Origin of the sequence: Terriglobus sp. ADX1, assembly GCF_036877645.1 — a bacterium.
Classification (GTDB): domain Bacteria; phylum Acidobacteriota; class Terriglobia; order Terriglobales; family Acidobacteriaceae; genus Terriglobus.
In genome coordinates, this window is the sequence record NZ_JAEDXV010000007.1 from 57,672 (window position 1) to 114,537 (window position 56,866).

A 56,866-nucleotide genomic window follows, 5' to 3' on the forward strand; every position below is an offset into this window, starting at 1 on the left:
GTCCCTGCTCTCTGCAAGGATTAAGGCAGGACCAATGCCCTGCCTTTTTTCTATGTTGACGTAAGTTGGTACTACCCGCTTTTCTTGGTGAGGTTATGGAGAGTTGCAAGGAGACAGGTCCTTCGACTTCACTCCGTTTCGCGCAGGATGACGCACTATGTGCGTTTGAGCTTCGCTGGTCGCGCTTTGCGCGAATGGAGCGGCTTTCGCCGCTCTGCCCAGGTTAGCTTCGCGAACCTGGGGCACCCGGCTTTGTGGCTGAAAACTTTGGTCATTCGTGGTGCATGGGAATGCGTAGGGATTCTTCGCTTCGCTCAGAATGACGGTCGTAGCGTAGAAGTGCGTTCGTGAAGCTAATCGGAATAAGCGGTCGTAATGGCTAATCGGAATCGAAATAACAAAGCCCGCTTGTCTTGTTCACAAGCGGAGCTTTGTTATGCCATCTTTGGTGTTGCGTTATGCACTACGGCTTTGCTGTATTGTTGCTGCGGTTGCTGTCCGGGATACGCTGATCCGGGTCGATGGTTACGCTGGCGATCTTCTTGTTGGTGGGAAGGGCCAGATCGTATTTCGCTTTTTGCATCCAGGTTTCTGCTGGAAGTTTGATCTTCAGGTCTGTGCCGTCTTCGTACTTCACGACAACCCATGCGGGCAGGACGAGTTGGCCGTTCTGTTCGATGGTGACCTTTGCGCCCTTCGACGGATCGGCTGCATCAACGTACTTCACATCCTTTGCAGCGAGGTCGAGCGACCAGTTGTTTTCATACCAGCCGTGCCAGAAGTAGCTGAGGTCTTCCCCGCCCTCTGACTCCATCTCGCGGAAGAAGTCGGATGGTGTGGGGTGTTTGAAGGCCCAGTCGCTGACGTACTTGCGGAAGGCGCGATCGAAGACGTTGTGTCCCAGGATGTCTTCACGCAGCAGCCACAGGCCTTCTGCCGACTTGAAGTAGGTGACGGGGTGACGATACTTCTCGCGGATGGCGTCTGCACGAGAGAGGATGGTGGGCGCCTGCGGGTCTGCGATGACCTTGGCGATCTGGTCTGCGGGCGAGTCAGGACCAGGAGCGTATTCTCCGTCGCGTTTGGGCGCGTACTTGCCGTTCTTGTAGTAGTCGGACTCGTAGATGTCGATGAAGGTGTTGAAGCCTTCGTCCATCCATGCGTCGCGGCGTTCGTTGGACTGCACAATCATGGGGAACCATGTGTGGCCCACTTCATGCGCGGTGACGACGAAGCTGCCCTTGCCCTTGTCCCGGATGCCGTCGAAAACCATCGACGGATATTCCATGCCGGAGGAGAAGCCAGCCACGTTGGTCATGACAGGCCAGGGGTAGGGATACCAGTCGCGCGAGAAGTTTTCGACCGTGTCCTTGGTATATTCCGTGACCATGGGCCATGCGTCGGGGTCGGCGGATTCCGCAGGATAGAAGCTCTGTGAGAGCGCTGTCTTGCCTGCAGGCAGGTTGATCTTTGCGGCGTCCCACGCGAAACCTGCGGAGGCCGAGAAGACGGCGTCGCGGGTGCGATCCATATGGTAATGCCATGTGAGCGTGCCGTCTTTCTTCGGACGGCTGTTGGGGTCCTTGATCTCGTCGACGGAGCGGATGACGACGGTTGCGTCGGACGTGCGCGCCTTGGCGAGGCGATCGATCTCCGTCTTGGTCAGCACATCCTTCTCGTTGACGAGGAGGCCGCTGCCTGCGACGAGCATGTTCGAGGGTACGGTGACGTAGTAGTCGTAATTGCCGAATTCGGTGTAGAACTCGTTGCCGAGGTAGGGCTGCGTGTCCCATCCGCGGACGTCGTCATACACACACATGCGCGGATACCACTGCGCGATGTCGTAGATTTCGTAACCGTCGCGCGACTTGTCTACCGACGTGCGACCGCCCCAGCGTCCCGGTACCTTGTAGTGATACTTGATGTGGATTTTGATCTGGCCATTATGCGCGAGTGGTGTGGGCAGGTCGATGCGTGCGCGGGTGTCGCTGACGATGTACGTTGCCTTCTCAGGCTTTGCACCCTTGGCATTTGCGATGAGGTCCACTGACTCGAAGACAGTGCCTTCCGTGAACTGATCCGCGGGGGCGCGGCGGCTGCCACCGGCGAAGTTGCGAGCGCGTGCGTCAAGGCGATAGGTGTTCTGCTCCACCTGCAGCCACAGGCTGTTCAGCGTGTCCGGCGAGTTGTTGGTATAAGTGATGGTCTCGTCGTTGCTGAGCGTCTGCGTGGCCGTGTCGATGCTGGCGTGCATCTCGTAGTCGGCCTGGTTCTGCCAGTAGTTAGGACCAGGTGCGCCGTTGCCACTGCGATAGATGTTGGCCGTCTGCGGCATCTGGAAGGGCGCGAAGGTCTTTAGAGGATCGTATGTGGCAGAAGGGCCGCCAGTGTCAGGCATTTGCGGGCGGCGCTGCTGGCCTTCGGGCGGTTGTGCCAAGGCAAGTGTGGCAGTAAAGGCTACGGCGACAGCAATGATGCTGCGACGCATGGCACGGGTGTGCTGCATGGCGGACTGCTCCTGAACGGGTGTGGCTCTATCAGAACAGCTTGCAGCCTGTGCGGCAAGACGGATGTTGGGATTTTCGTTGCGGTGTCGTGGGATTACGTCGCGTTGCCAGGGAAGATAGGTTTGCTAACTATGCCTGCCTACAGGCAAGAGGCATTATGCGGCTACTGTCGCTTCGATAAGTTCGGGGGCGGCTTCGCGCGGCTTCTGTTCGTCGTAGGCGACGAGCGGCAGGTCGGCGTCGCGCCAGCCTTCGAAACCGCCGCGCAGTGGACGCACGCGGTGAACGCCAAGACGCTGAAGGCGTTTCGCGAGTGTGGCGGATGTTTCGTCGTTGGGGCAGGTGCAGTACAGCACCACGTCCGTATCGCGTGGCAGCAGGTGGCAGTGCTTCTCCAACTCTGTGGGGCTGATGCGGAGAGCGCCGGGCAGCACACGCGGGTCCGGCAGGTAATCCAGCGGATGGCGCAGATCCACGATGAACGGATGCTTCGCGTCGCCCGATTCAGCCATGTTCATGAGGTTCTTCAGCTCGGTCGCGGTGATGGCGGAGTTTTGCAGATCGCGCAGGAACTGACGCTGCGACCAGATGCGGCGAGCCACAAGGCCCAGAACCACCAGCACAAACAGCAGCACACCGAAACGCGTGAGCAGATGAATGAGCATGGCGTGCTTTTCTGCGAAGTCGCCGATGAAGCGTCCGCCAAAGACGAAGGCCGAAGCCCAGATCGCTGATCCTACGAGATCGTAAGCGGCAAACCGAGCGAAGGGCATGCCTGTTTGCCCCGCGATGGGAGGCGCTACCGTGGAAAGTCCGGGAATGAACTTGGCGAAGAGAAGTGTGGTGGCGCCGTGACGGCTGAAAGAACTCTCCGTCTTTTTAACGCAAGTGGATGCCTCCAGCGACATGCGGCACACGAGTTTGACCACGCGACTGCCGTAGCGAACACCGAGGTAATACCAGAGCGAATCCGCGATCAGACAGGCGAAGAGAATCGAAGCCATGACTGGCAGTGCATGGATGCGATGCGTTGCGGTAAGCGTTCCAGCCGCCACGAGCAGCGGTATTGATGGCACTGGAATGCCAAGCTGCTCCACCAGCACCCAGAGAAAGAGGATGCTGTAGGCATAGTGTTCGAAAAATGCAACCGCGATCGGCATAACCAGGGGGACCTATCTTTGTAGATGATGCAGGATCGCCTTTGGTTTCGCACAGCCCCGGACAATAAAAAAACGGCTGACGCTTTGAAAGCGTCAGCCGTTACGTAAAAGACCTACTTGTTATGGGTGGCTACGAAGTACTTTGCCACGGTGCCAACGAACGGGCGGGCATCGGGCGGGGTAGGGATATTGCCATTGAGAATCGTCTTGAACGGCGTCGCGGTACCGTAATACTCGCGCGTGTCATCCACGTTCTGCGAGAGCACGGTTCCATCCAGATTGATACCGGCGAAAAGGCCCTTGGAACGCGAGTAGGTGAGGAACTCGGCGTTGAGCTTCCAGTCGGTACCGGCCTGCGCGTTGCGGCCCACCGGACCGGCAGAGGCAGCGGCGTCTGCGCCAATCTTGAACTTGTTCTGCAGCATGTGCTGCAGGCCATTCTGGTTCATGGCAACGAGCACCAAGTCAGTGGACTGACCGCCGATCTGGAAGCCGACGCTACCGCCCGTCAGCTGCACGAAGACCGGAGCGCTCCATCCGTGGCCGGTGCGGCAGGTAGCCACGCCCTGGCCGTACTGTGCGCCGACAATAAACGCGCCCTTTTTGTAAGCCGGGATCACCACAACGCAGCTTGCGCCGCCCAGAATGGAACCCGGAATGGACTTGTCCGGAGTCGCCATAATCTCGTTGAGGATGTTTTGGGAGTCGGTCAGACGCTCATTCAGCTTTGCTTTGTCGGCAGCCATGGCCGGAATGGTTACGGCAACCACCATTGCCGAGCACATTACAGCTTTCCATCGATTGATCACAGTGTTCACCCTATCCGTAGCCGCCTTTAACCTCAGCGCTACTGTCAATTCAGGTAGTGGGATGAATTGAAGGCAAGGAACGTTGTACTCAAATAGTTGGAGGGTGAGTTGTGGGGGAGGGTTAGTGCCTTGGAGAGTTCAAAAAATGGGGGCTGTCGATCAGGTTCTCACCCGCGCCGCCAGCCCCTCTTCTCCCAGGTCTGTGTTACGTAAAGCTAGGATGAAGTGCGCAAGAGTATTGTTCAAGTTACGGAGGACTTACGACCCCATAAATCAAAACAAATCCCCGTAAAAGCTCTGAAAATCAGGGGAGATGTGTGGGGCAATTTAGAAATTTAGAGCTCTTTGCCGATCTGCATTTCCAGGGCGCGCACTGTTAGCGCGACGCGGTTGGGCACACCAAATTTCTGCAGCAGTCGACCAACGTGGCTTTTGACCGTTTTAGTTTCTACGCCAAGTGTGGCGGCAATCTCGCGATTGGCACGGCCTGCGATGAGCAGTTCAATGACTTCCTGTTCGCGAGGTGTGAGGCGGACCTCGGGTGCTCTGCCCTCAGTCGGAGCAATGGTGTCAATCAGGCTGGCGAGTACCTTGCGTGGCGCCCAGATGGAACCATCCGCCACGACCTCAACAGCCATGGTGATCTCTCTGTGGTTTGCAGTATGAAGGAGATATCCCTTGGCACCGCTGGCGACGACTTTCTGAATGAATCCTGGATCACTGCGCACGCCGAGGACGAGGAGGCGCAGACCGGGGCGCGCACGGCGCAGAGTTGCCATGAGTGCGGGCAGGTCATCTTCCGGGATATCGATCAGGACCATGGCGAGGTCGCTGTCGCGGAGCGTCTCCGGCGCCGTCATGGGAACGATGTCGCACGTCTCTTCCAGGATGGCGCGGAGACCCTCAATACGCAGGGCATCACTACTGACTACACCAATCCGCAGTCGCCCACCCGCCGATTGGTCAGAAGTACTCACAACTTTGGCAGCACAATTCCCTGCTGCCTTTGGTACTTTCCGGAGCGGTCCGCGTAGCTGGTCTCACACACCTCGTCCGACTGGAAGAAGAGGATCTGGCAGAGGCCCTCGTTCGCATAGACCTTTGCCGGGAGAGGCGTGGTGTTGGAGATTTCGAGGGTAACAAAGCCCTCCCATTCCGGCTCAAACGGCGTGACGTTCACGATGATGCCGCAACGCGCGTATGTGGATTTGCCGACGCAGATCGTGAGGACATCGCGCGGGATGCGGAAGTATTCGATCGAGCGGGCAAGTGCAAACGAATTTGGGGGAACAATGACACTATCTGCCTCCACCGTGACGAAAGAGCGTTCATCAAAAGCTTTCGGGTCAATGATGGCGCTGTTTACGTTGGTGAAGATTTTGAATTCGTTGGAGACGCGCAGATCGTAGCCGTAGGACGAGAGCCCATAGGAGATGCAGCCCTTGCTCATCTGCTTCTCGCTGAACGGCTCGATCATGCCATGCTTCATTGCCTGCTCACGGATCCACTTATCGCTCTTGATCGACATTGCACTCCTGCTGCGAGGGTACGCTGGGCGTAACTCTGCTATTTGTGTCATCTTACGACAATCGGACGCTTTGATCTTTTTTGTGGACACAGGATTCAAGAGAATGTTGACACGTGTCAATGGTGTTCCTAACATCTGGGTAATGCGCCCGTTGCAGCATGGCCGCTACGACACTGGAAGGAAAAGTAAATCCGTGATCAAGCAGGACCTGATTCAGCGAGTCGTGGACCGTACCGGTCTACCAAGAACACGTGCCGAGCAGGCCGTGGAAGACATTTTGAAGGGCGTAAAAAAAGCGCTTACCGCTGGTGACCGCATCGAATTACGCGGCTTCGGCGTCTTCACGGTGAAGCCACGGAAGACCGGCATTGGTCGCAATCCACGCACCGGAACCGAAGTGGATATTGAGCCCGGACGCGCCGTGCGCTTCAAGCCTGGCAAAGATCTCCAAGAATTGGATAAGCCACTGGCAAGCAAAGCCGAGTAGCCCACTTTACATCAAGCTAATCGCATCGACATCCACAATGATGGCGTTGCGCGGGATGCCCTTGTGTTCCGCGTGACGCAGCATGTTACGCAGCCCCGCCTGCAGGTCGCTGCGTTTCTGAGCCTTCAGCAGCAGGTGATAGCGGTAAATGCGCTTAAGGCGTGAAACGGGCGCCGCCGCAGGGCCGAGCATGCGTACTCCGGGCACGGATGCGGTATTGAACCAGCGACCCAGTTCCCCGCTCCACCGCATGGCTTCACCCATATCCTGTGACTGGATGAGCACGTTGGTCAGCACGCCGAATGGCGGGTAAAAGAACGGCCGGCGGAATTGCATTTCGCGACGTACAAAGCCTTCGTAGTCATGCGCTGCGGCGCAGCGGACGGCGTAATGGTCCACATGATAGCTCTGCACCAGGACTCGGCCAGGCTTTTCGCCACGACCGGCGCGTCCGCTGACCTGCGTGAGCAGCTGGAAGACGCGTTCTGCGGCACGGAAGTCCGGCATGCCGAGTGCGTGATCGCAACCGACGACGCCCACAGTGGTTACACCGTGAATGTCATGCCCCTTGGCGATCATCTGGGTGCCCACCAGAAGGTTGATTTCACCGGAGTGGAGACGCTGAAGCAGACGCTCCATGTCGCCGCGTCCGCGGACGGTGTCGCGGTCCATGCGGCCGATGCGGGCGGATGGGAAGATCTCCTGCAGGCGTTCTTCGCCCTGCTGTGAGCCTGCGCCCATGTAATAGAGGTGCTCGCTGGAGCATTTGGGGCAGGTCTTGGGTACGTTGCGACGGAAGCCGCAGTAGTGGCATTCGAGGCGCTCGCCCGGTTCGGCGTGGAGATCTGTGCCGTGAACGTGCTTGTGAAACGTCATGGCGATGGCACAGTTTTCGCACTCGATTTTTTCGCCGCAGGAACGACACAAGACAACGTAGCTGTAGCCACGGCGATTGAGCAGGATGATGGCCTGTTCGCCACGGTCGAGTGTGGCCTGCGTCTCTTCAATGAGGCGGCGGCTGAAGAGATGCTCCGCGCCAGTTTGCTGAAACTCAGCGCGCATGTCGACGAGTTCGACTTCCGGCAATGGGCGGTTCGCCACGCGCTGTTCCATCTTCAGCAACGTGTAGCGGCCGGTTTGCGCGTTGTTCCAGCTTTCGAGCGAGGGAGTTGCAGAGCCGAGGATCACGGGAATGTCGAGCAGTTTGGCGCGCATGACGGCAACGTCGCGACCGTGGTAACGCGGCGTTTCTTCCTGCTTGTAGCTGGAGTCGTGTTCTTCATCGACGATGATGAGGCCCAGCGACGGCACGGGTGCAAAAACTGCCGAGCGAGTGCCGACGACGACACGAGCCTGTCCCCGACGGATGCGGTGCCACTGTTCAGCACGCTCATCTGGCGAGAGTTGCGAATGCAGCAACGCGACGTCATCGCCGAAGGCTGCGTACATCTGCCCGGCCATGGCGGGGGTGAGGCCGATTTCAGGGACCAGCAATAATGCGGCTTTGCCGGCTGCGAGAACTCGCTGCATGGCGGCAAAGTACACCGCAGTTTTGCCGCTGCCGGTGACGCCATAGAGCAGATGTGGTTTGAAGCTGGCTTCCGCAAGCGATGCCGCGATAGAAGCTAATGCCTCCATCTGTGTTTCATTCAACGCGTGTTCGTGCGCGTGCTTTTTGCCTTCGGCGTGCACGCCGCCGAGATGGAAGGCGAGTGGCGCGTCTTCCAGGACAACGAGGCCGCGGCGTACGAGCGTGGTCAGCGTGGAATCCGGCACAGGAAGGTCGCGCAGATGGCGCACTGGCATGCGACCGCCGACCGCAGTGAGTTCCGCGAGAATGCGCATCTGGTTGTCGTTCAATTTGGGAAGGCGTGCGTCTTCGACCAATACTGCGACACGCTCGGTGCGACGTGCGTCACGTTCATCCGCCTCCACTTCGCGTATGAGCCAGCGCTTACGCACCATGCCTTCCAGCAGCGCCTTCCCTGCTCCGGTGGCGGAGCGGAGTTGTGCGAGTTTGAGTGCGTTTCCGCTTTCCAGTGCGTTGAGTACGGCGTATTCCCGGTTTTGTTCTTCCGGCGACAGCTTGGAGCGGCGCGACGAACCTTTTTCTGCGCCTTCATACAAAACCCGGCGGCCCTGTTCCGCAATCCGATACAGAAACACTCGACGGATTTCCGCGGTGAGGGGCAACATGCCGCGCAGAACCTCGCCCAGCGGAGCTACATAATACTGCGCGATCCATTCGGCGAGACGCAGGAGGTCGTCAGGCAGGAGCGATGCGTCGTCCAGCACCTGCTGTACCGGCTTGATCTCAAATTCGCCTTTCGGTTCCTGCGCATGCACGCGCAGGATTACGCCCATCAGCCGTTGTCCGCTGAAGGGTACGAGTACGCGCGCGCCGATGACAGGCGCCTCGCCGTCGACCCGATACGTAAAAGACCGGTCTAACGGAACAGGCAAGGCGACGTCTACAAAGAAAGACACATCTTCTAGTGTATGAGCCAACCGACGTTTCAGCCGTACCGCAAGGTACACGCCGCCAGTGGTGTTGTGGCGTACGCGTTTGACAATGACGCGATGCACATCCAGTTTCAGAACGGCGACGTGTACGTGTACACGCCCGCCGCAACCGGTCGCCTGCATTTAAAGGTGATGCGGCAGCTTGCGCGCGCTGGTGCGGGACTGAGCACGTACATCAGCCGCCAGATTCGGGATCGGTACTCGTTAAAGTACAAGCGAGAGATGCCCGATGAGACTGAAGTTGCAGCCTCATCGGCAGAGAAGCCAGCCACCGTTAAACGACGGAAGGTGGCGGCATCTCCATCTTCATGAAGACGTCGGCGCGATCGTACTTCATCTCCGGCAGTTCAGACGGAGGAACATGGTGGAAGCCCACGGCTTCATAGAGGTGCACCGCGTTCTGCAGCTTCTTGCTGCTGCCAAGAAACAGCGTGCGTGCGCCCAGAGAACGCGCCTGATCGATCATGTACAGCAACAGTTTTCTTCCGATGCCCTGCCCTCGGACCGTACTGTCCACCGCCATCTTTGAGAGCTCGTAGATGCCTTCGCCATAGCGAACCCACGCGGCGGCTCCTACGACACGTCCGTCGATTTCTGCGACGTACACCTGACCTCCTTTGGCAAGGATCGTGGTGTGAGGATCGTTCAATGTGGTGCGGTCCTTCTCTTCCAAACGAAACAGCTTTGTGATCCATGCTTCGTTCAAAGCACGAAATGCATCGGCGTCTGCCTGCGATTGCATGGGACGCATGGTTAGATTCGTCATCGCTTATTCTCCACGCCAGATCGAGCGCGCATCATGGTCGCCGTTGCTTCGGCAAAGACCGTTTCCCTGTCACCTGAAGTTACTTCCGCACTGGCGTACACCACGCGCCCCCGATCCTGCGTTACCCATGCACGCACGCACAACACAGAGTCTGTAGGCACAGGGCGCAGAAAACGCGTTTCGACCTTTGCGGTTACGGCCTGTATGCCTTCAAAGTGCAGGCACCATCCGAATGCTTCATCCATCAGCGTGAATGTGATGCCGCCGTGCAGAATGCCGTTCCAACCTTCATGTTCGCGGCGCGCAATGGTTCGCGCTTCTGCCGTGAACGGTGCTGTGTGGCCGAAATGAATGCCAAGACCTGCGGGATTTTTGGGCCCGCACACGTAGCATCCTGGGCTCTTCGTAAGGACGTTTTGTGCTGACGCTGCCAGTACTGCCATGACTCCAACCTAATCACGTCGATCAGGCATGTCCAATAGCATAATCAGCGTGATTGATAATCTGGATGCATGGATTCCGATCTGGAGTTGAAGCACTTCCGATCTTTCGTGGCGGTTGCGGAGGAGCTGCATTTTGGCCGTGCGGCCCGAAAGCTGTACCTGGCACAGCCCGCGCTTTCACAACAGATACGGCGCATGGAAGAGATTGTGGGATCGCCGCTGTTTAAGCGCACTTCACGCTCTGTAGCACTTACCTCTGCAGGCGAGGCTTTGCTGGAGCGCGCGCATCGCACGCTTCGCAATGTGCGGCTGGACCTGGAGGAGACGCGCAGCATTGCTCGTGGAGAAAGCGGACGCTTGAACGTTGGGTTCGTTGGTTCCAGCATGTTGGCGACGCTGCCTGCCGTGTTCCGGCAATATCGTTCTGCCTTTCCACGCGTGCAGATTCATCTGCATGAATCCTTCACATCGCGCGTTGCCAGCGGACTTCTGGATGGCACGCTGGATGCGGGTATTCTGCGCGACAGTGATCCGCAGCCAGACCTGGAAGTTGAGACTCTGTTCACGGAACGCTATCTTGCTGTGCTTCCCAGCAAGCATCCGCGTGCGAATCAGCGTACGATTCACGCGTCGGTACTGCGCGATGAACCTTTTGTGTTTTACTCGCGCGTTGCAGGAAGCGTTGCTTTTGATAAGCCGCTGTCACTTTGTGCCGGTGCAGGATTTCGACCGCGCGTGGTGCAGGAGGCATCTCACTGGCTCAGCATTGTGCGGTTGGTTGCGGCAGGCTTTGGTGTCTCCATTGCACCGGCCTGCGTGGCAACCATTGCAGAAAAAGGTGTGGTGTATGTTCCATTGCGAGGCGCTACGGAGGTCAGTCATGTAGAACTGGCGTTTCGTAAGGGTGAACAACGGCCTATTGTGCAAGGATTCGCCCGCATGGCACGCACCATTGGTAGAACGAAAGTCTAAAAGGAAAACTGGAGACTACCCTGCACGGTTCTTGGCGGGACAAAATGTGTGCCGCTGAAGGTGGAGAGGAAGTTGTACAAGGCGACCTTGTTCGCAACATTCAAGACAGTCACGCGTGTGCCTACTGTGACATGCTCAAAACGGAAGAGACGATCATCGCCTGCGGTGAGATCAAACAGTGTTCGTGGTGTGACGCGTACAGGATTTTTGTCGTCGTCCTCTGTACCAAAGGCCGGGATACGGATGCGCGTTGCGCCGAAGGTTGAGGCGCTGCAGTGTCGTATTGCCTGTGTGGGTGTGGCGTAGTTGTTGCCGCAGTGAAGCCCCATCTGCGATTGCTCGTCGGCGGTGAGATTCAGAGCGTCGAGATATGTTGGCACTGTGTCAGGAAGGGCGAGGCCGCTGTTGTAGCGCCAAATGCCCGAGATGTATGGCTTATGTGCTCCGATCATGCGGGCTGGAAATTCATAGCGAATGTCCGTTGTTTGCTCAAATTCCTCGCCGTGATCGATACGAAAAACAGGTGCTGACGGCACGCTGTTGAAGATGAGACCGCCTACCTGCGGTGTGAAGAAACGCGAGCGGACATGGCCCATGACGCTGAATATGGTTAGGCCGTGCCAATCGTGCAGATTGGCTGTGAGTGCGAGGCCGTCAATCTTTGACTTGCGCCACGCGACGCTGAATGTAATGGGCGTGTTGAAGAGCGTGTCGAAGTCGAAGTCATTGCGTGTGAACTTCCAGTAGTAGTCGGCGTTGACGCTGAGATGGTTGCCGAATGCCTGCTCGAATCCGGTGTTGAATTGGTTGCGTGTTGCCGGACGGACGGGTTCGGATCGATAGCTAGAGAACGGATTGATGCCGGTGCTGTTTGCGGAGCTTTCGTTGGCGAAGATGAGGTTCTCGTTGTACGGCGTTTCGTATAGACGCGCATATGAGCCGCGCAGCAGCGTGTGTGTCCATGGCGTTTTCCAGCCGAGGCCGAAGCGTGGTTGCACCTGGCGTCCGCGACTGAGGCCGTTGTAGATGTCATAGCGCAGGCCTGGGCTGAGTACCCAGTCGCCGAGTTTGATTTCGTCCTGCGCGTAGAACGCGGCTTGCACAACATCTGCGGATTGATTGAAGCGGAAGAGCGAACCGCCTCGCGTTAGGTCGTAGGGCAGGAGGTTGGGTAGAAAGTTGGGATTGATGCCGTATCCGGCGGTTGCGCATTCGTTGGTGGAGACAACACTGGATGCAGTTACAGGAGCGCCAGCGCTGTCGACACAGAGCGCGTTATAAAGCGGATCCGTAAGGGCGACGGCAAAGCGTTCATGCAGCAGCGTGTGCCAGTAAGTACCGCCGATCTTGGCAGTGTGATGACCGCGGATGTATTCGCCTTCGAGGCGCAAGCCAGTGTTCGTGAGCGTTCGATTCTGTGCGAGTGTTGCGGTGGCGTCAGACAACGGATTTGCGGATGGAAAATACTGCGCTTCGTCGTGACGGTAGAAGGGCGTGAAGTTGGTCAGGAATGACGGTGTGACGATGTGGGTCCAACCCAGGGCGATGTTGGCATTGCGGATCTGGCTGCGCTGATCCTGCCCTGCCGCAGCGGTGTCGTAGCTGTTGGGAGTTTGGAACCATGAGCGACCGGCGCCGAGGTTCAAGTGAAAAAGGTTCGCGGAGTTCGGTTGGAAATCGATTCGGTTGAATGCGCCCTGACCATTTCCGTTCGCGTGCAAAGGGAGGAATTCTGGGGTGTCGAGAAAACGTTCGGATCCATTTGCGCCGATGGCCAAGAACTCGCCCCAGCGTTTGCCGCCTGTGCCAAGAGCAAGATTCTGCGACCACGTACCGAAGCTGCCGTAGCTGCTGGAAAAGGTGCCGAATGGCTTGTGGGCCAGGCCTGACTTTGTTGTGACGCTTACGACGAGACTGGTCTTGTCGCCAAACTCTGCAGGCGGAGCGCCAGTTGTCGCAGTGAGGCTGCGAATGATGTTCGGGTCAATCTGGTTAGAGAAGACCTTCGCCATCTGGTCGGTGATGGGTTGGCCATCAAGGGAGATCGATGTGTCCGCGTGCTCCCCAAGAGGGTGCGCGAAGCCGTTCGCGTCCGCAGCTACGCCGGGCGTGGTGCGCGTGAGGATGTCAGTAAATCCCGTGGAAGCATTGAAGACGGGCACTGTCTCAAGCTGCTTCGAGGTCAGTGTGTGTTGCGCCGTGGGACTGTTGACGAGCGGCTGAGCCTCATCTGCGAAAACAGTCACCTCTTCCTGCGCATGTGGTTTCTGTGCAGCAGCAGTCAGAGAAAGAGCGAGAGGAAGAACGGCCAGTAAGTTTTGTGAACGCGACATATTTAGGCTTACCTAAAAAAGCTTTAGGTAAGCCTAAATTAAGAATGAGAACTGTGCCAAGCTTTCTTGCTTTCAAAGAAGCAAAAAGTTTTCAGCACAGAATATTTCCGGGAGTTATCCGCGGGTGGGCGGCTTCAAGCCGAGTTCCACCATGACCCGCTGAAGATCCTTCCAGGCCTCGCCCTTCTGGCGTGGGTCGCGCAGGAGGAATGCGGGATGGTAGGTGACGGCGCATTTGGCCCCGCGTACGTCATGCCAATGGCCGCGCAGGTTTGCCAGCGATTGCTTGACTCCGAGCAGGTACGTCGCGGCTGTAGCTCCGAGTGCAACGATCACCTTGGGCTGCACGATGTCCACCTGCTGCAGAAGGAACGGAGAGCAGGTGTTGGCTTCCTTAGGTTCTGGCGTGCGGTTTTGCGGCGGGCGGCACTTCACCACATTGGCAATGTAAACCTGCTCGCGCTTGAGACCCATTGCGTTGATCATGTTGTTCAGCAACTGCCCTGCTTTGCCAACGAAAGGGATACCGCTGGCATCCTCGTCTGCTCCAGGACCTTCGCCCACGAACATCAGTTCGGCGTTGGGGTCGCCGTCGGCAAAGACAATGTGGTGTCGTCCGGCGTAGGCCAGTGGGCAACGTGTGCAATCGCCGATAGTGTTACGAACACTTTGCAACGCGGCGGCCTTATCCGCAGGCGCGATGCGCTCCGTGGGCAGGGGTGCGAGATTGTTGAAGCTGACAAGAGGCATGGCGGGGGGAGCGAACTGTCCTGTGGGCGCGGGCGCCTGATCGAAATCGTATGCAAGAGGCGGTGGCGCCGCAGCTGTGGGTGGCGTGATGACAATGTCCGGCGCGCGATTGCCTGCTGGCAACGGGGGACGCTGTGGCGTGGGAGTTGGAGCGGGACGCTGCATGATTGGCGCGGCGGGTCGCTGTGGAACGGGCGCGCTGGATGCCGCGGGACGTTGAGCATTGGCGGGCGCAGAGGCCGCTATGGGCGAGGCAACTGACTTCCACCATGCGGCAAGCGCAGGATCGTCTGACGCATCGCTGGTGCGATACACGTCGTAAATTCCCAGGTCGCGAAGGTACTCCAGGTACCCGCGCAATGATTCCGCGCTTCCGTCCATGTGTCCATTCTAGAGCGCAGCAAGTTTATCGCCCTGTGGACGGCGGTGCAGCGGACCCTCCGCTACACAGGAACTTACAGTGCAGACGGCAGGATAGCCTTTGGAGAAGGCTTTACGAAATACCGCACGCTTCCGCTGCGGATTTCGTCCTGCGCCACGCGGCAGGCTTTCATGCTGTTGGTGTGGACAAGCGGAGCAGCGCCAGACTGAAGCTGACGCGCGCGGCGTGCAGCTCCTTTTACCAGGCTGTACTTATTGAGCAGAGCATCGTCGATACCGTTCAGGGCTTGCGAAGATTCGTTCATTCCCTTTGCCTCCGTACCGCATGAGGCAACTGTAACCCAGACTGGCAAGAAACGGCGCGAAGATTTTTATCAGAAGTAGACGAAACGGTTACTTCGCAGGTGGTAGAGGCGCGGCGGCGAACTGTTCCAGCACCTGACGCACGCCTTCCGGTGATATGGCAGTGCGGCAACCATTGGCTAAAGCAATGTCAGCCTGCGAAGCTACACCTCGTGCCTGCAACACGATAGCGCGGAGTTCCGCCGCTGCTGTGTCCAGCACATTGTTCACAATGGCAAAGCGATACTTCGACACATGCTCCAGTTCGCCGTGTGCCTGACGGAGACGGCGTTCGATCACGGCTTCGTCCGTCATTCGTTCCGCAGCGCTGCGATTGCGCAGACGCGTTTCCAGCACACCGGGACTGGGCGGCAGGATAAAGATGGAGACTGCTTCCGGCATGCGTTCCATCACCTGCAACGCGCCCTGCACGTCAATGTCGAGCAAAAGATCGTGGTTGTTATCTGCGGCGTGTACAAGCGCGGCGCGCGCGGTGCCGTAGTAGTTGCCGAAGACGTCTGCCCATTCCAGGAAGGCATCTTCCTGAATCATGCGTTCGAAGTTTTCGCGCGTGGTGAAGTGGTATTCGCGTCCATCTTCTTCACTGCCGCGTGGGGCGCGGGTGGTGTACGAGACGGAAAATTCCAGTCCTTCCACGTACTTTCGCACTTCAGTTACGAGTGTGCTCTTACCGGAGCCGCTGGGCGCAGAGATGATGAAGAGAATGCCTGCCATTGTCGTTCGTCCGTTTTGAAGTGAGTTTATATGCCCTGCGGTTGTAGCGGAGCGTCCGGTGCGGCATCGTCTCCTGCAAACTGCATCATGTAGAGCTTGTGATACGTACCGCCGTGCGCGAGCAATTCCGCATGCGTTCCGGTTTCCACGATCTGTCCGCGTTCCACCACCAGGATGCGATCCGCGCGGCGCACCGTCGACAGCCGATGCGCGATGACCAACACGGTGCGATGCACCATGAGGTTGGAAAGCGCCTCCTGCACCAGCGATTCGCTCTCCGCATCGAGTGCGGAGGTGGCTTCGTCAAGGATGAGGATCGGAGCGTCCTTCAGGATGGCGCGAGCAATGGCGAGACGTTGGCGTTCGCCGCCAGAGAGACGGAAACCCTTTTCGCCGATAACAGTGTTGTAACCGTCCGGCATGCGTTCGATGAAGCCGTGCGCCAGAGCCGCCGTCGCAGCGGCGATGACGCGTTCCATGGGGACGTCGGGCTGTCCGTAGGCGATGTTGTTGCGAACAGTGTCGTTGAACAACACCGTCTCCTGCGTGACGGTGCCGACGAGTTTGCGCAGGCTGCTGAGTTCCACGTCGCGCAGGTCGTTGCCGTCGAGCGTGATGCTGCCGTCTGTGGGGTCGAAGAAGCGTGGGATGAGATTGACCAGCGTGGATTTGCCGCCACCGCTAGGGCCAACGAGTGCAATCACTTCGCCGCGCTGTACGTACAGGTTGATGCCGCGAAGAACTTCGTGGAAGTTCTCTTCGTCTTCTTCGTCGCGATAGCCGAAGCGGACATCGTTGAAGCGGACGCCTTCATGGAAGCCGTCCAGACGAATCGCGTCGCGTTTTTCAGGAAGCTCGTCACGCTCGTCCAGGAACTGGAAGATCTTGTCGCTGGCTCCCAGTGCCTGCTGAAAGCTGTTGTAGTACACGGCGAATTTCCGGACGGGGTCGTACAGCGCGAAGACCGCAATGAGGAAGGTGATGAACGAACCAGCCGTCATCTGGTGATGCACGATGCGGTTACGACCGATCAGGAGCAACAGCGCAATGGCAATGGAGCCAAGGGCATCCATCAGAGGTGAAGAGATCGCGCTGAATCCGATGGCGCGCATGTTGGCACGGAGCAGCTTGCGTGCGGCACGACGGAAGCGGGCCATCTCCCACATCTCCATGCCGAAGGCCTTTACTATGCGGTTGCCGGTGAGCGTTTCATGCAGCAGGTTCTGGATGTCTGAGAGACGATCCTGCCCACCACGTGTCGTGCGGCGAACACCACGGCCAATCTTCTTCGCCGAATAGAAGATGACCACGACAAAGCAGAGCAGTATCCACGCGAGTTTTCCGCCTGCAATGATCACGACAAACGCGGTGAAGACCAGCGTGAAGAACTGCTGCAGGAAATCGCTAAGCACGGTAGACATGGCGATCTGTACACGCTCAATGTCGTTGATGAGCGTGGAGAGCAGAGCGCCGGTGGTGTACCGCTGGAAGAATGCGCTGGAACGCTTGAGTACTGCGCCGTAGAGGTCGTTGCGCAGGTCCGTGATCATGCCGTAGCCCGCGTAGTTGACCAGGTACGTTCCGGCGTAATCGCAGATGGACTTCAGCACCGCAGAGACGAACAACGCGTACGCCACCACCGTCCACGCGTTATGGAAGTGATGTGGCACGAAACGCTGGAAGTTAATCACCCAGTGCGTGTGCGGGACAGTGAAGACGAGAATGTTTGTGGGCTGCGACTCTGCGCTGAGCACGTTGTCAAGGATTGGCTTGACCAGCAGGATGCGTAGAGCGGCCATCGCACCGACAACGGCCATGAGCACCACGGACAGAAGGGCGAAGGGCAGATAAGGGCGCAGATACCACAGCAGGCGCAGGATGCGTTTCATTGCGTGGGCCGGGCCATCAAAAGTGTCTTGTACAGCACGGGTTTATCTTATCGCGCCGATGGTGGAGTGGTGCCGCAGACTATCGCGGCATGTCGCGGTGAGAGACCTTCACGTGGTAGCCTGCGTCGCTGAGGCGCTTCTTCATCTCTTCTGCAATGGCCACGGAACGATGCTGACCGCCCGTGCAGCCGAAGGCAATGGTCAGATAGCTCTTCCCTTCCGTGACGTAATACGGCAGAAGAAACAACAGCATGTCTACGGTGCGATCCAGAAACTCTGCTGTCTGCGGGAAGTCCATCACATACTTCGCCACGCGTTCGTCGCGACCGGTGAGCGGACGGAACTCCGGCACAAAGTGAGGATTGGGCAGGAAGCGCACATCAAAGACGAGGTCTGCTTCTGCAGGCACGCCATTCTTAAAGCCAAAGCTCATGGTGGAGACGAGGAGTCTCTGTTCGCCTTCGCGGCGGCTGAACTGCGTTGTGATGTGCGCGCGCAACTGGTGCACGTTGAAGTGCGTGGTGTCGAGCAGAACATCCGCTACGTTGCGGATTGGCTCCATACGCTTGCGCTCGGATGCGATGCTCTCTGAAACCAGCTCGTCCCGGCGCAGGGGGTGCGGGCGGCGCGTCTCGGAGTAGCGGCGCACCAGAACGTCGTCCGACGCCTCAAGATAGACAACTGTGGTGGGCAGCAGGCTACGCACGCTATGCAGGATGCCGGGAAAGTTCTCAATGGAGCCTTCGCGTACATCCACGCCCAGAACCGCACGGCTGAATTCATTTGAGCCGCGCAGAAGTTCGGCAAACTGCGGGATCAATTCCAGGGGCAGGTTATCCACGGCATAGTAGCCAAGGTCTTCAAATGCCTTTAAAGCGGAAAGCTTGCCTGCACCGGAAAGCCCCGTAAGCACTACCAGTTCGCGTTCGGAGGTGCGCGATGCTCCATCCTTGTTTTCAACTGCCGGAGTATCGCCTGACGGTGGTTCGATCATGCGCAAATGCTAGCATCGCGCGACAGTATCCGAATGGCCCAAAATGAAAAGAGGCATCCGCGATGGGATGCCTCTTTCTGCAACGATCGCAAACTCGTCAGGCGGCTTCGACTTCCTCCATCTCGACTTCGCCGTCTTCAATGGCCGCAATGGCCTTTCCTACGCCGGTTTTATTCTTCGCCGGGGATTTCTTCACGGAGGTAACTTCGCCCGCATCCGTGGTCTGGCGGCGAATGGTACCGGTGGCGTCATGGTCCGGATGATGGCGCGTTGTGACAACCTTCTTGCGCGCCTTCACGGCCTGCATCTCCACCTTGTCCAAAGCGTCTTTCAAGGCAACCTCAACATCTTTTGCCGAGGTATGTGAGGAGAAGGTACTGATGGTGTTGCGCACCGTAACTTCCGCCTCGCAGCGATTCTTTTCGCAGCTGAGCACCACCTTGGCCATACATTTCGGTCCAAGGATCTTTTCAATGCGCGCCAGGCCCTCTTCCGCCTGCGCACGCAACTTTGCAGTTACCTGTGTGCCTCTGCCGGTGATCTCAAGATCCATGCTGCTTACCTCCTTCACCTCTTGGGTAAGATGCCGGGTTGGTTAGGTCACGAAGCCTGTGAACGCCACGTGAATCCCGGCGCCTTGAAGTGTTTTTTTAGTCCCTTGGAGGCGGTACGTCAACTGGTATGTTGATGCACCCTGTGGATCGCAGCCGATTCGACTAGTCTCGCTTGCGGCGCTGATGTGTACTGGGGATATTCATATCCTCGCGATACTTCGCCACTGTGCGCCGTGTGACCTGAATTCCCTGCCTCTGCAGCTCACTGGCCAGCGCGTCGTCCGTCAAAGGTTTCTTCGGATCTTCTTCCTCAATCAGCTTGCGAACCTTTTTCTTCAACAGCATGAGCGGAAGATCGCCGCCTTCGGGGCCGTTGACCGCCTCGCTAAAGAAGAAGCGCAGCTCATACACGCCCTGGGGGGTGTGCACATATTTGTTCGCGACAGCTCGCGACACGGTGGAAGGATGTACGCCAATTTCTTCCGCTACCTCTTTGATCATCATGGGGCGGAGGGAGTCCACGCCGTGTTCCAGAAACTCCTGCTGACGGCGGACGATGGATTCGCAGGTGCGGACGATGGTGTTCTTGCGCTGCTCGATGTTGCGGAGAAGCTGGATGGCGGAGCGGTAGCGCTCCTTAACGTACTCCTTCACCTCGCGTTCGGTGTCCTTCTGGCGCAGCATCCTGCGATAACCGGCGTTCAGGCGCAGAGTGGGCAGGTCGTCTTCGTTCATGACGACACCCCATTCGTCGTTGCGTTTGACGAAGGCCACGTCCGGCTCAATCAGCCGCGTCTCCTGCTGGTTGTAACGCTGGCCCGGGCGCGGGTCGAGCGACCGGATGGCGTTGAGGGCCTCCTGCACCTGCTCTAGCGTGGCTCCGAGAAGGCGTGTGAGTTCGCGGAGATCGCGCTTTTGCAACAGGGGCAGGTGGTCTGTGACAATTTTGCAAGCGAGGGTAAGTTCACCCTGCCGAGCTGCGTATTCGTCCTCATCCAGAATGGCGTCATCCACATCGCGAAGGCCGGCGCGGATCTGCAACAAAAGGCATTCGCGCAGGTCTGACGCAGCAATGCCGATAGGATCAAGGGTCTGCACGATTGCCCTTGCCTCTGACATGAGGGCTGGCGTGGCCTGGCCGCTATAGTCCAGCGCAGCGAGTTCCGCGTCGTCTACGGGAAGATAGCCGTTGTCTTCCAGATTGCCGATGACAACTTCGCAAGCAGCGCGCAGTTCCGGACGCAACGTCATGGCGCCGAGCTGCCACAACAGGTGATCGGTCAGCGTGGAGGGCTTGGAGAGGAAGTTCTCAAACGAAGGCGAATCGAGCTCTTCAAACGATGGACCAGAGGCGCGGAAGCCCGGATCCAGATACTCCTGAAAGTATTCGCCCATGTCGATCTCATCGAATGGGTCTTTTTCTTCGCGCTCTGATTCTGTTTTCTGCTGTTCCGCGGAGAGTTCTCGGTCGCCTTCGCGTCCGGCAAGCTCTTCAAAACTGGCGGAGGAATCTTCGATCTCCTCCAGCACTGGATTCTCCACTACTTCAGCGTTGATCATCTCCTTCAGTTCCAGCTTGTTGAGCGCGAGCACACTCACCATCTGGACCAGGCCCGGTGTAAGCACCTGGCGCTGGGCAACTCGAAGGTTCAACTTAGGCTGAAGCAGCAAAGACAATTCTCCCGTGGCAAAAGAGGTCAGCGGCCCCGGCCGAAAAGAGGTTGGGGCTTCCTCTGCATTTCGAAGTCTACTCCGAAACGATGCGCCACGAACGGCCAAATGGCAAGCAACGTGCTTGCAAATTTATATTGAATTGTTCCAAACCGGCAAAGAAGAGGGTTAAATCCGGAGGACCAGTTTGCCGGGGATTTGCCAGAAACCACCCTGCTCAAGCCGAATCTGCTCTTCCTGCCTCTAGAAGGACTTTAACGCATACCCTTAAGCCATACCAATGAAATGCTTTACCGACCCAAGCGACGAACGCGCGCCGACTCGTTGGTCGGAACCGGACGCTGGACCGGCTGTGCAGATGCAGCGTATGGGTAAACTCCATCGCTTTCCTATCTGCTATGGTATCCCGTTCCTTGCATGCGAAATGAAATCTACAGGCGGAAGCTTTCACCCAGGTAAACGCGTTTGACTTCCGCGTCGCGGCCCAATTCGCCGGGTGTGCCGTGACGGAAGATGCGGCCCTCCGCGATGATATAGGCGCGGTCGGTGACGCTGAGCGTCTCGCGGACGTTGTGGTCCGTAATGAGTACACCAATGCCACTCTTCTTCAGATTGAAGATGATCTGCTGAAGGTCAAGTACAGCGATGGGGTCGATGCCGCTGAAAGGCTCGTCCAGCAGTATGAAGCTGGGGTCAATGCAGAGGCAGCGCGCAATCTCAACGCGGCGGCGTTCGCCACCGGAGAGCGCATAGCCCTGTGTGCGGCGCACGTGGCCCAGGTTGAGCTGCTCAATGAGTTGTGCGGTGCGGTTGCGGCGCTGTTCCCAACTGAGGCGCTGTGTCTCCAGGATGGCGAGGATGTTCTCTTCCACCGTGAGTTTGCGGAAGACGCTGGGTTCCTGCGGCAGATAGCTGATGCCGAAGTTCCGCGCGCGAAGATACATGGGCGTGCGGGTGATGTCTTCTCCCGCGACGGTGACACGGCCAGAATCCGGACGCACGAGGCCCACGATCATATAAAAGCTGGTGGTTTTGCCTGCGCCGTTCGGACCGAGGAGACCGACAACTTCGCCCTGCGTGATGCTGATGCTGACGCCACGAACAACTTCGCGACCGCCATAGCTCTTGGCAAGCCCGTCCGTGGAAAGCGTGTGTCGCGTCTGCGCCGCGCTGGATTCAAAAAGTTCCAAGCCAGATGACGAAGACTCGCCCCGCCCCTCCATCTCCAATGTACCTGTAGCCGATGTCATGCAATGTTTTAGACGAAACCTAAAAGACTGAGGATTCGTTATTTGGATGCCGACTATCGTTTCTGCGGATTGGCTTCGACTTCGGTGTGAACGCGGTGGGAGCCGGTGCCCTCTACCTCAACGTTGCTGTCCGCGCCGTGCAATATCAGGGTTGTGCCCGTGATGGTTCCCTTTTGCGTGTCGATGACTTTCGGCTGGTTTTGCGGCGTCCCAGTGAGCACGTAACGCTCATCCGCAGCGGTGTATACCAAGCGTTCGCCAAGGCCCGTGCGGCCCGGCTGCGCGAGGTTCACAGCGCCTGTAGCCACAATCTGCTGCACGTTGCCCGAAAGAACTCCCGGAGTGGTACCAGATAACGTAGCGACAGCCTGGCGCGCCGTAAGTGACGCTCCCGTGGTTTCCATGCGCACGCCGCCAGTCACATCAGCGTGGGCGAGATGCGCGCCTTCTGCAGGCACATAGAGCAATGTCGTGCCGACGATGCGGACCACACCGCTGGATTTTTCCTTGCCTGCGGCAGATGCAGGCAGCAACAGATGGACTGTGCCCGTGGCAGCAGAACCGGAGGGCGCGTGGGCCATGAGGCGGTTTGTATTGCGGTCCACTTCGATGACCGGTGCTTCCATCTGCGAAGTCGCTGTCCACATGCGTGCGGCGTGGGTTCCGGCAAAGAACTTCGCCACGGAACCTGCGACGGTGGAGTGTTCCGCCGTAACGTGTACGGGGTCAGAATCCTTTTGTGACTGATACACGCCGCGGACACTGCCGGATGCGTCCGCATCGCCGCTGCCCTGGGTGAGCGTGATGCGGTCGGCGGCAATCTGCATGCCGTCGCCGGTAACGCTGGGCGAGCCAGTGAGCAGCAGCTTACCGGTGGAGCCTTCAAAGTCAGCGTGTGAGGCTGTGGCATGTATTTCTGATGCCTTCTTGCTGCTGGTGGCGGGCGATTTCGCCATGACGGTCACGCGGCCATCCTGCATGGCCGATTGCACGGACGAAGCCGCCTTCCCTGCGCCGGGTGGCAGCAGTTTCACCTGCAGGGTGTCGCCAGTGCTGGTGCGCGTGGTGCCTGCACCGTCATCCTCGTCCAGCCGCGTGGAGCCGCTGCCTGTCAGCAGGGACACGTAGTGCTTCTTGCCAGAGGTGGCCATGATGGCATGCAGCGTATCGCCAGAAACAACGGTTGTTTTGGCTGGTTTGCCTGTGGTGACGGAACGAAGCTGCGCGCGGCCGGTTGCGGTGGCGTCCTTGAGGACGGTGTGGCGAGTGGCGTCCTGCGTGAGTGCCGCGACGAGATTGTCGGCGGTCAGGTGATCCAGCGAAGTGGCCGAATGATGGTCGAGCGTAACGCCGCCGGTGAGTTCTGCCGTTTTCGCATTTCCAGATCCATCAAAATGCACCACCGCCGTCTGTCCTGAGCCGCTGCCATCTGGATGAGACAACGTGACGCCTCCAGACATGGTGGCCAATGTGGGCTTGTTCTGCTCAGAGATTTTGGCGACGAGCTTGGGTGCCTGCGCGCGGATGCCCTCTCCACTTTGCAAGGAGGTGTGGCCGTCGGCGCGGATTTCGTCGATGCCACCAGAGGGGCCAGCGTCCAGAACGACGGTGTCGCCCGCGGCCTTCATCTCGCCGGTGCGCACGTCCGCCGTGTGGAGCGTGGCAAGGCGGCGGTTGCGGTCTAACTGGGCGGAAGCTGCGGTGAGATGCACTGGCTGCCGGTCCTGCGTGCCGTCCATGGTCACGGCAGAATGCAGATTCAGGAGGCCGGTGCTGGTGGTGTAATCGGCGCCCGTAGCCGTTCCGTGCAGATCGCCATATACGATCTGCATCGGCTGGTCGGTTGTGGCGACGCCCTCCTTCTGTGTGAAGACCAGGCCACTGGTGGTTACGGTGATGCGTTTGGCGCTGGGATTCTGCTGTGCGCTGGCAGGGGATGCCAGGTCGAGTTGCACTTCGCCCATCGCCTTCACGATGCCGTTGTTCTGGTCGTATTCAAACTCGGAGCCGCGGATGCTGTCCGTTTCGTGCGACCCCTCCGGACCGTAGAGGGTGATGGCGACGTCGTGAAGTGTGGTCTTACCGTTCTGCCGTTGGATGGCCTTGGCCGCGTGCAGCGTGAACAGCGTGTGGCCTTTCACGGACTGCGAATAGGTGAAGCCGTTGGCCTGCGATTTAATGTCAATGCCCATTTTTGCGGGCAGATCATGCAGGAATTTGCGGGCTTTATAGCGGGCAATGCCGATGAACGCCGCGAGTGCGGCTACCAGAACGATGACACCAACAAGAAGCCAACGGCGAAGCCGCGCCACCGAAATGCCGCCTGCCCTGCCCCGTCTGCTGCCAATTGCCATCGCTGTTTATCTTCTCAGGGAACAGGGGTCAGGGGACAGCTTTTAGCTCTTGGCTTTTAGCTTTTAGCTAAAGGCTATTGCCCTGAGCTTGAACCGCATGCGTTGCTGTAGCATCCAATATTGGTTATGGCCGATCAGCTTTATCTCAGCCTCTGGTTTCCCAACTTCCGTCTTGCTTCTCTGCCGGAGAAGCTCACCTCTGTCTTGGAACAGTTTGCCAAGGTGGCAAACAACCAGGGCCGCATTGCCGTGGCTTCCGCCATTCCGCTTGGGTGGAATGAGTCGCCCGTGTTTCAGCGCATTTTTGTGAACGATGACCGATCCGAGGATTCGGACGACTCGTTAGCCAAGAACGCTGTGGCAGAAGCTACCGAACAGCTGCATGACGACATGTCCTATGAATTCGAAGCTAAGTGGCAGCTATGGCAGCCGGAAGAAGGTGCCGAAGGCTTCGACAGCACCTGGCGACTGGAACCGGCGACGGTGAAGGTTATCGGTTTTGGACCGGAGTTTGACGACGCCAGCTACGAACAGAACGGACACATCCGCGTAGACTTCGGACTCGACACGCCGTGGGTGCAGGACGAAAACGATCTGGACGAAGATGGGCAGAAGCGCCTGCAGCAGAACGTGGAGAAGCTGTTGGCCTTTGTCTTGTCCGTGGAGAAGCATTGCGGCATTTCTTCTCGGTTGTTGTGGACCGAGAGCGGTGAGCCTCTGGCAGAGAAACTGATTGCTAGGTTGCAGCGTGTGAACTGAGCCGCTCGCTAGTCACTGCCGTCATTCTGAGCGCAGCGAAGAATCCCTACAGATATTTCTCAGCCACAAAGTTAAACGCCTTCCAGCCATTACATCTTGGGCTGGAAGGCGTTTGCTCTTATGGCCGGTTCCATGCGCAGGGATTCTTCGCTGCGCTCAGAATGACGGCGCGATAGTTTATCCCGCGATGACGATCTCCGAGAAGTCCGCGACCTTGCTGTAGTCCAGCAGGATGCGCAGCAGCAGGCCGAGACGTGCGGCGCGCAGTTGCGGTTCCGGTGCCATGACCATCACCTTGTCGAAGAACGCGTCCACAAAGGGACGAAGTTCAGCAATGGTGGCCAGCGCGAGCGTGTAGTCGCCGTCTTTGCGCAGACCTTCCACCCATGCGGCGCGGCGTCCGGCTTCTTCTGCCAGCGCCCGCTCCACAGGTTCGGTGAGGAACTCATGCTTGGAGCCGGGTGAGAAGACTTCGCCCTTGGCTTTTGCCTGTTCGACGAGGTTCTTCATGCGCTTGAACGCTGCGGCAATAGCTGCGAAGTCTGCGCCTGTGCGTGCTGCGGAGACAGCATCAACGCGCTTCATGGCATCGCGCACATCATCCGGGTTCGTGGCCATGACAGCCTTCACCACGTCATAGGCTCCTCCGCGAACATCGCGGAGATACCACTCCAAACGCTCGCTGAGGAAGCTCTTTACGCTTTCGCAGAGTGCCTCATTGTTATTCGTGGCGGCGCCAGCGATTTCACCAAGCGTCAGTGGCAGATCGCTTTCGGCAAGGATCTTTACGATGCCGTTGGCAGCACGACGAAGGCCAAAGGGATCCTTCGATCCGGTAGGCTGCATGCCCAGGCCGAACATGCCAGCAATGGTGTCCGCCTTATCCGCGATGGAGAGCAACTGGCCCTCGACGGTGGATGGGATGGCGTCTTCCATACCTGCGGGCTGATAGTGCTCGTAGATGGCGATGGCAGCGGCTTCGTCGATTCCCTGCGCCTTGGCGTAGAGGCCGCCAACGATGCCCTGCAGTTCCGTAAATTCCTTCACCAGTTCGGTGGTGAGATCGGCCTTGGCCAGCGTTGCTGCAGCGGTAAGTGCATCCAGCTTCAGGCTGACGCCCTGTCCGCGAGTGCTGGCCGAGGCGTACATGCGTTCGCGCACGAACTGGCCCAGCGTGACGACGAGCGCATTGGTGCGCTCCATCTTCGCGTAGTACGAGCCTAGTTCCTTCTGGAAGGTGACGTTCTTCAACAGCTCCACGCGCTCCAGCAGGGAAACGCGCTGATCGAACTCGTAGAAGAAACGAGCGTCGTTGAAACGGGCGCGCAAAACGCGCTCGTTGCCGTGCCGGATAATTTCAACGCCCTCGCCCGCGGGCTCTGTGTTGAGCACAGCAAGGAAGTACGGCTGCAGCTTGTGCTCACCGTTCTCAAGCGCGAAGTAGTTCTGGTGATCGCGCATAACGGTCACGAGGACTTCTTCCGGCAGCGGCAGAAACTCATCTTCAAACTTGCCGAGAAGAACGGACGGCCACTCGGTCAGATGCGTTACCTTGTCGACTAGCGGATGATCTTCGCGCCAGCGTGCGCCTTCGACGGTGCGCGTGGCTTTGTCCAGGTCTTTGCGGATTCGTTCGCGACGATGCTCCACGTTGACCATGACCTTCGCCTGGTACAGCTTGTCTGCATATTCCGCGGGTGCGGCGATGGTGATGGGCTCGTAGCCGAAGAGAACACGGTGTCCGTAGGTGACATTGGACGCAGTGACACCAGCCCATTCCACGGGTAGAACAGCACCGTCGAGCAGCGCAAGCATCCACTTGATGGGTCGCACGAAACGCTCTGGCAGAAACGGTCGCCAGCGCATGTTCTTGGCCCAGTAGATGGCGGCGATTTCCTTCGGCAGTTCTGCCAGAACCACCTCGGAGAACGATTTGCCTGCACGCTTTGCCGTGGCGGCAAGGTATTCGCCCTTGGCGTTGGTGATGGTGCGAAGCTGATCGACGGGGATGCCCGCCTTCTCCGCAAAGGCTTCTGCAGCTTTGGTGGGTTTGCCGTCTTTGTAAGCAGCCTTCACCGGCGGTCCAACGAGCTCTTCTTCTGCATCGGCCTGCTGCGCGATGACACCCTTTACCCATACGGCCAGGCGACGCGGCGTGGAGTAACTCTCAACAGAGAATCCCTCTTCCACGAGGCGTTCACGCGTGAGCAGATCGCTGACACGCTTCGTTAGCTCTGCTTCAGCTCCCGGCAACATGCGTGCGGGAACCTCTTCCAATCCAATTTCAAACAGAAAATCTGCCACTATGCACCAGCCTTTTCTTTCAAGGCAGCAAGACGTTCCACCTGCTCCGCGTAGATCTTCGCCACGCCCACAATCAGCGTGCGGATGCGAGCCATAACGCCTACGCGCTCCGTTACGGAGATGGCTCCGCGCGCGTCCAGCAGGTTGAACAATTGCGAACACTTCAATGCCAGTTCGTACGCGCCAAGCACGGGGAAACGCTTGACCGTGACTTCATCCGCATCTTCCGAGAGCACCTTAAACGCTTCGAGAAGTCCGAGGCATTCGGCCTCGTAATTCTCAAGATGCAGCCAGAGCTTCGCCACATCTGCGTGGTCAAACGCAAAGGCCGAAAGCTGCTGCTCTTCATACAGGCGGATGTCACCGTAGGTGGTGATCTTGCCGGTGTCCGGCTCCTTCGCCCACTCAATGTCGTAGATGGATTCCTTATCCTGCAGGAACTGCGTCAGGCGCTCCATGCCGTAAGTGATCTCGCCGCTGATGGGATCCAGATCCATACCGCCGCACTGCTGGAAGTAGGTGAACTGCGTGATCTCCTGGCCGTCCATCATGACCTGCCAGCCAACGCCCCAGGCGCCACCCACGGGCCATTCCCAGTTGTCTTCTTCAAACTTGATGTCGTGCTCGGCCAGCACAATGCCGATGGCCTCCAGGCTTTTCAGGTACAGCTCCTGAATGTTGGCTGGCGGCGGTTTCAGGATGACCTGAAACTGCGTGTGCTTGTACAGGCGATTGGGGTTGTCGCCATAACGCCCGTCTGCCGGGCGGCGCGAGGGCTGCGCGTAGGCAATACGAACCGGCGTGGGACCCAGAACGCGCAGGAAGGTATCCGGCGACATGGTGCCTGCGCCCATCTCCGTGTCATACGGCTGCTGCAGAACACAGCCCTGCTCTGCCCAGAAGCGCTGAAGGGCAAACAATGTTTCCTGAAAAGTCATCACGCTACGGCGCGGCGTGGACGCGGCTGTTTCTGCTACGGCAGACATGTGTGGGTGCGTACTCCTTGATGCGTTCCCGTCAGTTTATCGCGAGAGGCACAGGAAAGCCGCGATCAGATATGAATGCCCCAGCCCAGTTCGCCCAATTCGCGCTCAATTTCAAGCAGAGCGGCTTCCAGGGCGGAGCGACGATGCGGGCTGGATGTGCGTTCGCTCAGGACGCGTTCGCGCTGCAGCTCAAGCTCCTGCACGCGGCGCTTCTTCTCACGTTCCGTGCGCTGCTGTTCTGCCGGAGTCACCGGCTTTGCTGCTGGAGTTGGTTCTGGTGCGTCCACGTCTTCTTTCTCCCATCCACGAGCCATAAAACCATTCTATGCCCCTTACTGCGAATGTCGTAAAACGGCCTGAGTCGTAAGGCCCACCTGTAACGTCCAGAGAGAACACACGAAAGTATCCTTTTGCCACTTCTATTTGGCACAATGAAAGCCTGCGGAGTTCTCCGCAAACTGCTAACGCACCTTTTTCCTTTCGGAGCTGTCCTTCATGTGGATTGTCCGCCTTGCCCTTCGGCGCCCCTACACCTTCGTGGTGATGAGTGTGCTGATCCTTGTGCTTGGCATTGTCTCGATTGAGACCATGTCCACGGACATCTTCCCCACCATCGACATTCCTGTTGTCACGGTGGTGTGGAGCTATAGCGGTACCAGTCCGGATGAGATGGAAAAGCGCTTCACCACCATCAGTGAACGCGCCATGACGACCACCGTAAACGACATTGAGCATCTTGAGTCGCAGTCGGTCAACGGTATCTCCATCATCAAAATCTTCTTTCAGCCGGGCGTGAAGGTAGAAGCCGCGGTGGCGCAGGTAACGGCCGTCAACCAGACGATTCTGCGTGTTCTGCCGCCGGGCACCACACCGCCGTTTATCCTGCAGTTCTCCGCGTCCAACGTGCCAATTCTGCAGGCCGTGGCTTCATCGAACAAACTTTCTGAAAGCGAACTGTTCGATGTGGGCTCGCAGTTCATCCGTACGCAGCTGGCGACGGTACAGGGTGCGCAGGTGCCGCAGCCGTATGGCGGACGTATCCGCCAGGTTGCCGTGGATCTTGACCCGGCCGCCCTGTATGCAAAAGGGCTCTCTCCTCAGGACGTAGTGAACGCACTGACGGCACAGAACATCATCCTGCCTGCCGGCGACCTTAAGGTGCAGGACCGCGACTACGTGGTCCGAACCAATGCTTCGCCGCAGATTGCGGAACAGTTGAACAACATTCCCATCAAACAGGTGAATGGCGCGACGGTGTTCATGCGCGATGTGGCAACCGTTCACGAGGGTTCCGCGCCACAGCAATCCATCGTCCGTTATAACGGCCAGCGCGCCGTGCTGATGACGATTTTGAAGGCATCCTCCTCCTCCACGCTGGACATTGTGAAGCGCGTGAAGGATGTGCTGCCGCACATTCTGGCCAATGTGCCGCCACCTGCGCCGGAAATCCGCATCCTGTTTGACCAGTCAATCTTTGTGCGTGCGGCGCTGCAAGGCGTGGTGAAAGAAGCCGCCATTGCCGCCGGCCTAACGGCCATCATGATCCTGCTCTTCCTTGGATCGTGGCGCTCGACGGTGATCATCGCCGTGTCGATTCCGCTGTCGATCCTCGTATCGGTCATCTGCCTGAAGTTCCTGGGGCAGACGCTGAACACCATGACGCTAGGCGGACTGGGACTTGCAGTCGGCATCCTTGTGGACGACGCCACGGTGGAAATTGAGAACATCCACCGCAACCTGGGACTGGGTAAAGAGATTGAACCCGCCATCCTGGATGGCGCTGCGCAGATTGCGGTTCCGGCATTCGTCTCCACGCTGGCGATCTGCATTGTGTTCGTTCCGGTAGTGTTTCTGACCGGCGCGGCCAAGAGTCTGTTTGTGCCACTCGGCATGGCTGTGGTCTTTGCCATGATGGCTTCGTACTTCTTGTCGCGAACGCTGGTGCCCACCATGGTGAAGTTCCTGCTGGCGAAGGAAGTGGACGTTTACTCGCTAGCGGAAGCATCCCACGGTGATCATCCCCTGTCTGCAGAAGAACAGGCAGCCGTTGATGAGAAGATGCGGGGGCTGGGGGCTATCTGGCGTACGCACTTTGCCTTTAACCGCGTCTTTGAGGCGTTGCGTTCGCGCTATCAGCGTGTGCTGGACTGGGCGCTGGTGCATCCGGCTTTTGCATTGGGCTGCTTCGGTCTCTTTATTGCCATGTCCGCCTGCCTGCTGCCGTTCATCGGCCAGGACTTCTTCCCTGATGTGGATGCCGGCAGCTTCCGGCTGCACGTTCGCACGGCTCCCGGCACGCGCCTGGAAGCAACGGAACAGGTATTTGCGCAGGTGGAGAAAGTTATCCGGGAAACCATTCCGGCAAACGAGCTGGACGGCATTCTGGACAACATCGGAACGCCGAACGGCGCGTTCAACCTGGCCTTTGGTGATGGCGCTCTCACCGATGTGCAGGACGGCGAAATCCTTGTCTCGCTGAATCAGGAAAAACATAAGCCCACCGCGCTCTATCGCGAGAAGCTGCGCGAGACGCTACGCAAACAATTTCCGCAGACCACGTTCTATTTCCAGGCCTCGGACATTGTGAATCAGATCCTGAACTTTGGCCTGCCTGCTCCGATTGATATTCAGGTGAGCGGACGTCTGGCCGATGCAAACTATGCGACCGCGCAGTCGATTCGTGCGGACATCGCAAAGATCCCAGGCGTGGTGGATGCGCATGTTCATCAGGTGCTGTATGCGCCGGAGTTGCGTGTGAACGTGGATCGCTCACGCGCACAACTGCTGAACATGACTGAGCAGAACGTGGCGGGCAGCATGCTGACGGCGCTCTCGGGATCAGGTATCGCTGCACCAAACTACTGGCTCAGCCCCAAGACAGGCGTGAACTATACCGTGGTAGTGCAGGTGCCGCCCACGACATTGGATTCCGTGGATCAGTTGAATAATCTGCCGATTTCCAACGGCACGACAACGACGCAAGGAGCGACCAACGCTGGCGCGCCGCCAGTAGGTGCATCGCAGTTCCTTTCCAACCTGGCGCAGGTACAACATGGATCAAGCCCGGCCATCACAAATCACTACAATGTGCAGCCGGTGTACGACGTGTACGCCAGCACGCAGGGCCGCGATCTGGGCGCTGTAAACCGCGACATCGAGAAGGTGCTGAAGAACTACACCGTGCAGAATGGCAAGCTGTCCAAGGGCGCGACCATCTCCGTGCGCGGCCAGGTGAAGAGCATGCAGGACAGCTTCACCGGTCTTGGCCTGGGCATGATCTTCGCGGTTCTGCTGGTGTACCTGCTAATGGTCGTAAACTTCCAGAGCTGGCTTGATCCGTTCATCATCCTCATGGCGCTGCCGGGCGCTGCCTGCGGCATCCTGTGGATGCTCTTCCTGAGCGGCACTACCTTCTCCGTGCCCTCGCTGATGGGAACCATCATGACCATTGGTGTGGCAACGGCAAACTCCATCCTGATGGTGACCTTTGCCAACGATCAGCGTTCGCTGGGCTTGAACAGTATCCAGGCGGCATCGGCCGCGGGCTTTACGCGTTTGCGTCCTGTCATGATGACGGCGCTCGCCATGATCCTGGGCATGCTTCCCATGTCGCTGGGCATGGGCGAAGGCGGCGAACAGAATGCACCACTGGGACGCGCCGTAATTGGCGGCTTGCTGGTGGCCACCGCAACAACCCTCGTGATTGTTCCCATCTTCTATTCCCTGCTGCGTAAGAAAGTTCCAAGCCATCTCCAAACGGAAGAGCTGCCGGAACCTGAAGAGGAGTTTTCGCATGCATAACTCTGCACAGCTTTTGACTTTTTCGAACTGCCACCGCAACACGTCTGAAGGAGTCCGTTGAGCATGGCCCAGAACGTCGCACAGGATCCGGCAACGACCGGCCATACTACAACCACTCAACAGCCAGCAGGCAAAGGTCCGTTTGTTGCCGCAGCGGGTGGATTCCTTCTGCTTGCGGTGGTCGGTGTCGCCTTCCTGATTCCGAAGCTGCATCATCAAAACGACCTGGAAGATCGCGCACGCGATGTCTCCGGGCCTCCGCCAGTCGCAGTGGTGGCCGTGGGTCTGGGACAACCCAGCAGCAAGCTGGAATTGCCCGGCACGGTGCAGGCATTCGCACAGACTCCCATCTATGCGCGCACCTCGGGTTATATCTCGAAGCGCTACGTGGACATTGGTGACCACGTAAAGGCTGGGCAGTTGCTTGCCACCATTGAAGATCCGCAGACCGAGCAGTCACTGCGACAGGCGCGCGCCACGCTGCTCCAGTTGAAGGCCCAGCTACTGCAGGCGCAAGCCAATGCGAAGCTGTCCACGCTGAACAACACGCGCGGTCAGCAGCTTCATCAGGAAGGCGTTATTTCGCAGGAGGCAGCGGATAATTACACCGCACAATCCGGCGCGAATGATGCGACCGTGGAAGCCGCCAGAGCCAACATCGCGGCAGGCGAAGCGAATGTGAAATCACTGGAAGAGCAGGCCTCCTTCTCGCGCGTGGTGGCACCCTTCACCGGTGTGATTCTTTCGCGCTCCATCGACAATGGATCGCTGATCACATCCGGCTCTGCAAACAGCGTGACGCAGCTCTTCACAATTGCGCAGTCCGGCATGGTCCGCGTTTTCGCGAATGTGCCACAGAGCAATGCGCCAGATGCTTTGAGTGCTTCCACTGCGCAGGTGACGTTCCGCGAGCTACCGGGACACGTCTACTCTGGCTCCATCACACGCTCCTCCACGTCGATTGATCCTGCGTCCCGCACGCTGCTTACGGAAATCGATCTGCCGAATCCGGATGGCAAGATTCTTCCCGGCATGTTTGCGACAGTAACGTTTGCCGTGAAGAATTCGCGTCCGCCCGTGCTGCTGCCGGGAAATGCCCTGGTGGTTCGCACGGCTGGGCCTCAGGCGTATACCGTGGACTCCAACAACGTTGTGCATCTACACAGCGTTGTCCTGGGACGCGACTATGGCACCAGTGTGGAGATCCTCGGCGGACTCCAACAGGGCGATCACGTAATCCTGTCGCCATCCGATGCCGTACAGGAAGGGATTAAGGTCGCTCCGGAATTAGAAAAGCCGCAGAAACCGTAGTCTTGTCACTCATACAGAAAAGCCCGCCGATGGCGGGCTTTTCCAGCTTTCGAGAAGCAGCTTTAGACCAGGTGATCTGCAAGCACCTGCGCGGATGTCTGCACGATACGCGGTCCACGCGGTACGCCATCCCACGGAAAGAACAGCGAGAACACAGTACCGGAGCAATCGCCACGATACTTTGCCTGACGGCTGCGGACCAGCATGGCGCCGTGATGCTTCTCCAAAATCTCCGCACTCACCCACAACCCGAGGCCCGTGCCGCTGGCATCCTTGGTGGTGAAGAACGGTTCGAAGATGCGACGGCGTACGGCGTTCGACATTCCCATGCCCTCATCCGCCACGGTGATACGCACTCCCCTTCTGTCGTTGTGGCGCATGGTGCGTGCGCGGATGAAGAGGCGTCCTCCGTGAGGCATCGCATCAATGGCGTTGCCAACCAGGTTCGCAAACAGTTGGCGAAGTTCTCCTGCGTAGCCAAAAAGCAGCGCTTGGTCTTCCAGGCGCAGTTCCACCTGTACATTTGCCGACCGCAGCTTAGCGGTATGCAGAAGCAGCACACTGCGCAGCATTTCCGTCACTTCCACATCCGTCGCGGTGGACGACTGACGATGGAAACGTAGCGTCTGTTGCGTGATTTCTCCCACGCGCTCCAGCTCTGTCTGCGCCAGCGCAACCCAATCCTGCGCCTGCGTATCCAGCGATGGATTGTTACGCAGGAGATAGAGCGCGTTGGTAACGGCTTCCAGCGGAGTGTTGATCTCGTGGGCGATGGAAGACGCGAGGCGACCAGCAATCGCCAGCTTTTCACTGCGACGCATGGCCTCTTCTGCATGACGACGCTCCGTCACCTCGGTAACAATGACGCCGACCCAACGAACGTCTTCGCCGATGAACACCGGAAAGTAACTGGCAAGCCAGATACGCGGCTGGAGATCTCCCATCATCTCGCCACTGAGTTCGTGTTCGGCAATACCTTCGCCCGTGCGGAAAACCTGCTCCACCAGGCGCTCTGATTCCAGCGCCAGTGAGTTCACATCGCCCTCAGTCGCGGGAACCAGATCACGCAAACGGCGGCCAAGGTGCTGTTCCAGCGGCACGCCATGCATCTTGGCAAGACGATCGTTGATGCGGATGTAGCGATAGTCGCGATCGTAAAACGCAAAGCCGATGGGAGCCGTGCGCAGCATGGCGTCGAGAAGATTTAACGTCTCCTGTGTGCCACGACGCTGACGTGCAATCTCGCTCACCATGCCGTTGAAGCTGTTGAGGAGCGCACCCGCCTCGTTCTGCGCGGCCACCACCGGCACCGTCAACGGAAATGCCGACAGATCGTTGGGGTCGCTACGCAATTGCAGTGTTGCTCGGCGCAGTTGACGCAACGGCTGCGCCAGCGTGGCGCTCAGCGCCCAGACCAGCAACAGGTTTCCCAGCAGGGCAAACGGGAAGTAGATCAGCAGGCTCTGAAGCACGCGCTTCGGCGTGTTCATGGTCAACGCCGAATCCTGCGTGACCCACAAGATGCCGCGCACCAGTCCGTCAGAGATGATTGGCTGCGCGCCTTCTTCGTTGCCTTCGTCAGAAAGCACACGCAGGTACTTGCGCCCGGAAAGCAGTTTGGGAAGCAGTTTCTGTTCACGCTCAGAAAGCTGCATCGGAAGATCGTCGCTGGTGTTCCGTAAGACATTGCCGCGCACATCCGTGACACGCGCGCCCTTCACGGAAGCAGCGATGGGAAGCTCATGCATCACGTCGTCGATCATGTCGTCGTCGTGCAGCTTCATAGGCTGCGCCAGCGACGCAGCAATGATGGAACTCTGCCGCTGCAAGCGGACACGGTCACGTTCGCGACTTTCGCGAAACTGGTCGCGCACACTGAAGCTCAGGAAGATTCCGAACACGACGAGTTGCACCAGCAGCGTGCCGGCGATCAACTGCCCCATGATCGTCTTCGGGCCCCAGCGCATCATCGTTCCCAGGCCTCTTTCCTGTTATGACTTTCCAAGCAATTTGACGGCCAGGTCACGCGCAATGAGAGCGCCATGGAAGCGGCCATTTTCGATAAAGATTTCGTTGGTGCGTTCCCCTGCCACCACCACACCCGCCATGTAGATTCCCTTCACATTTGACTCCAGGGTCTCCGGGTTGCAGACCGGGCAGCGGCTGTTATCCAGGTCAAGCGTGACGCCCATGCGCTCCAGAAAGTCAAAGTCGGGATGGTATCCCGTCAACGCAAACACGAAGTCATTCGGCAGAGTGATTTCACCCTGTGGCGTGTTCAGCGTAACGGTGTCCTCTGCAATCTGCTTCACAGTTGACGCAAAATATGCCGTAATTTCGCCATTTGCAATACGGTTTTGAATGTCCGGCAGAATCCAGTACTTCACGTGCCGATGCATAGCTTCGCCGCGATGCACGAGCGTTACCTTCGCACCGTGACGCCACAGGTCCAGCGCCGCAATCGCAGCAGAGTTCTTGCCCCCGATCACCAATACGTTCAGTCCAAAGTACGGGTGCGGCTCGTCGTAGTAGTGGTGAACCTTGTTCAGGTCCTCGCCCGGAATGCCGAGGTAATTGGGCAGGTCATAGTAGCCCGTGGAAACGATCAGCTTCTTCGCGCGTAAATCCTGTGCGCGACCGAAGCGATCTGTCGTGTGGACGGTGAATTCACCGTCTGAGCCGCTGACACGGTCGACGTGATGGTACTGCCGGACATCCAGCGCGTAATGCTCCGCCACCTTGCGGTAATACTCCAGAGCCTCGCTGCGTGTAGGCTTCTGGTTGGGGCTGCTGAAGGGCATGTTGCCAATCTCCAGTAACTCCGGAGTGGTAAAAAACGTCATATGCGCCGGGTAATGGAAGAGGCTGTTGCACACGCACCCCTTGTCCACCAGAACCACACGCAGGCCTTCCTTCTGCGCATCAATAGCGCACGCCAGTCCGGTGGGTCCAGCCCCTATCACCAGCACATCGAACAACATGTTGGACATATATTGACCATTGAATCATGCTGTGCGCAGAAGGCAAACGACATTCACCGGTCATCGCACACGCCATAAGCGGACGCACATCGTAACAATCGCTCGCAACATCAAACCAGAATCACTTCGCACTGAAAAGGAATGTCCATGTCTGACCTGGCCGCATTGGAAAAGCTGAAGCACGGAACCCCGGAAGCCCCTGTCCATGAATTGCTCCTGAGCCGTTGGAGCCCTCGCTCCTTCTCTGACAAGCCCGTTTCCGACGCCGATCTGAAGAGCATCTTTGCCGCAGCGGCGTGGGCTCCGAACAGCTACAACGAACAGCCGTGGCGCTTTTTAGTGGGCCGCAAGGGCGATGAGACCTACAAGAAGATCTTCAGCGCACTGGTGGCACCGAACCAGGCCTGGGCACAGTCGGCTCCGGTACTGTATTGCAGCTTCGGCAAAAAGACCTTTACGGCAAACGGACAGCCCAACCCTTATGGACTGCACGATACGGGTGCTGCCTCCGCACTGATCGCGCTGCAGGCAATCGAACTGGGCCTTCACACGCATGGCATGGGCGGGTTCGATAAGGAAGCCCTACGCGCCTCCTTTAACGTTCCCAGCGATTTCGAAGCTGGTGCCTGCTGGGCGCTTGGCTACCTGGGCAATCCTGAGGATGCACCTGAGAACTATCGCGCCATGGAGACGGCGCCGCGCTCGCGCAAAGGCCTGACGCAGTATGTCTTCAGCGAGTGGGACCAGCCCGCTTCGTTCGAATAATTTTCACTGCAAACGCAGAAATGCCCGGAGCAATAGCCCCGGGCATTTTTCCTGCAACCTCTTAGGCGTGCGGCTCAGCTTAAGCGAGCACCTTGCCAATGGTCTTGTCGATGGTGTCCTTGGGCACGTAGCCAACGATCTGCTCCGCAACCTTGCCGTCCTTGAAAAGCAGCAGCGCGGGGATACCGCGGATGCCATAACGGCCCGGCGTGGCGGCGTTGCGGTCCACGTCCATCTTCATGACCTTGATCTTGCCCTCGTACTCACCGGCAACCTGATCCACGACAGGGGCGAGCGCTCGACACGGTCCGCACCAGGTGGCCCAAAAGTCCACCAGGACGGGCGTCTCGCTCTTCAGCACCTGCTGTTCAAAGTCCACGTCGTTCACTTCAGTTACAAACTGTCCTGCCATCGATTTGCCTCTTCTCCCGGGAATGTTCGCTCGACCGGATTACCCGCCTTTCGCGGGGGTCTCGCGATCGTTCCTGCTTAAGAATAGATGCACCCAGCACAAAAACGCTTCAGGTATGCCCCGTACGTCCATGCAGGGTTCATCCAGCCTTGCGACAATAGAAGCATGAATCAGGCTACAAGCGCTAGTCCTCGTCGTTTCTCTCGCAACGAATTCCTGCAGAATGTGCGGGATGCACGTCCCCGTACCGCCGTTTTCGACTTCGACGGCACGCTCTGGCCCGGCGATGCAGGGTCCGGATTCATGCACTGGACCATCGCCACGCGCCTGCTGCCCGGAGAGGCTACCCGCCACATTCTGGATCGCCATGCCCTCTACAATCGCGGCGAGGTGGGCGAAATTGCCATTTGTGGCGAAATGACCTCCATCTATGCCGGCATTTCCGAAAAAGCCCTGCGCGATTCCGCCGCAAAGTACTTCGTGGATCATGTGCAGCCGCACTTCTTCCCGGAAATGATCGCCCTCCTGAAGGAGTTACAGGCCGGTGGAACGGATATCTGGGCCGTATCGTCAACCAACAACTGGATGATCGAAGAAGGCGTACGTGAGCTGGGAATTGCGCCGGATCACGTGCTGGCAGCCTGCGTGGCCGTGGAAGACGGTATCGTGCGCGAAACGATTCTGGACATCCCCTCGGACGAGGGCAAGGCCGAAGCGCTGCGCCGCGTGGGGCTGACACATCCAGACGCAGTCTTTGGCAACAGCGTCCATGACCTGCACATGCTGGAGATGGCAAAGCACCCTTACCCGGTGAATCCGACCGCTGCTCTGGCGGAAAAAGCGGCGGAACTCGGCTGGAACGTTTACTATCCGGCGACCGAAGGCTAGGGCCAGTGGCCCTTCAGCATCTACACTGCTGTGACGGTGGTGCAATTGCTGCCGGAGGGATGCAGGGCTTGAAGAAGAAAGCGGCCATTCGAAAGCTGGACGGAAAGCGAGACAACGCTGCGCGGTTGCCCCGCACCGTTCGCCTTGTGGTGGCCGCGCTAATTCTCCGTCCTGGCGCTGACGGCGCAGAGGAAGTGCTGATCTGCCAGCGAAAGCCGGACCAACCGATGAGCCTGAAGTGGGAGTTTCCCGGCGGCAAGATTGAAGCCGGTGAAGGTCCAGAGGAAGCGCTGCGACGCGAGCTGGATGAAGAACTTGGCATTCAAGCGGAGATTGGACCGCTGCTAACCCGCGTCCGCCACAACTATCGCAATGGTGGCGCGGTAGACATCCAGTTCTTCCGTGTGCGCAGCTTCACAGGTGAATTGCAGAACCGGATCTTCCAGCAGATTCGCTGGTCAGGGTTTGAGGCGCTGCCGGAATATGACTTTCTTGCCGCAGACTTGGGCATGATTCACGATCTGGCCGAAGGCAAGCTAAAAGTTTAGCCATAACGTATCTGGATGCAGCAGCATACAAAAATAAACCTAAAGCATCACGCGAAAGCAGTTTCGCGCGACTCGTATGACTTGTCTTGCGCGCTGGTGAAAGCTTGGTATGTGGTTGAGATGCGATGCAGCCCTTCATTGCATGGCGTTCTGCTAAGAATGCCCGGTGGTTCCCTTCAGGAAGTCTGCTATAAACCGGCATGCGCCGATTGCTGCTCTTCCTGTTGCTTCTGCTGACCATTCCCCTCCATGCAGCCACCACGCCTGCTGAAAAGCTGGCGAACGACGCTGCTCAGCATGAGCTGGATTCTTCGCCCGAGGGCGGGAATATCCCTTCGTATTCGCTGAAGCCCGGAGATTTGGCTAAGGCGCAACACCTGGACAAGGTGGGCACCGTGCTGCATTTCGCCACGTCCATCTGGTCGCTCGTGTACATCGTGGCGCTGCTGACGCTGGGAGTTGTGGGATGGATGCAGCGGACAGCGACAGCGCGTTTCAAGAACCGCTGGTTACAAGGCGCCACCTTCCTGCTGCTGTTTTTGATCATTACAGCGCTGTTGGACGCGCCGTTTAGCGTCTATGGCCACTGGCTGAGCTTGAAATACGGATTGAGCGTGCAGAGTTGGGGCAGTTGGCTGGGCGATCAAGCGAAGAGCGCTGGGATTGGCCTGGTGATTGGAACGCTGCTGGTGATGCTGCTGTTCTGGTTCATCCGCAAGTTCCCGCGTCGCTGGTGGCTCGGCTTTTGGATCGTTTCCATTCCAATCACCCTGGCAGGCATCTTCATCACGCCGTATGTGATTGATCCGCTGTTTAACAAGTTTGAGCCGCTGCAACAATCGCATCCCGAACTGGTGCAGCGATTGGAAGATGTGGCGAATCGCGGCCACATGAACATTCCGCCGGACCGCATGTTCCTGATGAAAGCATCAGCAAAGGTGACGACGCTCAACGCGTACGTTACCGGCTTCGGCGCATCGAAGCGCGTGGTGGTGTGGGACACGTCGATTGCCAAGGGTACGCCCGACGAAATCCTGTTCATCTTCGGTCATGAGAGCGGCCATTACGTGCTGCATCACATTGTGCGCGGCATTTTGATAAGCACCGTGATCACGTTCATCACGCTGTATCTGGGATATCTGTTTGTGCAGTGGGCGATCCGCCGTTTTGGAGCTTCATGGGGTATCCCAACACAGAACGACTGGGGCGCACTCGCAGTGCTGCTGCTGGCGTTTTCGCTGTTCAGCTTCTTCCTGGAACCAGTGACTTCCACGCTGTCACGCACGCAGGAACATGCTGCAGATGTGTACGGCATGGAAGCCATTCACGGCATTGTGTCAGACCCGCAGGAAACGGCGCGCGGTGCGTTTCAGGTGCTGGGCGAGACGAGCTACGACGTGCCGAATCCAAACCAGTTTCTGGAGTTCTGGACGTATGGACACCCCAGCATCGGACGGCGTGCGGCGTTCGCTGCACACTACAATCCGTGGGCCGATAGCAATGCCCCAAAGTACTTCCCGAAACAGTAGCATCCACACAAGAGCGAAGGCGCCGCAGTGGAATGCGGCGCCTTTGCTTTGCCTGGTGCTCCGTTATCCCCGTAGCGATTGCCACACCAGAACCAGCGATAGGCCTGTTACCAGAATGGCTGTGATCCATGCGATGGCGTTGAACCATGTGCGATTGCGATACTCGCCCATCAGCTCTGGCTTGTTGATCAGCTTCAGCATGAAATACATCACAACGGGCAGCAGCAGGCCATTCAACACCTGCGACAACACGGCCATCTTTACCAACGGGAAGTTGGGAATGAGTACGACTGCTGCGCCCGCTGCGATGAGGATGGTGTACAGCCAGTAGAAAACCGGTGCCTGCTTCCATGTGCGATCCAGACCGCTTTCAAAACCCAGACCTTCGCAAACCGTATAGGCCGTGGAGAGCGGAAGGATGGACGCAGCGAACAACGATGCATTGAACAATCCCGCGGCAAAGAGCAGGAAAGCATAATCGCCAGCGATGGGTCGCATGGCCTCCGCGGCGTCGGCAGCTACGTTGATGTTGCGCACGCCATGAATCCACAAAGTGGCCGCACACACCACAACGATGAACCACGCCACAACATCGGTGAAGATAGAACCGATCGTCACATCAAGGCGCGTGGCGCGGTAATGCTTCACCGTCACTCCCTTCTCCACGATGGAAGACTGCAGATAAAACTGCATCCACGGCGTGATGGTCGTACCGATGACACCGATGGTCATATACACGTAATTGCGGTCATGCCACAGAGAACGGTCGGGTAGCTTTACGGTCTCGACCAACGCCGTGTGCCAGTCGGGTCTGCCGAGCACGCCCGCGGCGATGTATGCGAGATAGACCACGCTGGCGAAGAGAAATATCTTCTCCACGCTTTTGTAGTCGCCCTTCACAACCAGCGCCCACACCAGCACAGCGCACACTGGAACAGCGATGTACTTGCTGACATGAAAGAGGCCGAGCGCACCTGCAATGCCGGTGAACTCCGCGATGACGTTGCCGAAGTTCACCACCACCAGCAGCAGCATGATGATGAAGGTCAAACGCAGGCCGAACTCTTCGCGGATGAGATCGCTGAGTCCCTTGCCCGTGACAGCACCCATGCGCGCGCACATCTCCTGCACAACGATGAGCGCAATGGTGATGGGAATCATCGTCCACAGCAGTGCGTAGCCATACTGCGCGCCCGCCTGCGAATACGTGAAGATGCCACCCGCATCGTTGTCCACGTTGGCCGTGATGAAGCCAGGGCCAAGTGCAGCGAGGAAGAAAAGGATGCGATAACGCCAGACCTTCAGCCACTTCACGCCGCACCTCCCTTCTTCGTCGATTCCAGAATGCTTTGCACTCGTTCCACGATGCGCCGTACTTGCGTGTCGTTGTCGTAGCCGCTGGACCACGCGCGTTTCATGCCTGCCAGCGCAATACGATTTCTCGCAGCTTCATCCGGTAGGTAACGCCGTATCTTTGCAAGCAGTTCGTCATAGCCTTCAAAGAACACGGCTTCCTCGTCTTCAACAAACCGCTCCAGGTGGCCAGCGGATCGTTCCGCAAGAAGAAAGCCTCCGCACGCAGTAATCTCAAACGACTTGTGAACAAACTCGTCCTGATTGGAATGCGTAAGAAAGCTCAGGTTGATCTTCGAACGCCAGATGGCTTCGCGATACTGCTGCCGAAATAACTCGCCCTCGCGATAGAGCGTGTCAAACATGTTTCCAAGCGGCCCGCGCCAGTGTTGTGGGCCACCGGAGATCGTCACAGGGACACCGTCTGCGTGCAAACGAAGCAGCGTTTCAGCGCGCTGATCGTAACTGGTTCCGATGAATGACACCCCACGATCACGCTGCGCATCCGTGTACGGAGGATCATGTGGAAAGTGCAGCGTTGGCTCAAACGCAGTTTGCACCTTGATGACATCGCGCGCACCCGCCTCGCGATAACTCTTCACATTCGTGTCGCGCTGTGTGCAATGCAGGTCATAAAGCGGGATGCACTTTGCATACAGCCGCCATCCCGGATCGCGACGCGGTCCGAAGAAGTTGTCAATCATGTACGACACCGTGGAAATGCCCATGGAACGCAGACGATTCAACGTTTGCGGTCGCATCCACAACACTTTGTCTGCCCACACCACATCCGGCTGAAACCGCTCCGCAGCAGCGAGAATGTCGCGGTTCAAACGCGAAACCATGGGGCCAATCTGCGCACGGAACTCGAGTTTGTGCAGCAATGACGAGGCGGAACGATAGTTCAGCGAATTAATCGCCTCGATGGTATGCCCTTCGCGGAGTAGTGCGAGGCGGCGGTATTCAGCCGAATCGTTCTCTGTGAGCGTGCCGATGTACAGAATCCGCATGCGTTAGTGGCCCGCCCTTAACAGAGCGATGACATGTTCCGGATAGATAACACCTGCAAGCTGGCGATCGTGATCCAAAACAGCCAGCGAACGCAGGTTGTATTTATCGAATTGCTCAGCAATGGCGCGGCTTCCAGCGTCAATGGAACATGTGTGCAAGTGTGCTTCCTTCACATCGATCAGCTTCGTTTCGCCGTTGGAGAGTGCAAGTTTCGACAACGTCACAGCGCCCTTCAACCGACCAGCACTATCCAACAGAAAGACTTCATTCACTGCGTCCAGATCGCCTTCAAAGTTTCGCAATGCTTCAATGGCCTGGTGCACATCCGCATCTTCGGGAACAGCAACGTACTCTGTGGTCATGCGGCCTGCGGCCCAGTCTTCCGGGAACTCCAGCAGCTCTTCCACTTCGGCACGTTCTTCCGGCTCCATCTCAAGAAGAATTTCTTCGGAGCGCTCCTCGGGAAGTTCCGCCAGAAGATCTGCAGCAGCGCCAGGATCCATCTCTTCCACGATGTCAGCGACGCGACTGGATTCCATGCCTTCCAGCAACGAACGTTGCAACTTCGGATCGACCTCTTCCAGCGCTTCTGCTGCAATCTCTTCATCCAGCGAGCCAAAAACAGCCTCGCGTTCTGCGGGCGCAAGCTCTTCCAGAATGTCCGCGATATCCGACGGATGCATGGTGGAGAGGCGGTCGCCTTCAATCTTCAAACGCACGCGACGCGCAGGATCGCGGTCGATCAGATCGACAAATTCCCATGGAATAACGCGAGGTTGAAAGCGATGCGCCATTGCATCCACTGCATTCGCAGGCAAGCCTCGAAGCAATCGCCGGACTGCGCCACGCATACCCACTTCGACTTCTGCGATACGCAGACGGTGGAGTTCGTCGTGTGTCTCCCAGACCAGGTCGACGTCGTTCACACGCACCACTTTGTGGCCGTGCACATCAATGATCTGCTGGTCGAGCAGATCTCGCTCCAACAGCACGGAGGCATGCGGAATGTCGATGGGTTGCGGCTGCTCCGCTTCCTGCTTCAAATGCAGTTCGCCAGTAGAGCTGAGATGCAATGCGTGCAGAGGAACGGAGTGCACCTGGCCACCGCGCAGTCGGCCAGAGGCTGTCAGAAGCAGGCTACTGATGTGCGTTCCACCGTCTTCCGTTGCAACGACAAGTTCCGCAATCCGCCCCAGCGGGAGCCCGCCGTGCGCCCGCACGGGCTGCCCCAGCAACGAGGAGAGACTCGTGCGGCGAACTGGCTGTTCGATCATGCGTCCACCGCTCCTCTCTGCCCAGAATCTTCTTCTTTTGACTGCTCTTTCGGCAGTCTACCGAAGCTATCGCCATCCCGCGAAATCACGGGTTCGTAACAATCGTTCGCTAAGCTCCTTGACATTCCTGCGCTGGGAAAGCACACTGCCAGCAAGACCAAGCGGCCAGGGACCGAGACACGTTGCCCAATACACCTACAACACGGACAACCTTCACCCTGCCGTCCACGCTGGATACCGTGGACCGCGTGGAGCAGGAGGCGGAATCCTTCGCCAACCGCGCTGGGTTCGCGGAAGACGACATCTCCAACATCGCCATGGCTGTCCGCGAGGCTGCCGTGAATGCCGTTATCCACGGCAACAGCTACAGCCGCGACAAGGAAGTGACAGCCAGCTTTGAAGCGAACGACAACGACCTTGTCATTCGCATCAGCGACCAAGGTCCGGGCTTCAATGAGGAAGCCATTCCCGATCCCCTTTCGCCGGAGAACATACTCCGCGGCTCGGGACGCGGGGTGTTCCTTATGCGAGCCTTCATGGATGAGGTACACTTTCGCCAACTGTCCCCGGGAACTGAGCTGACACTTATCAAGCACCGCCTTCCCGCGCAGGACGCAGCCTGAACCACTTAACGACCGCAGATTTTTCCAAGTTTTAAATTTCGCCGATTCCTTCGGCAGGAGAGCACACAGACGATGAGCATCAAGGTAAGCACGCGCCAAGTGGACGGCGTTACGATTCTCGACTTGAGCGGCCGGATCACCCTGGGCGAAGGCTCCGTCACCCTGCGTGACACCATCCGCGATCTCGTCGCCAAGGGCGACAAGAACATCCTCCTCAACCTGGGCGATGTTTCCTACATCGATTCTTCGGGTATCGGTGAACTGGTTTCCGCCTACACCTCTGTGAAGAACGCAGGCGGCGAGCTGAAGCTGCTGAACCTGACCAAGAAGGTGCAGGATCTGCTCCAGATCACTAAGCTGTACACCGTGTTCGACGTCCGCGACGACGAAACGCACGCCGTAGGTTCCTTCACCCGCTAATTTCAGCAAATTTATATTGTGAAAAAGGGTCGCTCCATTTTGGAGTGGCCCTTTTTCTATCGTTTTCTATCGAAACGTCAACTTCCGCCGATTTACACACATGGCGCAATCCGTCCGGGAAAAACGTTCACTTTGCCGTCACATTCGGCTTGCGCCGGTGTTCTTTCAGTGTGTAGTGTGGGTGAATCGGTCCACATTGCGGGATAAGAAATTCGTTTATCTGAGGTTTTCATGCGCTTTTACACGGCGTCCGCTGCGACTCTGCTCCTCTTCTCCTCCATCCTCCCGTTGCAGGCTTCTCGCGTAAAGCGTGGCCCGACAGCGAAGCATAAGAAGACCCAGTCCGCCGCACCGCACCAGCGTGCGATGGATGATGGCCGTGCCACGCAGATTCAGACGGCGCTAGTGAAAGCCGGTTACCTGAAGGAAGCCAGCGGCCACTGGGATGCCGACAGCCAGGCAGCCATGCAGAAGCTACAGGCCGATAACGGCTGGCAGACCAAGCTCGTCCCGGATTCGCGCGCACTAATCAAGCTGGGACTGGGCCCAAATTCGCAGGCTGCACCTGCCAGCGTGCCGGTCGCTTTGTCTGAAGGTGGCCCTGCCGCGACATCGACAGAAGTTGACACCTTCGGCGGCAAGTAAGCCGCAAACTGGCTCCCCCACCAGACAATCTTCACGATCTGTAGCAGCCCGCTCAGGCGCTATTCTAAGAAGCGTGAAGCGCCTTCTGCTCCCGGTTCTGCTACTCATGTCTTTGCTTACCCTGAATGCCCGCGCGATCGAATTGAAGGTCTCCGCGGCGGCTCTGGAACGCACCCTCAAGGAACAGCTTCTAAACGCTCCGGACGCCCGCTACTACCTGCGCGGCGATCGTAACTCTGCCTGCTACGTCTACATTGATCAGGCCACGGTCAGCTTTCAGGATGATCGTGTGGTTGTGCATGTCAGCACGCATTCGCGCCTGGGCGCTGGTGTCTTTGGCAAGTGCGTGGGTGTGGGATTCAGCACCATGGCAGATGTTTCCGTTGTTCCCCAGGCGGAAGGCGAATCCATCGGTTTCCGTGATGCACGTGTCGACCGCTTCACCGGCAACAAGGAACTGGACTTCCTTCTGGTTCCCTTCCTGCAACGCAAACTGCCGGCCAGCATGAAACTGAATGCAGCAGAATTGCTGCGCTCCGCATTGGCCAAGTCAAAGGACGGCACCGGCTATAACGTGGTGCTGGATTCGCTGAAGGTACATTCCATGCTGGTGATGCACGATCGTCTTACCGTCGACCTGGACGGCTCATTGCATGTGGACTGAGACTACTTTGCAGCGGCCTTTTGATCCGAAGGCAATGTGTAAATGACCTCACCGGGACGTGCATAGTGCAAGGCTTCGCGCGCTTCATGTTCGATGGCATCCGGGTTGTTCGTCAGACGTTCCACATGGCTGCGTAGCCGCCCGTTGTCCTGCTCCAGTTGCTGGCTCTGGACCTGTAGATCGCGCAGGTCGTGGCGCTTGTTCTGGTATGCCGTCAGACCATTTTTTCCAAAGACAACGTGGTAGCCAACCATGATCGCCAGCAACGCCGCCGCGCCCGTCGCCAGGCGGCGTCGGTTTCCGTAGAAAGCCTCGCAGATGCGCCCAATGGTGGCTGCGAATCCGCGGACCTGCGTCGTCTTTTGCTGCGTTTCCACTTCTTTTCAGTAGATGCGTGGATGCAACACGATGCAAGAGGTGGCACCCTATTCGATACCTCCTTTTCATAATGAAAAAGCTATCCATGTGACGAAATCGGGTATAGACGCGTTTCCGCTTTCAGAACGGACGCGGTGGTTGTATTCTCGGTTCGTCTTTCCCATGCAAATGCTCGCCGAAATCGCCGCCGTATGTTGCCTTGTTTTGTTACTGAGCATCGCTGCTTTGTGGCGCAGCATGCGCAAGACTTCGCCGGCAACGTCGCCGCAACAGGAGCCCGCGATGCGCAAAAGACGGCTGCATCCTCGCATGGACCTGGCCGCCGGTGTCGTTGCATCATCACAATCGGTACGTGCCCGCAGTCGTGGGCAGGGGTTGCAGAAGGACGCGTCTGTCCCCAACGCATCTGATTCTCCACTGCGCAAGCGGTCGGATCGCGCCTATTTCAATGAAGACATGGGAGACCTGCGCGACCCGGATATGGGCATAGCACCAGCAGGTGGTGTACGTCGCCCCACGGGGACTCTGTCAAAGCCCGAATACCGTTAATCTCGCATCACGCACAACAGCCGGTACAATCAGAAGTGAAAGGCACCTGACCCATGTCACGTATCTCTCTGTCTTCTCTGCGTCCCGCCATGGCAGGCGAGTCGCGTTCGGTTTCGTTTGCGCTGCAGGCAACGGCTGTTGTGGCCGCGAGCCTGTTCATTGCGCTGTGCGCACACGTCTCCGTGCCGCTGCCATTCACGCCAGTTCCATTCACACTGCAGCCTTTCGCAGTGATTCTGGTGGGCATGCTGATGGGACCGACGGCCGGGTTCGCTGCTCTGGCCCTGTATCTGGCCGAAGGCGCGGCAGGCATGCCGGTGTTCACCACTGCCGGATTGCCCGGCGTGGCGCGCCTGCTGGGCCCCACAGGCGGTTATCTCTTTGCCTACCCGTTGGCAGCAGCGATTGCGGGCATTCCCGCTGCGTTGCGTTCGCGCCGTTATGTCAGCTTTGCTGCAGCAGGCGCAGCCGCTATGCTGCTGGTGTATGCCTGCGGTGCTGCGTGGTTCAGCGTGTCTCTACACCTACCGTTCTCAATGGCGCTCGGTGGCGCTGTGACTCCGTTTGCTTTCGCAGACACCGTCAAGATCCTTGCTGCGGCAGGCATGGCCACGGCCGTGGCTCGTCGCTAAGCCGTAACTTCTTCCCCCAACTACCTGAACAAACCTGAAGGACAAACCATTTCATGAGCACCACCCCGACAGGCGTACAAGAGATCAAGGTGGCCCACAGCCCCGACTCCGACGACGCATTCATGTTTTACGGCCTTGCAACGAACAAGGTCCGCGTCCCCGGCTACAAGTTCACCCACGTTCTTACGGACATTGAAACGCTGAACCAGCGCGCCATTCACGATCCGTACTACGACGTGACAGCCATCAGCTTCCACGCCTATCCCTACCTACAGGACGAGTACGCCCTGATGGCATGCGGCGGCTCTGTGGGCGAAGGCTACGGCCCCATGATCGTGGCTCCGCGCAAGTACACCACGGACGAAGTAAAGAAGCTGAAGATTGCCGTTCCGGGCGAACTGACGACGGCATTCCTGACGCTGCGTCTCTTCCATCCGGAAGTGGCGTACGAAGTGGTGCCGTTCGACCAGATCATTCCGCGGGTGGTTGCGGGCGAGTTCGAAGCTGGCCTGATCATCCACGAAGGACAGCTCACCTACGGCGACAACGGCCTGCACAAGGTGCTGGACATGGGTCAGTGGTGGCGTGAACAGACCGACGGTCTGCCATTGCCGCTGGGTGGCAATGCCATCCGCCGCTCGCTGGGTGCTGAGTCCATGCACATTGCCACGCAGGCGCTGCGCGACTCCATTCAGCATGCGCTGGATCACCGTCCGCAGGCGCTGGAATACGCGATGCAGTTTGCGCGTGACCTGGACCCGAATCTGGCGAACAAGTTCGTGGGCATGTACGTGAACGAGCGCACCCTGAACTACGGCGACGATGGCCGTGAAGCCATCAAGAAGCTGCTGGACATGGGCTATGAGCGCGGCGTGATTCCACACAAGGCGAAGGTCGATTTCATCGACTAATTGCGGCTCACTACAAACACGAAGGGCATGGCGCAAGCCATGCCCTTCTTCCTTAGCACCGTTTGCAGGTGCAGTTTTCGCAATGATGATCCGCACATGCTCCGCAGGAACGGATGAGAGCCTTACGCAACGCCGCACGTGCGCGATGCGCACGCACTGCGGCGTTATTACTGGTCAAATCTCTCTTCTGCGCATAAGCAGCAAGCGGTTCATCCGCCAGGTCCACCTCACGCAATAGCTCCGCGTAATCTGGTGGCAACGAATCCACGGCAGATTGCAGGCAGAGACACGCCTCATCGCGTAGGTCGACGGGCGGCGTAGCAGCGTCTTCCATCTCGCGTGCCAGAACGGCGAGGCCTTCGTTCTCCACGCTATGCCTGCGATAGGAATCGATCACCGCATTGCGCAGAACACGATAAAACCAGCCCACAATGGACTCGTGCTCCTGCACATTGCCTTCGTGTTCCAACGCGCGGGTGTAGGCCGCCTGGAGAATGTCTTCTGCCTTATTACGGTCATGAACGCGGCGCTCCAGAAAAGCAAGAAACTGCTCGCGGTGTTCTAGAAGCGTATCGAGTTTTGTCGTGACGGGCATGGCGGCTACAGAATGAGATGTTCCGTAGCCGCCAGTGGAATTAACCATTCTGCTTGCATCCACAAACAACGCAGATGCAGACTTCGCCACACTGACAGGAATCGCACTTCATTGGTTGTTCTCCTTTGGAGCCGGCGTATTGGGCTCACAAGGAAACACGCAGCGGATGGGCGAACATTACACCCATCGCCAAAGATTTTTAGCCGCGATGCCGAAGCGCTGTTGCGACAGCGGAAGCGAGCGATATCACGGTGGATTCTCTTGCCTCGACCGTAGGCATGCGGCCTTGCTCTTTTAAAGATGCCGTAGTGATGGGACCAATGGAGGCCAGCACCATCTCCTTTGGGAGAGACAGACCAGCCTCGTCCAACAGCGCGAACAGGTTCTGAACCGACGATGAACTGGTGAAGGTGATGGCGTCCACGGTGGGCAGCTCACGCTTCAGACGCTCCACCGATTCTGTGGGAATGATCGTGCGATAGGCAGGCGCTAATGTCACCTCAGCACCAGCTTCTTCCAGCATTTCAATCAGGACATCTCTTCCCTGCTCTGCGCGTACCAGCAGCATGGATGCGCCACGCGCGTGTGGCAATAGCGACTTCGCCAAGGACTCCGCAATGGCCGTCTGCGCTTGCAGGCGAACTGGGAAACCGGCGTCGCGCAGGGCCTTGCTCGTAGCCGAGCCAATGCTGGCAATGCCGCAGGTCAGCGGCACAGCCTCATCTTCCAGCCGATCCGCGAACACCGCAACAGCATTGGCGGACGTAAACAAAATCCAGCCGAACTCATCCAACCGAGTCAGCACACGGTCCAGCGTGGCGTACTCATCGCTGGGCGGTGCGAGCGCGATGGTGGGCACGGACGCCACACGCAGGCCATGAGCCGCCAGAGCGTCGCCCAGAGCCGACGCCTGGTGCGGGGCACGTGTAACCAGGACGCGAGGAGCCAAGTGCTAATCGGCCTCCACCCCGGCAAAATCCTCCGCCAGCAACTCACGCGCGCCCTGATCGACCAGCGCCTGCGCGCCACGCGAACCGAAGCTCTGCGCGGATTCGCCTTCTTCAGCAAAGAGCGTCGCGGTGACCACGCACTCGCCATCCGGTGCTGCCACCACTGCATGGAGCTTTGCGCGGCCCTGCTCCTGAATGCAGAGTGCGCCAACAGGCAGCGAGCATCCTCCGCCAAGAGCATGCAGCAGCCAGCGTTCGCTCTCTACGGCATAACGAGTCGTTGCGTCGTCAAGCACTTGAATAGCGGCAATCGTCTTTGCATCACCTGCGCGTGTTTCAATTGCAAGCGCGCCCTGCCCCGGCGAGGGGCATAGCATCTCCGGATCAAAGCGCTGACGAATCCAGTCTGCCTGCCCCGGAAGCTCCTCGCCGTGGTCGTGATCGGCAAGATGATCGTGGTCCGGGTGCGTGATGCATTCGATGTGTGGTGGTCGGCCAAACTCCGGATGTTGTGGATCAAGCTCCACCGGCTTCAACAGCTTCGTTCCTAACCGATCAATCCCCGCGGCAGCCAGCACCAACGCGTCACAATCGCCGCGGCCAAGCTTGCGGATGCGCGTGTCGATGTTGCCGCGGATGGCCACAAACTGAAACTCCGGATTGAGCGCGCGTAGCTGCGCAGTGCGCCGTGGCGATGTAGTGCCAATACGCGCATTTGCGGGCAGCGTGTGAATCTGAAGCCAATCCGGCACCAGCAGAACATCGCGTGGGTCGGCGCGTTCCGGGATAGCCGCCAGAGTGAACTGCGCATCTAGTTCTGTCGGAAGATCTTTCAGTGAATGCACGGCAAGATCAATCGTTCCAGCCGCGAGCGCCTCTTCAATTTCCTTGATGAAGATGCCTTTGCCATCCACATTGGATGGTGTTTTGCCATCGGGGCCCAGCATCTTCGCAGCAAAGGCCGGGTCCTGCATACGGTCACCCGTCGTGCGGATGATAAAAATCTCAGTCGTATGTCCCAGCGCGCGCAGATGTGACGCGATGTGATTACTTTGCCATAACGCGAGCCGCGAGCCGCGGGAACCAATTCGCAGGTGCATGGAGTGATCATACTGCGGCCCGGAACGCCTGCCCACCCTCCCACGGCGGCAATCCCTACCGGCAACCGTTGCATCACAAGCAAACAAGCTGCGCGGTTTGTCGATGAGGGCAAAACACGCGGTTGGAGGAAAGTTCGTGGTTACAGAACAAAACACACCCAACTCCCCCACAAAGCGGTATGGGGTGTGGCGGTGGGTCGCAATTGGAGCACTGATTGTCCTCGCTGTCTTGATCGTCATTGGCAACGTGATGGTGCATCGTGCCGGCCCCATCTTGAAGGGTCGCGTCATCGACACGTTGAGCGCACGTTTCAATAGCCGCGTGGAGCTGGATACGCTGGATGTTTCGCTGATCAAAGGGCTGGAAGTTTCAGGCACAGGACTACGGATCTATGCGCCAGATGACGTCGTTGCTGCTGGCGCGACCGAGCCTCTGATCGCCATGGAACACTTCCGGTTCCATGCTCCGCTGATGGGTTTGTTTGTGAAGCCAACACACGTTGGCACCGTCTATGTGAGCGGTATGCAGATTTATATTCCGCCGAAAGAAGCCCGCGCCGCTGCACCGCCAGGTCCGAAGAAGAAAAAGGGCAAAATCGAAATTCTCGTCGACCAGATTGAGGTGGAAAATTCTCATCTGATCATTGGCACCTTCAAACCGGATAAGGATCCCAAGCACTTTGAATTGCAGCACATCCGGATGCGCGATGTTGGCCCGGAGCGCCCCTGGAAATATGACGCGGTGCTCGTAAACGCCATTCCCAAAGGAGACATTCACGCCACAGGCGACTTTGGCCCCTGGAACAATGAAGAGCCCGGTGATTCGCTGGTGAATGGCAACTACACCTTCGACCACGCCGATCTGGGAACGATCAAAGGCATCGGTGGGATGCTCTCTTCCACGGGCAAATTTGAGGGTCAGCTTGATCGCATTGTTGCGGATGGAACCACGCATACGCCGGATTTCACGCTGGATACAGCAAACTATCCCATGCCGTTGGAGACCACATTTCACGCCATCATTGATGGCACGAGTGGCGACACCTATCTGCAGCCTGTTCAGGCCAAACTGGGCGATTCAGAGTTCACCTGCTCCGGCGCCGTGATCAACGTAAAAGGCAAAGGCCACATCACCGATCTGGATGTAAACATCCCCAACGGCCGTCTACGCGACTTCCTGATGCTGGCGGTCAAGACAAAGCCCGCCATCATGCAAAGCAACATCGGCATGAAGATGCACCTGCGGATCCCCTACGGCAAAGAAAGTGTGACGAAGAAGCTGGAGATGAACGGCGCATTCACGTTGCGCAATATCCACTTCACGAACCCGAAAGTGCAGGACAAGGTGGACATGCTGAGCCTGCGTGCACAGGGTTCACCGAAAGAAGCTAAGCCCGGAGCACCTGACGTGTCTTCCAACATGCGGGGCAAGCTTGTAAGCCACAATGGCCAGCTGAATTTCTCCACGCTGCACTACACGCTTCCGGGCGGCGAAGTGAACCTGGAAGGCGTGTACAGCATGGATGGCAAGCGCTTTGATTTCTTCGGCAAGGTACGTACGGAAGCCAAGGTGTCAGAGATGATTGCGTCAAAGTGGAAGAGCCTTCTACTGAAGCCTGTTGATCCGTTCTTCCATCACAACGGTGCGGGCGCAGAGATTCCGGTGAAGATCACAGGCACTGAGGATGAACCGCACTTCGGTCTGGATCTGCATCACAAATCACCGGAAGAACAAAAGAAACACAAAGACGAATCCGCGAGAGACAGCGGAGTGGTGATGTAATCTTCAACCGCATTCCATACGACAACAAGAGCGGCCCGATTGGCCGCTCTTGTTGTTTGATCAGCTGGATCATGAATGCCTTATTGGCGATGACGCGATTTGCCGTTTCGTGCGGGGTCTTGTGGAGGCTGCTGAATCGAACCTGCCTCGCGGCCCTGCTTGCCGATATTCACTGCCGACGGTCTCACGTTGCCCTCTGTTCCCAGGTGCGCCGCGTGCGAATGCGCGTGACCTTTGTCACTTCCCGGGACTGAGTCTTCCCGACCTGCGTGCGTTTTCGTCTCGTTCGAAAATGCCATTTCAATCCTCCTTTGTGAGCGTCTCCAGCGCTTGCCTGACCTCTTCAGGACGGGTGGCACCCATCCTGAACGGCTCGTCGCCAAAGTCCTGCGCGCCATAATCGTAGTCGGTACCGCCGTAGGTATTCTGTTTTCCTGGTGGTGGAGCGGTGCGTTGTTCCTGGTTCAGATTCCATCCCAGGGCATGCGCTTTCTCGGCTGCGGGCCCCCGCGCGTGTTCGCCAAAGCCCCTTGGTTCACTTTGCTGCGAAGCATTCATCTCATCACCTCACAAGCATGTGTGATGGACGATGAAGCGGTGGGGTAGCCCTGGAGGAAGCGCAAAACGCGCCAGTAAAGAAAACTTAGCGATCGCGCGAGAACATGCGTCGGATAATGTCCACCGCAATGGCGTCACCGTCATTTGCGCTCTTGCGGAGGCCGGTCATGGGCGCATGCAGGAATTTGTTCATCATGGCGCGTGTCATGGCCTCCACGGCTTCCTGCTGCTCATGCGTCAACGCTGCAAGCTTTGCGCGTGCGCGATCCAACTCGGCAAGGCGCAACTGCTCTGCATGTTGTTGCAATGCAAGGATGCTTGGCACTGCATCAAGCGTCTGCAGCCGCTGCTGATACCGGCTGACTTCATCGGAAACGATGCGTTCGGCAGCTGCGGCTTCTTCGGATCGCGCCGTCAGATTTTCCGCAGCCACCTGCTGCAGGTCGTCCACGGAATACACGAAAGCTCCGTCAACCCCGTTTACTTCAGGCTCCACGTCGCGAGGCACTGCAATATCGATAAAGAACACGGGGCGACCACGGCGCTTATGCAGAATCTCCTGCGCATCTCGCACGTTGAACAAATGCTCGTGCGAGCCAGTTCCGGTCACAATAATGTCGGCCTTTGGCGCGTGCTGTTGCAGATCGGCGAAAGGTACGGCCAAGCCATGAAACTGTTCGGCAAGCCGCTGCGCGCGCTCCGGCGTGCGATTCGCTACCAGGATGCCGGTTGCTCCCTGCGCGATGAGATGACGCGCAGCAAGTTCGCTCATCTTTCCTGCGCCGACAAGCAGAACCTGTTTCCCCTTCAAGGAGCCGAAAATCTGCTTGGCAAGGTCCGCAGCAACCGACGCAATGGATACCGACGAAGAACCAATCTCGGTCTCCGTACGCACCTTCTTCGCCACCGTAAAGGCTGATTGCAGCAGGCGCTCCAGCGTCGAAGAGACAGCTCCTACCTCACGCGCAACGGAGTAGCTCTCTTTCACCTGCCCAAGGATCTGCGGCTCGCCTACGACCAGGCTGTCCAGCGACGACGCCACACGGAACAGGTGGCGCACCGCCTCATCTTCGCGAAACTCATACAGATGGGGTGCCAGCGTCGATTGGGGCACCGCAAAGTAATCCGAAAGGAAGGCACGCACATCGCTGGCAGACTCGTGTTCCGTGAGCAATTCCACACGGTTGCAGGTGGAGAGGATCAATCCCTCATGCACGCCCGGATGCTGCACCAGTGAACGAATCGCGTCGGCAAGCTGATCCGGCGCAATGGCGAGGCGCTCGCGTACGTCGATCGGCGCGCTCTTGTGGTTCACCCCCAGCAGGCTCAGGCTCACGGGCGCCCCGCAAACTGGTGCACGCTGCTCACCTGGTCCGCTGACCACACGGCCAGCATGATGAAGAACACAAACGACGACAGCCACACAGCGCGGCGCCCACGCAGACCGCTGGATTTACGAATCGCAATCATCGCCACATAGGCAATCCACATGGCGAAGCTGAGCAGCACCTTCGGATCGCGGAAGTACGATGCGCCATACGTCATCTGCGCCAGTGCTGTGCCGATCAGCAGCCCCGCCGTCATACAGGGCAAACCCACCAGCAGCGACTTCAGCGCGATCTGGTCCGTGGTTTCCAGCGGAGGGAGTTTGCTGAGAATGCCGCGCGGTGAACGCGATTTCAGCCTGCGCTCCTGAATCAGATACAAGACCGATGCCAACACACTGACAAACAGTGCCGCATACGCCGCCAGCAACAGCCCAATGTGCAGCCAGAGCCATGCCGAATTCATCAACGGCACGGTGATGTCGTGTGTTCCCGGCGCAAACGCGGGCAATAATCCCAACAAAAACACGGCAGGCAGCAGCACCACACCGACGGTCAACGTCCGATAGGCCGCGTAGACCAGCAAAAACGCCGCGGCCAGCAGCAGCCCAAGGGCGGCCTGAATCTCACTTGCGTTTACTGGAACCAGGTGGTGAGCCGAGCGCAGCATCTCCGCTACGGAGACGAAATGGAACAGCAACGCCGCCACGGTAGCCGGGATTGCCACCACCCTCCATCGGGGGCGGTCATAAAGCACGGCTGGCAGCACCGCCAGCGAGGCAACGCCATACAGCACAACAGCGACTTTTAGCCAGAAAATCGACAAAGCGAACAGGGCCCTGTGGCCACTATCCAGTATAGCGGGTGCCGTGTTTCGACCCAGTCCTCCACAACCGGCCACGCGATAAAACGGTATCCTGACGGAAGCGATGCCCCCGGAAAAGACCACCGTCGAAGGCGCCAAGCTTTCGCCCATGATGCAGCAGTTTGCCGCCGCCAAAGCGGCGCACCCCGATGCGCTGCTGTTCTTTCGCATGGGCGACTTCTACGAACTTTTCTACGACGACGCCATTGTGGCCTCGCGTGAGCTGGAACTAACGCTCACGGCGCGCGACCGCGAACGCCAGCAACCCATGTGCGGCGTTCCCTATCACGCTGCGGAAGCCTACCTGCAGCGTCTGCTACGCAAGGGCTACCGCATTGCCATCTGCGAGCAGATGGAAGACCCCAAGCTGGCCAAAGGTATCGTCAAGCGCGAAGTCACACGCGTCGTCACACCCGGCACAGCGCTGGACCCCACGGCATCCGCCAGCGAGAACACCTTTCTCGCAGCGCTGACCGTCAGTACCGACCGCAAATCTTC

At 58.2% G+C, this 56,866-nt stretch carries 54 protein-coding genes (1 of these 54 running past the window's edge); 19 read left to right on the forward strand and 35 right to left on the reverse strand.

Annotation, left to right across the window (positions count from 1 at the left end):
- Positions 1 to 463: 463 nt before the first annotated feature.
- From JAO32_RS06530 to dcd, 5 genes are all read right to left on the reverse strand, one after another.
- Entirely contained in the window at positions 464 to 2,506 is a 2,043-nt protein-coding gene (locus JAO32_RS06530; RefSeq protein WP_334238698.1) for a M1 family metallopeptidase, read from the reverse strand.
- 156 nt (positions 2,507 to 2,662) lie between these two features.
- Entirely contained in the window at positions 2,663 to 3,667 is a 1,005-nt protein-coding gene (locus JAO32_RS06535) for a VTT domain-containing protein (protein WP_334238699.1), read from the reverse strand.
- Positions 3,668 to 3,780: 113 nt separating this feature from the next.
- On the reverse strand, positions 3,781 to 4,452 hold the full coding sequence (locus tag JAO32_RS06540; protein ID WP_334238701.1) for a lipid-binding SYLF domain-containing protein: 672 nt from the start codon (positions 4,450 to 4,452) through the stop codon (positions 3,781 to 3,783).
- Between the two features lie 359 nt (positions 4,453 to 4,811).
- On the reverse strand, positions 4,812 to 5,453 hold the full coding sequence (locus JAO32_RS06545; protein ID WP_334238702.1) for a response regulator transcription factor: 642 nt from the start codon (positions 5,451 to 5,453) through the stop codon (positions 4,812 to 4,814).
- Complete coding sequence (gene dcd, locus JAO32_RS06550) at positions 5,450 to 6,004, reverse strand: dCTP deaminase (protein WP_334238704.1); 555 nt, start codon at positions 6,002 to 6,004, stop codon at positions 5,450 to 5,452. The genes JAO32_RS06545 and dcd overlap by 4 nt, the downstream gene beginning before the upstream one ends.
- Positions 6,005 to 6,197: 193 nt before the next feature.
- Here dcd and JAO32_RS06555 point away from each other — a divergent pair, with 193 nt between their 5' ends.
- A complete protein-coding gene (locus tag JAO32_RS06555; protein ID WP_334238885.1) occupies positions 6,198 to 6,491 on the forward strand; it encodes an HU family DNA-binding protein in 294 nt (97 codons plus the stop codon).
- Between the two features lie 6 nt (positions 6,492 to 6,497).
- On the opposite strand, the gene priA is transcribed toward JAO32_RS06555, so the two are convergent.
- A complete protein-coding gene (gene priA, locus JAO32_RS06560) occupies positions 6,498 to 8,978 on the reverse strand; it encodes a replication restart helicase PriA (protein WP_334238706.1) in 2,481 nt (826 codons plus the stop codon).
- A 12-nt stretch (positions 8,979 to 8,990) separates the two neighbouring features.
- Here priA and JAO32_RS06565 point away from each other — a divergent pair, with 12 nt between their 5' ends.
- On the forward strand, positions 8,991 to 9,326 hold the full coding sequence (locus tag JAO32_RS06565) for a hypothetical protein (protein ID WP_334238708.1): 336 nt from the start codon (positions 8,991 to 8,993) through the stop codon (positions 9,324 to 9,326).
- Here JAO32_RS06565 and JAO32_RS06570 read toward each other — a convergent pair.
- Together JAO32_RS06570 and JAO32_RS06575 are read right to left on the reverse strand one after the other, a co-directional pair.
- Entirely contained in the window at positions 9,289 to 9,780 is a 492-nt protein-coding gene (locus JAO32_RS06570; RefSeq protein WP_334238710.1) for a GNAT family N-acetyltransferase, read from the reverse strand. The two genes, JAO32_RS06565 and JAO32_RS06570, sit on opposite strands and share 38 nt — an antisense overlap.
- Entirely contained in the window at positions 9,777 to 10,223 is a 447-nt protein-coding gene (locus JAO32_RS06575; protein WP_334238712.1) for a PaaI family thioesterase, read from the reverse strand. The genes JAO32_RS06570 and JAO32_RS06575 overlap by 4 nt, the downstream gene beginning before the upstream one ends.
- 69 nt (positions 10,224 to 10,292) lie before the next feature.
- Here JAO32_RS06575 and JAO32_RS06580 point away from each other — a divergent pair, with 69 nt between their 5' ends.
- Entirely contained in the window at positions 10,293 to 11,195 is a 903-nt protein-coding gene (locus JAO32_RS06580) for a LysR family transcriptional regulator (RefSeq protein WP_334238714.1), read from the forward strand.
- Here the strand turns inward: JAO32_RS06580 and JAO32_RS06585 are convergent.
- From JAO32_RS06585 to lptC, 10 genes are all read right to left on the reverse strand, one after another.
- Entirely contained in the window at positions 11,192 to 13,528 is a 2,337-nt protein-coding gene (locus JAO32_RS06585; protein WP_334238716.1) for a TonB-dependent receptor, read from the reverse strand. The two genes, JAO32_RS06580 and JAO32_RS06585, sit on opposite strands and share 4 nt — an antisense overlap.
- Before the next feature lie 114 nt (positions 13,529 to 13,642).
- Positions 13,643 to 14,659, reverse strand: a complete 1,017-nt coding sequence (locus JAO32_RS06590; protein ID WP_334238717.1) for a uracil-DNA glycosylase family protein — start codon at positions 14,657 to 14,659, stop codon at positions 13,643 to 13,645.
- Positions 14,660 to 14,733: 74 nt separating this feature from the next.
- Positions 14,734 to 14,964, reverse strand: a complete 231-nt coding sequence (rpoZ, locus tag JAO32_RS06595; protein ID WP_047486656.1) for a DNA-directed RNA polymerase subunit omega — start codon at positions 14,962 to 14,964, stop codon at positions 14,734 to 14,736.
- 88 nt (positions 14,965 to 15,052) lie between these two features.
- A complete protein-coding gene (gene gmk, locus JAO32_RS06600) occupies positions 15,053 to 15,736 on the reverse strand; it encodes a guanylate kinase (RefSeq protein ID WP_334238722.1) in 684 nt (227 codons plus the stop codon).
- Between the two features lie 26 nt (positions 15,737 to 15,762).
- Entirely contained in the window at positions 15,763 to 17,625 is a 1,863-nt protein-coding gene (locus tag JAO32_RS06605) for an ABC transporter ATP-binding protein (RefSeq protein ID WP_334238724.1), read from the reverse strand.
- Positions 17,626 to 17,704: 79 nt separating this feature from the next.
- Complete coding sequence (gene rapZ / locus JAO32_RS06610) at positions 17,705 to 18,619, reverse strand: RNase adapter RapZ (protein WP_334238726.1); 915 nt, start codon at positions 18,617 to 18,619, stop codon at positions 17,705 to 17,707.
- A 97-nt stretch (positions 18,620 to 18,716) separates the two neighbouring features.
- Positions 18,717 to 19,172: a ribosome hibernation-promoting factor, HPF/YfiA family gene (gene hpf, locus JAO32_RS06615; protein WP_334238728.1), complete on the reverse strand. Its 456-nt coding sequence runs from the start codon at positions 19,170 to 19,172 to the stop codon at positions 18,717 to 18,719.
- A 163-nt stretch (positions 19,173 to 19,335) separates the two neighbouring features.
- Positions 19,336 to 20,844, reverse strand: a complete 1,509-nt coding sequence (gene rpoN / locus JAO32_RS06620; protein WP_334238887.1) for an RNA polymerase factor sigma-54 — start codon at positions 20,842 to 20,844, stop codon at positions 19,336 to 19,338.
- A gap of 431 nt (positions 20,845 to 21,275) precedes the next feature.
- On the reverse strand, positions 21,276 to 22,094 hold the full coding sequence (lptB, locus tag JAO32_RS06625) for an LPS export ABC transporter ATP-binding protein (protein WP_334238730.1): 819 nt from the start codon (positions 22,092 to 22,094) through the stop codon (positions 21,276 to 21,278).
- Between the two features lie 53 nt (positions 22,095 to 22,147).
- The gene (gene lptC, locus JAO32_RS06630; protein ID WP_334238732.1) at positions 22,148 to 24,448 is read right to left on the reverse strand and encodes an LPS export ABC transporter periplasmic protein LptC; all 2,301 of its coding nucleotides are present in this window, start codon (positions 24,446 to 24,448) and stop codon (positions 22,148 to 22,150) included.
- A 126-nt stretch (positions 24,449 to 24,574) separates the two neighbouring features.
- Here lptC and JAO32_RS06635 point away from each other — a divergent pair, with 126 nt between their 5' ends.
- Positions 24,575 to 25,207 carry a hypothetical protein gene (locus JAO32_RS06635; RefSeq protein WP_334238734.1) on the forward strand — a complete coding sequence of 211 codons (633 nt, stop codon included), beginning with the start codon at positions 24,575 to 24,577 and terminating at the stop codon, positions 25,205 to 25,207.
- Between the two features lie 177 nt (positions 25,208 to 25,384).
- On the opposite strand, the gene glyS is transcribed toward JAO32_RS06635, so the two are convergent.
- The 3 genes from glyS to JAO32_RS06650 all read right to left on the reverse strand — a co-directional run bounded on the left by glyS (position 25,385) and on the right by JAO32_RS06650 (position 28,811).
- Positions 25,385 to 27,511 (reverse strand): glycine--tRNA ligase subunit beta, encoded by a 2,127-nt coding sequence (gene glyS, locus JAO32_RS06640; RefSeq protein ID WP_334238736.1) that lies wholly within the window; start codon positions 27,509 to 27,511, stop codon positions 25,385 to 25,387.
- The gene (locus JAO32_RS06645; RefSeq protein ID WP_334238738.1) at positions 27,511 to 28,497 is read right to left on the reverse strand and encodes a glycine--tRNA ligase subunit alpha; all 987 of its coding nucleotides are present in this window, start codon (positions 28,495 to 28,497) and stop codon (positions 27,511 to 27,513) included. Before JAO32_RS06645 ends, glyS begins: the two co-directional genes overlap by 1 nt.
- A gap of 65 nt (positions 28,498 to 28,562) precedes the next feature.
- A complete protein-coding gene (locus JAO32_RS06650; RefSeq protein ID WP_334238740.1) occupies positions 28,563 to 28,811 on the reverse strand; it encodes a hypothetical protein in 249 nt (82 codons plus the stop codon).
- Between the two features lie 181 nt (positions 28,812 to 28,992).
- Between JAO32_RS06650 and JAO32_RS06655 the strand changes: the two genes are divergently transcribed.
- Both JAO32_RS06655 and JAO32_RS06660 read left to right on the forward strand, forming a co-directional pair.
- Positions 28,993 to 32,298, forward strand: coding sequence for an efflux RND transporter permease subunit (locus JAO32_RS06655; RefSeq protein ID WP_334238742.1), 3,306 nt, complete (start codon positions 28,993 to 28,995; stop codon positions 32,296 to 32,298).
- A 63-nt stretch (positions 32,299 to 32,361) separates the two neighbouring features.
- Positions 32,362 to 33,609, forward strand: a complete 1,248-nt coding sequence (locus JAO32_RS06660) for an efflux RND transporter periplasmic adaptor subunit (RefSeq protein ID WP_334238744.1) — start codon at positions 32,362 to 32,364, stop codon at positions 33,607 to 33,609.
- A gap of 62 nt (positions 33,610 to 33,671) precedes the next feature.
- On the opposite strand, the gene JAO32_RS06665 is transcribed toward JAO32_RS06660, so the two are convergent.
- Complete coding sequence (locus JAO32_RS06665; protein WP_334238745.1) at positions 33,672 to 35,579, reverse strand: sensor histidine kinase; 1,908 nt, start codon at positions 35,577 to 35,579, stop codon at positions 33,672 to 33,674.
- Positions 35,580 to 35,600: 21 nt separating this feature from the next.
- Positions 35,601 to 36,599: a YpdA family putative bacillithiol disulfide reductase gene (locus tag JAO32_RS06670; RefSeq protein ID WP_334238747.1), complete on the reverse strand. Its 999-nt coding sequence runs from the start codon at positions 36,597 to 36,599 to the stop codon at positions 35,601 to 35,603.
- A gap of 138 nt (positions 36,600 to 36,737) precedes the next feature.
- Here JAO32_RS06670 and JAO32_RS06675 point away from each other — a divergent pair, with 138 nt between their 5' ends.
- Entirely contained in the window at positions 36,738 to 37,355 is a 618-nt protein-coding gene (locus JAO32_RS06675; protein WP_334238749.1) for a nitroreductase family protein, read from the forward strand.
- Between the two features lie 79 nt (positions 37,356 to 37,434).
- Here the strand turns inward: JAO32_RS06675 and trxA are convergent, their stop codons facing one another.
- Positions 37,435 to 37,767: a thioredoxin gene (trxA, locus tag JAO32_RS06680; protein ID WP_047486616.1), complete on the reverse strand. Its 333-nt coding sequence runs from the start codon at positions 37,765 to 37,767 to the stop codon at positions 37,435 to 37,437.
- A gap of 165 nt (positions 37,768 to 37,932) precedes the next feature.
- Here trxA and JAO32_RS06685 point away from each other — a divergent pair, with 165 nt between their 5' ends.
- From JAO32_RS06685 to JAO32_RS06695, 3 genes are all read left to right on the forward strand, one after another.
- Positions 37,933 to 38,655 carry an HAD family hydrolase gene (locus JAO32_RS06685; protein WP_334238752.1) on the forward strand — a complete coding sequence of 241 codons (723 nt, stop codon included), beginning with the start codon at positions 37,933 to 37,935 and terminating at the stop codon, positions 38,653 to 38,655.
- Positions 38,656 to 38,723: 68 nt separating this feature from the next.
- Positions 38,724 to 39,203, forward strand: coding sequence for a (deoxy)nucleoside triphosphate pyrophosphohydrolase (locus JAO32_RS06690; RefSeq protein WP_334238754.1), 480 nt, complete (start codon positions 38,724 to 38,726; stop codon positions 39,201 to 39,203).
- 200 nt (positions 39,204 to 39,403) lie between these two features.
- Positions 39,404 to 40,732, forward strand: coding sequence for a M48 family metallopeptidase (locus tag JAO32_RS06695; RefSeq protein ID WP_334238756.1), 1,329 nt, complete (start codon positions 39,404 to 39,406; stop codon positions 40,730 to 40,732).
- 63 nt (positions 40,733 to 40,795) lie between these two features.
- Here JAO32_RS06695 and JAO32_RS06700 read toward each other — a convergent pair whose 3' ends face one another.
- The 3 genes from JAO32_RS06700 to JAO32_RS06710 are packed head-to-tail and all read right to left on the reverse strand — an operon-like array spanning position 40,796 to position 44,370.
- A complete protein-coding gene (locus JAO32_RS06700; protein WP_334238758.1) occupies positions 40,796 to 42,046 on the reverse strand; it encodes an Nramp family divalent metal transporter in 1,251 nt (416 codons plus the stop codon).
- A complete protein-coding gene (locus JAO32_RS06705) occupies positions 42,043 to 43,095 on the reverse strand; it encodes a CgeB family protein (protein ID WP_334238760.1) in 1,053 nt (350 codons plus the stop codon). Before JAO32_RS06705 ends, JAO32_RS06700 begins: the two co-directional genes overlap by 4 nt.
- A gap of 3 nt (positions 43,096 to 43,098) precedes the next feature.
- Complete coding sequence (locus JAO32_RS06710; RefSeq protein ID WP_334238762.1) at positions 43,099 to 44,370, reverse strand: magnesium transporter MgtE N-terminal domain-containing protein; 1,272 nt, start codon at positions 44,368 to 44,370, stop codon at positions 43,099 to 43,101.
- A gap of 182 nt (positions 44,371 to 44,552) precedes the next feature.
- On the opposite strand from JAO32_RS06710, the gene JAO32_RS06715 reads away from it, so the two are divergent.
- The 4 genes from JAO32_RS06715 to JAO32_RS06730 all read left to right on the forward strand — a co-directional run bounded on the left by JAO32_RS06715 (position 44,553) and on the right by JAO32_RS06730 (position 46,722).
- Positions 44,553 to 44,993, forward strand: coding sequence for an ATP-binding protein (locus JAO32_RS06715; protein WP_334238764.1), 441 nt, complete (start codon positions 44,553 to 44,555; stop codon positions 44,991 to 44,993).
- Between the two features lie 72 nt (positions 44,994 to 45,065).
- Positions 45,066 to 45,413 (forward strand): STAS domain-containing protein, encoded by a 348-nt coding sequence (locus JAO32_RS06720; protein WP_047486594.1) that lies wholly within the window; start codon positions 45,066 to 45,068, stop codon positions 45,411 to 45,413.
- A 231-nt stretch (positions 45,414 to 45,644) separates the two neighbouring features.
- Positions 45,645 to 46,058: a peptidoglycan-binding protein gene (locus JAO32_RS06725; protein ID WP_334238767.1), complete on the forward strand. Its 414-nt coding sequence runs from the start codon at positions 45,645 to 45,647 to the stop codon at positions 46,056 to 46,058.
- Positions 46,059 to 46,164: 106 nt separating this feature from the next.
- Entirely contained in the window at positions 46,165 to 46,722 is a 558-nt protein-coding gene (locus JAO32_RS06730; protein WP_334238769.1) for a hypothetical protein, read from the forward strand.
- Between the two features lie 2 nt (positions 46,723 to 46,724).
- On the opposite strand, the gene JAO32_RS06735 is transcribed toward JAO32_RS06730, so the two are convergent.
- The gene (locus JAO32_RS06735; protein ID WP_334238771.1) at positions 46,725 to 47,099 is read right to left on the reverse strand and encodes an FtsB family cell division protein; all 375 of its coding nucleotides are present in this window, start codon (positions 47,097 to 47,099) and stop codon (positions 46,725 to 46,727) included.
- Positions 47,100 to 47,382: 283 nt separating this feature from the next.
- On the opposite strand from JAO32_RS06735, the gene JAO32_RS06740 reads away from it, so the two are divergent.
- The 3 genes from JAO32_RS06740 to JAO32_RS06750 are packed head-to-tail and all read left to right on the forward strand — an operon-like array spanning position 47,383 to position 49,192.
- Positions 47,383 to 47,649 (forward strand): hypothetical protein, encoded by a 267-nt coding sequence (locus JAO32_RS06740; RefSeq protein ID WP_334238772.1) that lies wholly within the window; start codon positions 47,383 to 47,385, stop codon positions 47,647 to 47,649.
- A gap of 53 nt (positions 47,650 to 47,702) precedes the next feature.
- Positions 47,703 to 48,281: a biotin transporter BioY gene (locus tag JAO32_RS06745; RefSeq protein ID WP_334238774.1), complete on the forward strand. Its 579-nt coding sequence runs from the start codon at positions 47,703 to 47,705 to the stop codon at positions 48,279 to 48,281.
- 53 nt (positions 48,282 to 48,334) lie between these two features.
- On the forward strand, positions 48,335 to 49,192 hold the full coding sequence (locus JAO32_RS06750) for a menaquinone biosynthesis family protein (RefSeq protein ID WP_334238777.1): 858 nt from the start codon (positions 48,335 to 48,337) through the stop codon (positions 49,190 to 49,192).
- 52 nt (positions 49,193 to 49,244) lie between these two features.
- On the opposite strand, the gene JAO32_RS06755 is transcribed toward JAO32_RS06750, so the two are convergent.
- From JAO32_RS06755 to hemC, 3 genes are all read right to left on the reverse strand, one after another.
- Positions 49,245 to 49,835: a sigma-70 family RNA polymerase sigma factor gene (locus tag JAO32_RS06755; protein WP_334238779.1), complete on the reverse strand. Its 591-nt coding sequence runs from the start codon at positions 49,833 to 49,835 to the stop codon at positions 49,245 to 49,247.
- Positions 49,836 to 49,986: 151 nt separating this feature from the next.
- Positions 49,987 to 50,736 (reverse strand): uroporphyrinogen-III synthase, encoded by a 750-nt coding sequence (locus JAO32_RS06760; RefSeq protein WP_334238781.1) that lies wholly within the window; start codon positions 50,734 to 50,736, stop codon positions 49,987 to 49,989.
- A 3-nt stretch (positions 50,737 to 50,739) separates the two neighbouring features.
- Positions 50,740 to 51,837: a hydroxymethylbilane synthase gene (hemC, locus tag JAO32_RS06765; protein WP_334238782.1), complete on the reverse strand. Its 1,098-nt coding sequence runs from the start codon at positions 51,835 to 51,837 to the stop codon at positions 50,740 to 50,742.
- 136 nt (positions 51,838 to 51,973) lie between these two features.
- On the opposite strand from hemC, the gene JAO32_RS06770 reads away from it, so the two are divergent.
- On the forward strand, positions 51,974 to 53,620 hold the full coding sequence (locus tag JAO32_RS06770; RefSeq protein ID WP_334238785.1) for a hypothetical protein: 1,647 nt from the start codon (positions 51,974 to 51,976) through the stop codon (positions 53,618 to 53,620).
- Between the two features lie 80 nt (positions 53,621 to 53,700).
- Here JAO32_RS06770 and JAO32_RS06775 read toward each other — a convergent pair whose 3' ends face one another.
- The 4 genes from JAO32_RS06775 to JAO32_RS06790 all read right to left on the reverse strand — a co-directional run bounded on the left by JAO32_RS06775 (position 53,701) and on the right by JAO32_RS06790 (position 56,329).
- Positions 53,701 to 53,919 carry a hypothetical protein gene (locus JAO32_RS06775; protein ID WP_334238787.1) on the reverse strand — a complete coding sequence of 73 codons (219 nt, stop codon included), beginning with the start codon at positions 53,917 to 53,919 and terminating at the stop codon, positions 53,701 to 53,703.
- A 1-nt stretch (position 53,920) separates the two neighbouring features.
- Positions 53,921 to 54,178 carry a hypothetical protein gene (locus tag JAO32_RS06780; protein ID WP_334238789.1) on the reverse strand — a complete coding sequence of 86 codons (258 nt, stop codon included), beginning with the start codon at positions 54,176 to 54,178 and terminating at the stop codon, positions 53,921 to 53,923.
- A gap of 85 nt (positions 54,179 to 54,263) precedes the next feature.
- A complete protein-coding gene (gene hemA, locus JAO32_RS06785; protein ID WP_334238791.1) occupies positions 54,264 to 55,514 on the reverse strand; it encodes a glutamyl-tRNA reductase in 1,251 nt (416 codons plus the stop codon).
- The gene (locus JAO32_RS06790; protein ID WP_334238794.1) at positions 55,511 to 56,329 is read right to left on the reverse strand and encodes a cytochrome C assembly family protein; all 819 of its coding nucleotides are present in this window, start codon (positions 56,327 to 56,329) and stop codon (positions 55,511 to 55,513) included. The genes hemA and JAO32_RS06790 overlap by 4 nt, the downstream gene beginning before the upstream one ends.
- A 103-nt stretch (positions 56,330 to 56,432) precedes the next feature.
- On the opposite strand from JAO32_RS06790, the gene mutS reads away from it, so the two are divergent.
- Positions 56,433 to 56,866: the start of a DNA mismatch repair protein MutS gene (gene mutS / locus JAO32_RS06795; protein WP_334238795.1), read on the forward strand. The gene runs 2,242 nt beyond the window's last position; only the first 434 of its 2,676 coding nucleotides appear in the window; the start codon lies at positions 56,433 to 56,435; its stop codon lies beyond the right edge, outside the window.

What these genes read in the sequence shown, in the direction of transcription:
- JAO32_RS06655 (WP_334238742.1), top strand. Translation starts at nt 28,993, where the DNA reads ATGTGGATTGTCCGCCTTGCCCTTCGGCGCCCCTACACCTTCGTGGTG.
- JAO32_RS06530 (WP_334238698.1), bottom strand. Translation starts at nt 2,506, where the DNA reads ATGCAGCACACCCGTGCCATGCGTCGCAGCATCATTGCTGTCGCCGTA.
- JAO32_RS06590 (WP_334238717.1), bottom strand. Translation starts at nt 14,659, where the DNA reads ATGGACGGAAGCGCGGAATCATTGCGCGGGTACCTGGAGTACCTTCGC.
- JAO32_RS06740 (WP_334238772.1), top strand. Translation starts at nt 47,383, where the DNA reads ATGCGCAAAAGACGGCTGCATCCTCGCATGGACCTGGCCGCCGGTGTC.
- JAO32_RS06720 (WP_047486594.1), top strand. Translation starts at nt 45,066, where the DNA reads ATGAGCATCAAGGTAAGCACGCGCCAAGTGGACGGCGTTACGATTCTC.
- hemC (WP_334238782.1), bottom strand. Translation starts at nt 51,837, where the DNA reads ATGCACCTGCGAATTGGTTCCCGCGGCTCGCGGCTCGCGTTATGGCAA.
- JAO32_RS06605 (WP_334238724.1), bottom strand. Translation starts at nt 17,625, where the DNA reads ATGAAACGCATCCTGCGCCTGCTGTGGTATCTGCGCCCTTATCTGCCC.
- JAO32_RS06635 (WP_334238734.1), top strand. Translation starts at nt 24,575, where the DNA reads ATGGCCGATCAGCTTTATCTCAGCCTCTGGTTTCCCAACTTCCGTCTT.
- gmk (WP_334238722.1), bottom strand. Translation starts at nt 15,736, where the DNA reads ATGGCAGGCATTCTCTTCATCATCTCTGCGCCCAGCGGCTCCGGTAAG.
- JAO32_RS06575 (WP_334238712.1), bottom strand. Translation starts at nt 10,223, where the DNA reads ATGGCAGTACTGGCAGCGTCAGCACAAAACGTCCTTACGAAGAGCCCA.
- JAO32_RS06685 (WP_334238752.1), top strand. Translation starts at nt 37,933, where the DNA reads ATGAATCAGGCTACAAGCGCTAGTCCTCGTCGTTTCTCTCGCAACGAA.
- hpf (WP_334238728.1), bottom strand. Translation starts at nt 19,172, where the DNA reads ATGGATCTTGAGATCACCGGCAGAGGCACACAGGTAACTGCAAAGTTG.
- JAO32_RS06725 (WP_334238767.1), top strand. Translation starts at nt 45,645, where the DNA reads ATGCGCTTTTACACGGCGTCCGCTGCGACTCTGCTCCTCTTCTCCTCC.
- JAO32_RS06660 (WP_334238744.1), top strand. Translation starts at nt 32,362, where the DNA reads ATGGCCCAGAACGTCGCACAGGATCCGGCAACGACCGGCCATACTACA.
- JAO32_RS06730 (WP_334238769.1), top strand. Translation starts at nt 46,165, where the DNA reads ATGTCTTTGCTTACCCTGAATGCCCGCGCGATCGAATTGAAGGTCTCC.
- JAO32_RS06675 (WP_334238749.1), top strand. Translation starts at nt 36,738, where the DNA reads ATGTCTGACCTGGCCGCATTGGAAAAGCTGAAGCACGGAACCCCGGAA.
- JAO32_RS06565 (WP_334238708.1), top strand. Translation starts at nt 8,991, where the DNA reads ATGAGCCAACCGACGTTTCAGCCGTACCGCAAGGTACACGCCGCCAGT.
- JAO32_RS06670 (WP_334238747.1), bottom strand. Translation starts at nt 36,599, where the DNA reads ATGTCCAACATGTTGTTCGATGTGCTGGTGATAGGGGCTGGACCCACC.
- JAO32_RS06580 (WP_334238714.1), top strand. Translation starts at nt 10,293, where the DNA reads ATGGATTCCGATCTGGAGTTGAAGCACTTCCGATCTTTCGTGGCGGTT.
- dcd (WP_334238704.1), bottom strand. Translation starts at nt 6,004, where the DNA reads ATGTCGATCAAGAGCGATAAGTGGATCCGTGAGCAGGCAATGAAGCAT.
- JAO32_RS06535 (WP_334238699.1), bottom strand. Translation starts at nt 3,667, where the DNA reads ATGCCGATCGCGGTTGCATTTTTCGAACACTATGCCTACAGCATCCTC.
- JAO32_RS06645 (WP_334238738.1), bottom strand. Translation starts at nt 28,497, where the DNA reads ATGTCTGCCGTAGCAGAAACAGCCGCGTCCACGCCGCGCCGTAGCGTG.
- JAO32_RS06775 (WP_334238787.1), bottom strand. Translation starts at nt 53,919, where the DNA reads ATGGCATTTTCGAACGAGACGAAAACGCACGCAGGTCGGGAAGACTCA.
- JAO32_RS06750 (WP_334238777.1), top strand. Translation starts at nt 48,335, where the DNA reads ATGAGCACCACCCCGACAGGCGTACAAGAGATCAAGGTGGCCCACAGC.
- JAO32_RS06705 (WP_334238760.1), bottom strand. Translation starts at nt 43,095, where the DNA reads ATGCGGATTCTGTACATCGGCACGCTCACAGAGAACGATTCGGCTGAA.
- JAO32_RS06585 (WP_334238716.1), bottom strand. Translation starts at nt 13,528, where the DNA reads ATGTCGCGTTCACAAAACTTACTGGCCGTTCTTCCTCTCGCTCTTTCT.
- JAO32_RS06780 (WP_334238789.1), bottom strand. Translation starts at nt 54,178, where the DNA reads ATGAATGCTTCGCAGCAAAGTGAACCAAGGGGCTTTGGCGAACACGCG.
- rpoZ (WP_047486656.1), bottom strand. Translation starts at nt 14,964, where the DNA reads ATGAACGAATCTTCGCAAGCCCTGAACGGTATCGACGATGCTCTGCTC.
- JAO32_RS06710 (WP_334238762.1), bottom strand. Translation starts at nt 44,370, where the DNA reads ATGATCGAACAGCCAGTTCGCCGCACGAGTCTCTCCTCGTTGCTGGGG.
- JAO32_RS06755 (WP_334238779.1), bottom strand. Translation starts at nt 49,835, where the DNA reads ATGGTTAATTCCACTGGCGGCTACGGAACATCTCATTCTGTAGCCGCC.
- JAO32_RS06540 (WP_334238701.1), bottom strand. Translation starts at nt 4,452, where the DNA reads ATGTGCTCGGCAATGGTGGTTGCCGTAACCATTCCGGCCATGGCTGCC.
- lptC (WP_334238732.1), bottom strand. Translation starts at nt 24,448, where the DNA reads ATGGCAATTGGCAGCAGACGGGGCAGGGCAGGCGGCATTTCGGTGGCG.
- trxA (WP_047486616.1), bottom strand. Translation starts at nt 37,767, where the DNA reads ATGGCAGGACAGTTTGTAACTGAAGTGAACGACGTGGACTTTGAACAG.
- JAO32_RS06745 (WP_334238774.1), top strand. Translation starts at nt 47,703, where the DNA reads ATGTCACGTATCTCTCTGTCTTCTCTGCGTCCCGCCATGGCAGGCGAG.
- JAO32_RS06665 (WP_334238745.1), bottom strand. Translation starts at nt 35,579, where the DNA reads ATGATGCGCTGGGGCCCGAAGACGATCATGGGGCAGTTGATCGCCGGC.
- JAO32_RS06650 (WP_334238740.1), bottom strand. Translation starts at nt 28,811, where the DNA reads ATGGCTCGTGGATGGGAGAAAGAAGACGTGGACGCACCAGAACCAACT.
- JAO32_RS06695 (WP_334238756.1), top strand. Translation starts at nt 39,404, where the DNA reads ATGCGCCGATTGCTGCTCTTCCTGTTGCTTCTGCTGACCATTCCCCTC.
- rapZ (WP_334238726.1), bottom strand. Translation starts at nt 18,619, where the DNA reads ATGATCGAACCACCGTCAGGCGATACTCCGGCAGTTGAAAACAAGGAT.
- JAO32_RS06570 (WP_334238710.1), bottom strand. Translation starts at nt 9,780, where the DNA reads ATGACGAATCTAACCATGCGTCCCATGCAATCGCAGGCAGACGCCGAT.
- lptB (WP_334238730.1), bottom strand. Translation starts at nt 22,094, where the DNA reads ATGACATCGGCTACAGGTACATTGGAGATGGAGGGGCGGGGCGAGTCT.